Source organism: Manganibacter manganicus, assembly GCF_002075885.1.
Lineage (GTDB): Bacteria > Pseudomonadota > Alphaproteobacteria > Rhizobiales > Rhizobiaceae > Mesorhizobium > Mesorhizobium manganicum.
Genome location: NZ_MDET01000034.1, coordinates 57,672 through 115,342, shown reverse-complemented (window position 1 = coordinate 115,342; position 57,671 = coordinate 57,672). Strand labels below are relative to the sequence as shown.

Annotated in this window: 52 protein-coding genes and 1 pseudogene (2 of these 53 cut by a window edge); 18 read left to right on the top strand and 35 right to left on the bottom strand. The window is 62.0% G+C overall.

All coding sequences use genetic code 11. From position 1 onward, the window contains the following. The 5 genes from BFN67_RS17915 to galE all read right to left on the bottom strand — a co-directional run. On the bottom strand, positions 1-361 hold the beginning of the coding sequence (locus BFN67_RS17915) for a glycosyltransferase family 2 protein (protein ID WP_080920885.1). The gene continues 674 nt to the left of window position 1, outside the view; 361 of the gene's 1,035 nt are visible here — the first part of the coding sequence; the start codon lies at positions 359-361; its stop codon lies beyond the left edge, outside the window. Then, complete coding sequence (locus tag BFN67_RS17910) at positions 358-1,545, bottom strand: glycosyltransferase (protein WP_080921001.1); 1,188 nt, start codon at positions 1,543-1,545, stop codon at positions 358-360. Before BFN67_RS17910 ends, BFN67_RS17915 begins: the two co-directional genes overlap by 4 nt. Positions 1,546-1,609: 64 nt before the next feature. Further along, positions 1,610-2,443, bottom strand: coding sequence for an endo-1,3-1,4-beta-glycanase ExoK (exoK, locus tag BFN67_RS17905; protein ID WP_080921000.1), 834 nt, complete (start codon positions 2,441-2,443; stop codon positions 1,610-1,612). A gap of 139 nt (positions 2,444-2,582) precedes the next feature. Beyond that, the gene (locus BFN67_RS17900; protein ID WP_080920884.1) at positions 2,583-2,996 is read right to left on the bottom strand and encodes a hypothetical protein; all 414 of its coding nucleotides are present in this window, start codon (positions 2,994-2,996) and stop codon (positions 2,583-2,585) included. Positions 2,997-3,021: 25 nt separating this feature from the next. Then, the gene (gene galE / locus BFN67_RS17895; RefSeq protein ID WP_080920999.1) at positions 3,022-4,008 is read right to left on the bottom strand and encodes a UDP-glucose 4-epimerase GalE; all 987 of its coding nucleotides are present in this window, start codon (positions 4,006-4,008) and stop codon (positions 3,022-3,024) included. 252 nt (positions 4,009-4,260) lie between these two features. Here galE and BFN67_RS17890 point away from each other — a divergent pair, with 252 nt between their 5' ends. Continuing rightward, complete coding sequence (locus tag BFN67_RS17890; RefSeq protein WP_080920883.1) at positions 4,261-5,220, top strand: glycosyltransferase family 2 protein; 960 nt, start codon at positions 4,261-4,263, stop codon at positions 5,218-5,220. Positions 5,221-5,228: 8 nt separating this feature from the next. After that, the gene (locus BFN67_RS17885; RefSeq protein WP_080920882.1) at positions 5,229-6,179 is read left to right on the top strand and encodes a polysaccharide pyruvyl transferase family protein; all 951 of its coding nucleotides are present in this window, start codon (positions 5,229-5,231) and stop codon (positions 6,177-6,179) included. Here BFN67_RS17885 and BFN67_RS17880 read toward each other — a convergent pair. Both BFN67_RS17880 and BFN67_RS25095 read right to left on the bottom strand, forming a co-directional pair. After that, the gene (locus BFN67_RS17880; protein ID WP_080920881.1) at positions 6,170-7,177 is read right to left on the bottom strand and encodes a glycosyltransferase family 2 protein; all 1,008 of its coding nucleotides are present in this window, start codon (positions 7,175-7,177) and stop codon (positions 6,170-6,172) included. The genes BFN67_RS17885 and BFN67_RS17880 overlap by 10 nt on opposite strands. A gap of 137 nt (positions 7,178-7,314) precedes the next feature. Further along, positions 7,315-7,596, bottom strand: a complete 282-nt coding sequence (locus BFN67_RS25095) for an exopolysaccharide production repressor protein (RefSeq protein ID WP_080920880.1) — start codon at positions 7,594-7,596, stop codon at positions 7,315-7,317. Positions 7,597-8,202: 606 nt separating this feature from the next. Here BFN67_RS25095 and BFN67_RS17870 point away from each other — a divergent pair. From BFN67_RS17870 to BFN67_RS17825, 10 genes are all read left to right on the top strand, one after another. Then, positions 8,203-8,877, top strand: coding sequence for a sugar transferase (locus BFN67_RS17870; RefSeq protein WP_080920998.1), 675 nt, complete (start codon positions 8,203-8,205; stop codon positions 8,875-8,877). A 63-nt stretch (positions 8,878-8,940) separates the two neighbouring features. Continuing rightward, positions 8,941-10,203 (top strand): polysaccharide biosynthesis/export family protein, encoded by a 1,263-nt coding sequence (locus BFN67_RS17865; protein ID WP_245295314.1) that lies wholly within the window; start codon positions 8,941-8,943, stop codon positions 10,201-10,203. Positions 10,204-10,297: 94 nt separating this feature from the next. Beyond that, entirely contained in the window at positions 10,298-11,566 is a 1,269-nt protein-coding gene (locus BFN67_RS17860) for an O-antigen ligase family protein (RefSeq protein ID WP_080920997.1), read from the top strand. Continuing rightward, positions 11,563-12,573, top strand: coding sequence for an acyltransferase family protein (locus BFN67_RS17855; protein ID WP_080920878.1), 1,011 nt, complete (start codon positions 11,563-11,565; stop codon positions 12,571-12,573). The genes BFN67_RS17860 and BFN67_RS17855 overlap by 4 nt, the downstream gene beginning before the upstream one ends. Continuing rightward, entirely contained in the window at positions 12,570-14,087 is a 1,518-nt protein-coding gene (locus tag BFN67_RS17850) for a lipopolysaccharide biosynthesis protein (protein WP_080920877.1), read from the top strand. The genes BFN67_RS17855 and BFN67_RS17850 overlap by 4 nt, the downstream gene beginning before the upstream one ends. Before the next feature lies 1 nt (position 14,088). Continuing rightward, complete coding sequence (locus BFN67_RS17845; RefSeq protein ID WP_080920876.1) at positions 14,089-15,090, top strand: polysaccharide pyruvyl transferase family protein; 1,002 nt, start codon at positions 14,089-14,091, stop codon at positions 15,088-15,090. A gap of 14 nt (positions 15,091-15,104) precedes the next feature. Beyond that, a complete protein-coding gene (locus BFN67_RS17840) occupies positions 15,105-15,920 on the top strand; it encodes a glycosyltransferase family protein (RefSeq protein WP_080920875.1) in 816 nt (271 codons plus the stop codon). Positions 15,921-16,219: 299 nt separating this feature from the next. Beyond that, on the top strand, positions 16,220-17,284 hold the full coding sequence (locus BFN67_RS17835; protein ID WP_080920996.1) for a LacI family DNA-binding transcriptional regulator: 1,065 nt from the start codon (positions 16,220-16,222) through the stop codon (positions 17,282-17,284). Further along, a complete protein-coding gene (locus BFN67_RS17830) occupies positions 17,281-18,042 on the top strand; it encodes a glucosamine-6-phosphate deaminase (RefSeq protein ID WP_080920874.1) in 762 nt (253 codons plus the stop codon). Before BFN67_RS17835 ends, BFN67_RS17830 begins: the two co-directional genes overlap by 4 nt. 38 nt (positions 18,043-18,080) lie before the next feature. After that, on the top strand, positions 18,081-19,262 hold the full coding sequence (locus BFN67_RS17825; protein WP_204842226.1) for an extracellular solute-binding protein: 1,182 nt from the start codon (positions 18,081-18,083) through the stop codon (positions 19,260-19,262). A 54-nt stretch (positions 19,263-19,316) separates the two neighbouring features. Here BFN67_RS17825 and BFN67_RS17820 read toward each other — a convergent pair whose 3' ends face one another. Both BFN67_RS17820 and BFN67_RS17815 read right to left on the bottom strand, forming a co-directional pair. Next, positions 19,317-20,510, bottom strand: coding sequence for an extracellular solute-binding protein (locus BFN67_RS17820; RefSeq protein WP_080920872.1), 1,194 nt, complete (start codon positions 20,508-20,510; stop codon positions 19,317-19,319). After that, on the bottom strand, positions 20,497-21,555 hold the full coding sequence (locus tag BFN67_RS17815) for an N-acetylglucosamine-6-phosphate deacetylase (RefSeq protein ID WP_080920871.1): 1,059 nt from the start codon (positions 21,553-21,555) through the stop codon (positions 20,497-20,499). The genes BFN67_RS17820 and BFN67_RS17815 overlap by 14 nt, the downstream gene beginning before the upstream one ends. Positions 21,556-21,842: 287 nt before the next feature. Here BFN67_RS17815 and BFN67_RS17810 point away from each other — a divergent pair, with 287 nt between their 5' ends. Then, positions 21,843-22,337, top strand: coding sequence for a (2Fe-2S)-binding protein (locus BFN67_RS17810; RefSeq protein WP_080920870.1), 495 nt, complete (start codon positions 21,843-21,845; stop codon positions 22,335-22,337). 2 nt (positions 22,338-22,339) lie between these two features. Further along, positions 22,340-24,661 carry a xanthine dehydrogenase family protein molybdopterin-binding subunit gene (locus BFN67_RS17805; RefSeq protein WP_080920869.1) on the top strand — a complete coding sequence of 774 codons (2,322 nt, stop codon included), beginning with the start codon at positions 22,340-22,342 and terminating at the stop codon, positions 24,659-24,661. A gap of 49 nt (positions 24,662-24,710) precedes the next feature. Here BFN67_RS17805 and BFN67_RS17800 read toward each other — a convergent pair whose 3' ends face one another. Next, a complete protein-coding gene (locus BFN67_RS17800; protein WP_080920868.1) occupies positions 24,711-24,923 on the bottom strand; it encodes a hypothetical protein in 213 nt (70 codons plus the stop codon). A 2-nt stretch (positions 24,924-24,925) separates the two neighbouring features. Further along, entirely contained in the window at positions 24,926-26,491 is a 1,566-nt protein-coding gene (locus BFN67_RS17795) for an acid phosphatase (RefSeq protein ID WP_080920995.1), read from the bottom strand. A 133-nt stretch (positions 26,492-26,624) separates the two neighbouring features. Between BFN67_RS17795 and BFN67_RS17790 the strand changes: the two genes are divergently transcribed. Further along, positions 26,625-27,836, top strand: coding sequence for a cytochrome-c peroxidase (locus BFN67_RS17790; protein ID WP_245295313.1), 1,212 nt, complete (start codon positions 26,625-26,627; stop codon positions 27,834-27,836). 21 nt (positions 27,837-27,857) lie between these two features. Here the strand turns inward: BFN67_RS17790 and BFN67_RS17785 are convergent, their stop codons facing one another. The 5 genes from BFN67_RS17785 to dctP form a co-directional block, all read right to left on the bottom strand. After that, positions 27,858-29,375, bottom strand: coding sequence for a malonate--CoA ligase (locus BFN67_RS17785; RefSeq protein ID WP_080920866.1), 1,518 nt, complete (start codon positions 29,373-29,375; stop codon positions 27,858-27,860). After that, entirely contained in the window at positions 29,368-30,714 is a 1,347-nt protein-coding gene (locus tag BFN67_RS17780; RefSeq protein ID WP_204842224.1) for a malonyl-CoA decarboxylase, read from the bottom strand. Before BFN67_RS17780 ends, BFN67_RS17785 begins: the two co-directional genes overlap by 8 nt. Next, complete coding sequence (locus BFN67_RS17775; RefSeq protein ID WP_080920864.1) at positions 30,711-32,027, bottom strand: TRAP transporter large permease; 1,317 nt, start codon at positions 32,025-32,027, stop codon at positions 30,711-30,713. Before BFN67_RS17775 ends, BFN67_RS17780 begins: the two co-directional genes overlap by 4 nt. Further along, the gene (locus BFN67_RS17770) at positions 32,024-32,551 is read right to left on the bottom strand and encodes a TRAP transporter small permease (RefSeq protein ID WP_080920994.1); all 528 of its coding nucleotides are present in this window, start codon (positions 32,549-32,551) and stop codon (positions 32,024-32,026) included. Before BFN67_RS17770 ends, BFN67_RS17775 begins: the two co-directional genes overlap by 4 nt. A gap of 77 nt (positions 32,552-32,628) precedes the next feature. Continuing rightward, entirely contained in the window at positions 32,629-33,648 is a 1,020-nt protein-coding gene (gene dctP, locus BFN67_RS17765; RefSeq protein ID WP_080920863.1) for a TRAP transporter substrate-binding protein DctP, read from the bottom strand. A gap of 178 nt (positions 33,649-33,826) precedes the next feature. Between dctP and BFN67_RS17760 the strand changes: the two genes are divergently transcribed. Continuing rightward, positions 33,827-34,504 carry a GntR family transcriptional regulator gene (locus BFN67_RS17760; RefSeq protein ID WP_080920862.1) on the top strand — a complete coding sequence of 226 codons (678 nt, stop codon included), beginning with the start codon at positions 33,827-33,829 and terminating at the stop codon, positions 34,502-34,504. Between the two features lie 218 nt (positions 34,505-34,722). Here BFN67_RS17760 and BFN67_RS17755 read toward each other — a convergent pair whose 3' ends face one another. The 15 genes and pseudogenes from BFN67_RS17755 to BFN67_RS17685 all read right to left on the bottom strand — a co-directional run bounded on the left by BFN67_RS17755 (position 34,723) and on the right by BFN67_RS17685 (position 47,790). Continuing rightward, on the bottom strand, positions 34,723-35,418 hold the full coding sequence (locus tag BFN67_RS17755; protein ID WP_080920861.1) for a hypothetical protein: 696 nt from the start codon (positions 35,416-35,418) through the stop codon (positions 34,723-34,725). A 58-nt stretch (positions 35,419-35,476) separates the two neighbouring features. Then, the gene (locus BFN67_RS17750; protein WP_080920860.1) at positions 35,477-36,874 is read right to left on the bottom strand and encodes an APC family permease; all 1,398 of its coding nucleotides are present in this window, start codon (positions 36,872-36,874) and stop codon (positions 35,477-35,479) included. 11 nt (positions 36,875-36,885) lie between these two features. Next, positions 36,886-37,053, bottom strand: coding sequence for a hypothetical protein (locus BFN67_RS24115; RefSeq protein WP_139789237.1), 168 nt, complete (start codon positions 37,051-37,053; stop codon positions 36,886-36,888). Positions 37,054-37,063: 10 nt separating this feature from the next. Continuing rightward, entirely contained in the window at positions 37,064-37,444 is a 381-nt protein-coding gene (locus BFN67_RS17745; protein ID WP_080920859.1) for a hypothetical protein, read from the bottom strand. Positions 37,445-37,456: 12 nt separating this feature from the next. Further along, the gene (locus BFN67_RS17740) at positions 37,457-37,774 is read right to left on the bottom strand and encodes a hypothetical protein (protein ID WP_080920993.1); all 318 of its coding nucleotides are present in this window, start codon (positions 37,772-37,774) and stop codon (positions 37,457-37,459) included. A gap of 449 nt (positions 37,775-38,223) precedes the next feature. After that, on the bottom strand, positions 38,224-39,306 hold the full coding sequence (locus BFN67_RS17730; protein ID WP_080920857.1) for an ABC transporter ATP-binding protein: 1,083 nt from the start codon (positions 39,304-39,306) through the stop codon (positions 38,224-38,226). Next, a complete protein-coding gene (locus tag BFN67_RS17725; RefSeq protein ID WP_080920992.1) occupies positions 39,303-40,103 on the bottom strand; it encodes an ABC transporter permease in 801 nt (266 codons plus the stop codon). The genes BFN67_RS17730 and BFN67_RS17725 overlap by 4 nt, the downstream gene beginning before the upstream one ends. Before the next feature lie 7 nt (positions 40,104-40,110). Then, positions 40,111-40,890 (bottom strand): annotated as a pseudogene (locus tag BFN67_RS17720) (ABC transporter permease); the annotation flags it as partial. A gap of 150 nt (positions 40,891-41,040) precedes the next feature. Then, positions 41,041-42,051: an ABC transporter substrate-binding protein gene (locus BFN67_RS17715; RefSeq protein WP_080920856.1), complete on the bottom strand. Its 1,011-nt coding sequence runs from the start codon at positions 42,049-42,051 to the stop codon at positions 41,041-41,043. Between the two features lie 27 nt (positions 42,052-42,078). Continuing rightward, positions 42,079-43,542: an aldehyde dehydrogenase gene (locus tag BFN67_RS17710; protein WP_080920855.1), complete on the bottom strand. Its 1,464-nt coding sequence runs from the start codon at positions 43,540-43,542 to the stop codon at positions 42,079-42,081. A 17-nt stretch (positions 43,543-43,559) separates the two neighbouring features. Continuing rightward, positions 43,560-44,597, bottom strand: coding sequence for an LLM class flavin-dependent oxidoreductase (locus tag BFN67_RS17705; protein ID WP_080920854.1), 1,038 nt, complete (start codon positions 44,595-44,597; stop codon positions 43,560-43,562). Then, positions 44,594-45,520, bottom strand: a complete 927-nt coding sequence (locus BFN67_RS17700; protein WP_080920990.1) for a flavin reductase — start codon at positions 45,518-45,520, stop codon at positions 44,594-44,596. The genes BFN67_RS17705 and BFN67_RS17700 overlap by 4 nt, the downstream gene beginning before the upstream one ends. 8 nt (positions 45,521-45,528) lie before the next feature. Beyond that, complete coding sequence (locus BFN67_RS17695) at positions 45,529-46,347, bottom strand: alpha/beta fold hydrolase (protein WP_139789236.1); 819 nt, start codon at positions 46,345-46,347, stop codon at positions 45,529-45,531. Next, positions 46,319-46,921: an amino acid synthesis family protein gene (locus tag BFN67_RS17690; protein ID WP_080920989.1), complete on the bottom strand. Its 603-nt coding sequence runs from the start codon at positions 46,919-46,921 to the stop codon at positions 46,319-46,321. Before BFN67_RS17690 ends, BFN67_RS17695 begins: the two co-directional genes overlap by 29 nt. Positions 46,922-47,109: 188 nt before the next feature. Beyond that, a complete protein-coding gene (locus BFN67_RS17685) occupies positions 47,110-47,790 on the bottom strand; it encodes a GntR family transcriptional regulator (RefSeq protein WP_080920853.1) in 681 nt (226 codons plus the stop codon). An 894-nt stretch (positions 47,791-48,684) separates the two neighbouring features. Here BFN67_RS17685 and BFN67_RS17680 point away from each other — a divergent pair. Next, entirely contained in the window at positions 48,685-49,914 is a 1,230-nt protein-coding gene (locus BFN67_RS17680) for an MFS transporter (protein ID WP_080920852.1), read from the top strand. Between the two features lie 94 nt (positions 49,915-50,008). Here the strand turns inward: BFN67_RS17680 and BFN67_RS17675 are convergent, their stop codons facing one another. Next, the gene (locus tag BFN67_RS17675) at positions 50,009-50,872 is read right to left on the bottom strand and encodes an AraC family transcriptional regulator (RefSeq protein WP_158083530.1); all 864 of its coding nucleotides are present in this window, start codon (positions 50,870-50,872) and stop codon (positions 50,009-50,011) included. Between the two features lie 504 nt (positions 50,873-51,376). Between BFN67_RS17675 and BFN67_RS17670 the strand changes: the two genes are divergently transcribed. After that, entirely contained in the window at positions 51,377-52,177 is an 801-nt protein-coding gene (locus tag BFN67_RS17670; protein ID WP_080920850.1) for an outer membrane protein, read from the top strand. Positions 52,178-52,400: 223 nt separating this feature from the next. On the opposite strand, the gene BFN67_RS17665 is transcribed toward BFN67_RS17670, so the two are convergent. The 3 genes from BFN67_RS17665 to BFN67_RS25090 all read right to left on the bottom strand — a co-directional run. Continuing rightward, positions 52,401-53,315, bottom strand: a complete 915-nt coding sequence (locus tag BFN67_RS17665) for an MBL fold metallo-hydrolase (protein ID WP_080920849.1) — start codon at positions 53,313-53,315, stop codon at positions 52,401-52,403. Positions 53,316-53,824: 509 nt separating this feature from the next. Continuing rightward, positions 53,825-54,598 carry an EAL domain-containing protein gene (locus BFN67_RS17660; protein WP_139789235.1) on the bottom strand — a complete coding sequence of 258 codons (774 nt, stop codon included), beginning with the start codon at positions 54,596-54,598 and terminating at the stop codon, positions 53,825-53,827. 47 nt (positions 54,599-54,645) lie between these two features. Further along, positions 54,646-57,671 carry the 3' portion of an autotransporter outer membrane beta-barrel domain-containing protein gene (locus BFN67_RS25090; RefSeq protein WP_158083529.1) on the bottom strand. Its footprint extends 208 nt past the window's final position, so only the last 3,026 of its 3,234 coding nucleotides appear in the window; its start codon lies off the right edge, out of view; its stop codon occupies positions 54,646-54,648.

Below are 57,671 nucleotides of genomic sequence, written 5' to 3'. Positions count from 1 at the left end.
GGTCGCAGTAATCGTCGGGATAACCGCCATGCGCGTCGATGCGGATGAAATAGTCGGCCTCGTCGCCGTAGCGGGCAATCGCGAGGTTGATACCCGCGCTTTGCAGGCGGCGCGGATTGTCCAGAAGCACGATCCGCCGCTGGCTGGCCGCCAGTTCCCGGACCGTGGCGCGCGTGCCGTCCGTGCTGCCGCCATCGACGATGACGATCTTCATATCCAGCCGTTCGGCCGGCTCAAGCAACTGGTCGATCAATGCGCCGATATGATCGACCTCGTTGAGACAGGGGATCACCACCATGCAACGCCCCTTCGGCAACGGCCGGGTGCTCTCGCCCATATCGTTCACGACATGATCGATCATGCGGCAATCTCCAGAAGTTGGCTTGCACTCTCGTGACCCGAAAGGCCGGCAAGGCGCTCGACCAGCCTGCGGCAATCCGCGGGGCGGCAGACCCAGGTGCCGGGACCCTGCGCCATGACCCCGCCGCGCAATGTCGCATAGCTGTCCGCGTTCATGCCGGCGAGCAGAGCGGCCAACGCCTCGACCGAAGGCGCGGCAAGCCGCAGGCCAAGACCGCGCTCAGTCAGGAAGCGCGCCGTTTCGGTTCCGTCCATGGCGATGGGCACGACGCCGAAACGGCAGCCTTCATAAAGACGGTTGGGCAACAGCCAGCTTGAATTAAGGCCCTCTTCGAAGAAGTCGATCGCCCATGAGAAATGCACTTCACCGTAAATAGCGGCGAGATCCTGCGGATTGCGGTAGGCGCCGGCAAAGCGGATATGCGGCTCTGCGGCGACGAGGCGATCGAAATCGTCGAATTCGACATGAGCGGGGCGGCCGCGCAAGATCACCTCGAAGCGGCCTTGCATGGCGCGCGTGAATTCACAAAGCAAAGCCAGCGACTTGGCGCAGCGCAGCGCCCCGAACCAGCCGATCCGCCACGGTTCGCCATCTCGCGGAAGCGGCGCGGTCTTTGAGGCAAGGGGCGTGCCGGAGAGTTCAAGAACCTTGTTCTGGAGCAGCACTATGGGCGCGCCGATCTGCCCATAAGTGTCGAAATAGTTCCGCACGAAGGCCGGAGAGCTGGTCAGGAGCAGCGCGACATTGCGGCTGAACAGCCGCTCGGCACCGCGCATCGCCTTGCCGACAGCGCCACCGTCCAGAAGCAGGCGATGAATGTCGAGGCACTCATACACGATGGGTATGTCGCCACCGAAGGCCGCGCGGGCGCGGTTCGCCAAGGCCAGCATTTCCAGGTTGCGGCCGATGATGACGTCCGGCCTGGCAATTTTGCCCAGCCTGGAGTGCAGCGTCAGCGCGGCATGCGCGACAGCGGCCAGCCGTTGGGCGAAAGCGCGGTCGGCGGTGCGGCCAAGGTCGATCGGCGTGATCCCGTCTAAATCAGGCCCATTGAAAACAGGCACGGTTGCGCCACGCCGGAAGCCGGCCAGCGTCACCGAAGCGCCGCCGGCGCGCAGCATCGCGACACGCCGGCGAACCGCCGGGTCGCAAAGATCATGGACCAGGTAGAGAACTTGCAGCATGATGTTCTTCACGAATGGCGCGGCGACGAAAGGTCCGGCTCGTTTTGCTGGCGGGTCGCTTTGCTCATTGCGTGCCCTGTTTCAGCTTGCACACGATCGATTCCGGAAACTGGCAGGCCTCGCCCGCCGCCGTATAGGCAACGCGATCGATCTCGGCGGCGACGGGAGCGCCCGGTTCGGTGAAAGGCCCCATCCATGCGGTCAGCGTATCGCTGCCCCACAGGCTGAGATAAATCTTCGAGGGGTGGCTGGGCAATTTGGCGGGGTCGGTCGCCTCCTCCACCAGCTTGCCATCGACATACCAGGCGATGCGGTCCTTTTCCCACACGAATGCATAGTCGTGGAAACCCTTGTCGGCGCCGCCGGGCACCGCGACCTTCTTGGCGCTGCCGACGCTCTTGCCGTCGACATACTGGTTGACCTGCACGGTGGACGCGTCGCGGCCCAGCACTTCGAAGTCGATCTCGTCATGCGGCTGCTTGTGGGTCGGGCCGATATAGCTGAAAAAGCCGGTGTTGAGCCCCGATCCGGCGGCGGCCTTCATCCGCACCTCGAAAGCGCCATAGCCGAAGCGCTTGAAGGTCTGGACCTCGCCGCAGACATGATTGCGGTCCTTGTAATCCTGTTTGGCGAAACCCAGGCTGAGCTTGCCGTCCGCCACGCTGACCTGCTTGGCCGACCAGGTGCAGTTCTGGTGATCACCGTTCGCCCAGCCGTCGGAGATGTACCAGCGGCTTCTGTCCAGTTTGTCGAACTTCTCGACAAAGGATTTGCCATTGGCCTGATCGGCCGCATGTGCCGGTGCTGACACTGACAAGGCAAGAAGGCCGAATGCCAGGGAGCAAAGGACGGGCCCCGCCCAAGGCATTGCCGCCTTCATCTTTACGTCTTCTGTCATGTCGCTTGCTACTTTCGTCTTGGCCCCGGAAAAGCTCCGGGCCGCTTCAATTTCGGGCGAATGTTGCATTGCACATATGACAGCCACAGGATCGGAATGTGGCGCCTGGCCGGTTTCGGCCCGGCCGGGCGGTCACTTTTTATGAGCGCGAGTTAATCCGCCTTTCGCCGGCAAACTCCGCCGGGTCCTCGACCTCCACGTTTTCCAGAGGAAACCGGTCGGCCCGCTCGCACATTGCGGTCACGAAAGCGATCTGTTCTTCGAGCGCCTTCAGCCTGTCGGCGTAGCGCATCATGCTTGCGGTGAGATCGTCCACAGATGCCGACATTGTCGCGTCGGCAGGTCCGTTTTCCAAAGCCTGCTGCGAGAATGCGGCCTGCGTCGTCACGCGCTCATGGCGCGCCCGCAATCCATCGTGTTCGCGGGCGATGTCGGTGCGGAACTCCGCCAGAAAGGACCGCAATTTTGCCTGCCGCGCCGAATCGGTCTTGCGGTCCCGCTCCGGACTTCGCACCCGAAACGCCTCGTCGGTCATGAATTTGAACAAGGCCATGTCTTTGTCCCTTCTCTGATTCGATTTATTCGGCCGCCGCCAGATTTCCTCGCGAATGCCAATCCCAGGCCGTCCGAACGATGGACTCAAGACCATGCCGCGGCGTCCAACCCAGCGTCGCCGCGGCCTTCGCATTGTCGGCGACGAGAACCGGCGCATCGCCGGCGCGGCGCCCCTCTCGCTGGATCGTGAAGGGCCGTCCCGAGACATCCCGAACCGTGGCGAGAAGCTCCTGCACGGTCGTGCCCGTGCCGGTGCCGAGGTTGAGCGCGACGCTCTCGCCGCCCTCCAGCAGATACTCGACGGCGCGGCCATGGGCGTCGGCCAGGTCCGCGACATGAATGAAATCGCGCACGCAGGTGCCGTCGCGCGTGTCATAATCGGTGCCGAATATGCTGAACCCCGCGCGCTGGCCGAGCGCCGCCTCGATGGCCAGTGGAATCGCGTGCGTTTCGGGCGAATGCCATTCCCCGATCCGGCCCGCCGGGTCAGCGCCGGCGGCGTTGAAATAGCGCAGCACCGCCGAGCGCAGGCCTTGATAGCGCCCGAGATCGGCCAGCATCTGCTCGACGATCAGCTTGCTGCGGCCATAGGGATTGATCGGATCTTGCGGATGGCTCTCCTTCATCGGCACGCTTTCGGGCATGCCATAGGTCGCGCAGGTGGAGGAGAATACCAGCCTGTCGATCCCGGCCTCCTGTGCCGCCAGAAGCAGGCTGAGCGTGCCTGCCACATTGTTGTCGAAGAACGCCGCAGGCGCCCTCACCGATTCGCCGACCTCGATCAGCGCGGCGAAATGCACGATCGCGGCGGGCCTGTAGGTTTCGAGCACGGCTGCAAGCCGTTCACGATCGCGAATGTCGCCACGCTCCAGCGGCCCCCATTTGACGAACTCGGCATGGCCGTTGCTCAGATTGTCGTAGACGACCGGCGTGAAGCCGCGCCCGGCCAGATCGAGGCAGGTGTGCGAGCCGATATAGCCGGCACCGCCGACGACGAGGATGTTGGTCATGCAGGTCTCTCCTTGCGCCTGTCGCACGCCGGGTTGAAGGTGCCGACAAATTTCAGCCCGAATGTGCTGATCATGGAAACCACGCTCCGGCCGACATTGGTTGTCATGATCCTCGGGTAATTGCGGTTGGCATGGGCGGGCACCGCTTGTTTCTACGAACGAGCCCGCTTGATCCGGAGCCCCTGGGCGGGGGTGCGACAGGACATCATCGGGCCTCTCGAACGGTCCCTAGACTCCCGGAAGCGCAAAAAAATGACGAAGTGCACGATTATCATTCCCTACTACCAGCGAGAGCCCGGAATCCTGGCGCGAGCGCTGCGATCGGTATTCGCTCAGACGCATGAGAATTTCGATGTCATCGTCGTCGACGACGCCTCGCCGTCGCCGGCGGAAGACGATCTGCGCGATTTTCCTCTCACCGAGCGGGCACGGATTACCGTTATAAAACAACCGAATGGCGGCCCCGGCTCTGCCCGCAACATGGGACTGGAGCATGTACCGGCCGACACGGCCTATGTCGCCTTCCTCGATTCCGACGATGAGTGGACGCCCGGCCATTTGAAGAACGCCGTCACCGCCCTGTCACTTTTTGATGCGGATTGTTACTGGGCCTCGATCGGCGGCGGCGAGGCTTTCTACTATCATTTCGGCGTCTCCGACCTTGCCGGCATGACCCGCACCATACGGCTGAGCGACGATCCGCCACTGGTGGAGGCGCCCGATCTTGCCGGCGCGATGCTGAAGAACTGGAGTTTCATGCACCTGTCCTGCATGGTGATCGGCGAGGCGCTGGCCCGCAAGGTCCGCTTCGAGGCTGCGCTGAGGCTGGCGGCGGAAGACGTGCTGTTCTTCTACGATTGCGTGCGTGCCGCCCGCCGCACCGTGCTGTGCGAGGCGACTGGCGCGACGCGTGGCGAAGGCATCAACATCTTCCACGGCATGGGCAGCGATTCGCCGCTGTTCCTGAAACAGCAATTCAACACCTGGGTGGCGCTCGACCGGCTTGAAAGCCGTTTTTCGCACGGTGCCGAGGACAAGGCGTCGATCCACTCCTACAAGCAGACCGCCCGTAACCAGGCGCTGTGGGGGCAGGCGCGGCTGGTCAAGGCCCACAAGCCCCCGCAACTGAAGCAACTGGCGCAATGGGCCTGGCGTGATCCGCGGCTGCTCAGCAGCGCCGTCGCGCTCGCCGTCGGCAAGTTCAGCAGATAGGACGCGACATGCAGGCCTTCTATTGGGAATCGGCTCACGGCAATTTCGGCGACGATCTCAACCTGTGGCTCTGGGATTTCCTGTTGCCCGGTTTCCGCGACATTCAGCCCGAGATGTTGCTGGTCGGCGTCGGCACCGTCCTCAACGAAAAGCTTTTGCCGGCAGGCATCAGGAAGCTGGTGATCGGCAGTGGCTTCGGCTATGGCAGCGCACCCGATCTTTCGGACGCGAGCGAATGGGACGTGCGCGCCGTGCGTGGCCCGCTGACGGCGGAACGGCTCGGGCTGGACCCGGCCCTTGCGTTGCTCGACCCTGCCATGATGGTGGCGGACATGCCCGAATTTCAGAACCTGCCGCGCAATGGCGGCACGATCTTCGTGCCGCATTGGGAATCGACGGTCGGCGGCATCTGGCCGCTGGTGTGCGAAGCCGCCGGCATCTTCTATGTCGATCCGTGCGGCGAAGCGAAGTCGGTCATCCGCTCGATTGCGCAGGCCGAGTTGGTGATTGCCGAATCCATGCACGCCGCCATTCTGGCCGACGCCTTTCGCGTCCCATGGGTCGCGGTGACGACCTCACAAGCCATCAACAGCTTCAAATGGCGGGATTGGGCGGCCTCGCTCGACCTCTCCTACGCGCCTCGACGTATTCCGATCTCGTCGCGCGCCGAGGCCGTCACCAAGGGCGCCCGTTTCTGGGGCATGGATTTCGCGGCCCGTGAGGCGCAGACTGATGCTCCTGACGAGCCGATGCACGCCGAAACACTGCTGAAACCCCGCCACGAAGCGGCGCAGTCAACGCTCCGGTCGGTGGCCAAAAAGGCGCTGGCAGCGCCATCGATCCTTGCGCTTCGGCAAGTCCGCCGCGCCGACGCCCAACTCAGTTCCGATACCGTTCTCGCCGGCAAGAAGGAGCGGTTTCGTGCGGTGCTGGCGGGTGTGAAGCGCGACTATTTCTGAGCAATGGTGCTGGCGGGAAGCAGATAGCGCGGCAGGGGCTGTTCGGCCTGCCAGCCAAACCTGCGCCTCAATGCCTCGAATTTGTCGGCGGCGATCCCGCCGGCCACTGCCGGCATGATGCCGGGGTTTGCCAAGGCCTTCAGGCCGGCTCCAAACAAACCGATATCGGCCTTGCGGTCGAGAAAACGGCGCAATTCGTAACGGCCACGCAAATGCTCCGCGTGACGACGCAGGGCCGCTTGAGCGTTCGCAGGCAGACGCTGCGACGCCAGGATCGCCAGATCGGCCTCATAAAGCTGTTTCAGGTCTTCGGTGCGATGCTTGCCGCTCAGCGAATCGGCGCGCACCACCGCGCCATAGCCGCAGCCATGCACGATCTTGTAACGCGCGCCCTTGGCGAGACAGCGGACATAGAGATCGTAATCCTCGCCGAGCCGCAGGCTTTCGTCATAGCGCAAGCCGTGACGCACGAGGAATTCACGCCGTATCACCGGCTTCAGGAAACCGATCTCGCCGCGCGAGGCGCCGCGCCGGGAAATATTGCCTTCGATGAACCCGGCCAGATCGAGGAATCGCGGCGCCGCCTCGAAGACGGGCACGTCCGGTGCGGCAGGGTTTGTGCTGCGCTCGTCGATGAAAACGATATTGTCGGCGACGAGATCCCAATCATCACCGTCCAGCATGGTTTTGAACCTTCCGGCCAGGAAGAAATCGTCGGCGTCGAGGATGGCGACGAGCGGCGCTTTGGAGCGGGCGATGGCCTGATTTCTGGCAAAAGAGGGACCGCGATTACGATCGAGTTCGATCACCTGCACCCGTCCGCTGCCGTCATCGGCGTCTCCGGATATCGTGGCCGTGGCGTCACTCGACCCATCGTCAACGACGACGATTTCGGCGACGCATTCCTCCCGCAAGGCCGACTCGATGGCGCGCCGGATCGTCGCTTCGGCATTCTTGGCCGCTATGACCACGCAGACTGCGTGTCGATGATACGCCATCGCCGGTTTCCTGTTCCATTGCCATATGTTCAGCCCCGATCCGCGACAGGGCAGTTCGCAGATGTGAAAGGCGATTTCATGACAGGCTCATGTCATGAGCAGGAAAGGAAAGATAACCGGACCGGAATGCGCCGTTCTTAACGGCGCACGCTGCGCAGCGATGCCGCCTCCCCTTTGGGGTTTGCCTGCTGGACGGGAGCAGCCGCGATTTCCGGCGTTCCCGCTTCTTTCGGTGCCGGTTTCGGCTTTTCCTTGCGGATAAGGAAAAGCACGGCGATGAAATAGCCGGCCTGAATGAGCACGGCACAGATCAGCGTCTGGACGAACGCCGTCCATAGAGAATGGGTGATCAGATAGCTGGCGATGGCGAAGGCAACCAGCACACCGATGAAACCGCGAAGGAACAGGAGAAAGTTCATCCTATTCTTTCCCGTTATTTGCGTTCTGACCCGGTCTGAAATGCCTGCCCACAATGCCACTCCCGCCACGGCGGGTGACACTTTCACGTTCAGAGTGCGACAATCCGAATGCCTGCTTGCCGCATGCCGTGAAGTCGCGTCCGAGACACCCGCAGAGCAGGAATTATAGGAATTTCCGCCGGCTCACGCAATATCACAGCTCTGCGGAACTGCAAGCCGGGTCGAGTTCTGCCGATGCCGCCGTTCGGCCGGGAGCGACAGCATCGAACACGAGGCGTACGACGACACCTCGTCGCGCAATCATGGAACATCTGTTGCGCAACCCATTGATTGCGAAGGCATCTCAAATCCCATCAAGAAAGATTTACGTGTTCTCCAACAAAATAAGGCGACATATATATCGTATGATATGATTTTTACTTAATATAATCCAGTATATATAAAATATATTCTATTGCGCTCCGGCAATGTATCGGTTTGTCACAAAATATGACCCGGTACGGGCTTCGCTGACCGAATTTCATCATAGAGGTGACATATCCCGCACCCTACCTTCGCTTGCTGCACCGCAGCATCGTTGATTTGAAATTTTTCGGAGCCACCAAGATGAGGCACGCCGCCAGACTGGCCAGCAGATTTTTGTCCCGATCCTATGCGGGAGGACCGCCGATCGGGGGACTGGTCAAGCGCGGCTTCGACATTGTCGGGGCTGTGGGAGGCATTGCCTTGCTCAGCCCGCTATTGCTGATGTTGGCTGCCCTGGTGAAATATTCCGACGGCGGGCGCGTTCTTTACGGCCATGCCCGGATCGGCCGGAACGGCACGGTGTTCCGGTGCTGGAAATTCCGCACCATGGTGGAAAACGGCGACGATGTGCTCGCCGCACATCTGGCTGCCAACCCGCAGGAGCGCGAGGAATGGGAGGCCACCCGCAAGCTGCAAAACGATCCGCGTGTCACGCGGGCCGGAGCGGTTTTGCGCAAGCTTTCCCTCGACGAACTGCCGCAGATTTTCAACATACTGGTCGGCGAGATGAGTTTTGTCGGACCTCGCCCGGTGGTGCATGACGAACTCGAACTCTACGGCAGCGCCGCCAGCTATTACCTTCAGACGCGGCCCGGCCTGACCGGACTGTGGCAGGTGAGCGGCCGCAATGATGTGTCGTATCGGGCGCGCGTCGATTTCGACCGCCACTATGTCGAGAACTGGTCGTTTTCCGCCGATCTCAAAATCCTGATCAGGACCGTGCCGGCCGTGATTTCCTCGCGCGGAAGTTACTGAGCAAGCGATGCGCGCCGCGCGCATCATCCGGCGGCGCCCTTACCGCAAAAGGACCATAAATCGTTGAACAACGCCCTTGAAATGCGCCGTCTGCCGAATTTCGTGCAGGGGCTGCTCGCTCTGTTCCTCCTGCTGGGCTCGGCTGTTTCCGCCTTCGCGCAAGACGGCGGCTATCATCTCGACTCGATGGACCGTCTGCGTGTGCGCGTCGCCGAATGGCAGAGCGCGGAAGGCGCGGTGCGCCAGTGGCCGATGATCAGCGGCGATTATCTGGTCGGCCCTTCCGGCGACATCTCCATGCCCTTCGTCGGCGTCCTGACGGTGCGCGGCAAGACGACCGCCGAGGTCGCGGTGGCCATCGGCGACCGGCTTCAGCAGAAGCTCGGCCTGCCGGACAAGCCCGACGCTTCGGTCGAGGTCGCGGAATTCAGGCCGATCTTCATCGCCGGCGATGTCGAGACGCCGGGCAAATATCCCTACGATCCGGGATTGACCGTGTTGAAGGCGATGAGCCTCGCCGGCGGATTGCGCCATTCCACGGGTGAAGGCGCGCCACGCGATTTCATCAGCGCCCAGGGCAATTACGGCATGCTCGTCATCCAGCATAATGGCCTTCTGGCACGCCGCGCGCGTCTGATCGCGGAAGCCGGCGGCAAGACCGAGATCGACTTTCCGGAGGAATTGAAGAAGACCGACAATGGCCGCAAGCTGATCGCCGACGAAACCGCCTTGATGGCGGCGCGGCAGAAGCGGCTGCGCATCCAGCTTTCGAATCTCGACGATCTCAAGAAACTGCTCCAGGCCGAGATCGAATCGCTCCAGCAGAAGATCGTCACCCAGAACCGGCAGCTCGAACTCGCCAAGAAGGAACTGGCCGGGATCAACGACCTTGCCGACAAGGGCCTGGTCGTGAACCAGCGCATCCTGTCGATCGAGCGGACCAACGCCGAATTGCAGGGCAAGATCCTGGACATGGAAACCGCCAGCCTGCGCGCCAAGCAGGATATCGCCAAGGCCAACCAGGACGAGAACAGCCTGCAGAACGACCGGGCGACGGAGATCGCGCAGGATCGCCAGCAGACCGAATCGGACCTGCGCGTGCTCGAAGAAAAGATGGCCATGTATTCCGGCCTGATGTCCGAGGCGCTGTCGCGGGCGCCGGCGGCGGCGAGCGTCGCGTCGGCGGGCACCAAGCCTGTCGTGCATTTCGTGATCGTGCGCACGGCCGGGGGCAAGGCCAGCGAAATCGCCGCGCAGGAAAGCACGGCGGTCCTGCCCGGCGATGTCGTCAAGGTCGATGTGGAGGCTCCCGGCGCCACCAACTGACGCCGCCCAGGATGACGACGACATTGCCCTTCAGCCGGCGCCAACGCCGGATCGCAGCATGCGGGACCGCACAGGATGCGGCGGAAACGATACGATGAAAATCGCCAAGGCCATTTTCGTGAATCCGGATCACAATTTCTGGTACGGCCTGATGGCCGTCGCCCTCTCGATCTTCGTCTTTGCCTACTCGACCCGCTTCGGCAAGGTCTCGATACTGGCCTATTACGGCTGCTGGCTGCCGCTGATTCTCATCGACTACCGCAGGCTGCTAAGCCATCCCGGCAATTTCCTCTGGATCGTCGCCTTCGCCGGGCTCGCCTGCCTTTCGGCCTTCTGGTCGCAGGCGCCCTCGACCACCGCGCGCGCCAGCATCCAGTTCATGTCGCATGTGGTCTGCGCCCTGATCGCGGCGCGCACGGTCGGGATACGCACGATGACGCGCGGAGCCGTGGTCGGCATTTGCGCCGTGGTGCTCTATTCCTTCGCGTTCGGCCATTATGATTACGATCCGCTGGACGGCACCTACAGCTTCGTCGGCGCCTTCGCCTCGAAGAATCAACTCGGCCTGTTCGCCTCTCTCGGCATCTATTTCGCCTTTGCCGGCCTGCTCATCCTGCGCGAACGCGGGCTCGCGCGCATCCTGATGCTGGCTTGCGCAACCATGTCCGTCATCGCGCTCGCCAAGGCCAATTCGGCCACCTCCGTACTTGCCGTGGCGGTCACGCTGGCGGTTCTTGTCTGTCTCAGGCTTGCCATGCTGTTTGCGCCGCTGGCCCGCAAGGGCGGGCTGATCGCCAGCGCCCTGCTGGGGCTGGTCGTGATCATGGCCGCTCTCAATATGGGCGCATTCGATTTCGTGCTTGGGATATTCGGCAAGGATTCGACGCTGACGGGGCGGACCTATCTGTGGTCGCAGGGCTGGGCCGCGACCGCCCAGGCGCCGGTGTTCGGGGTCGGCTATCAGGCCTATTGGGTGCAGGGCTTCTCCGAGGCCGAGCGGCTATGGAAGGAGTTCTATATCGGCTCGCGCAGCGGCTTCCATTTCCACAACACCTATATCGAGGTGCTGGTCGAACTGGGCGCGGCCGGCTTCCTCCTTATCGCCATGCTGATGATCCGCGTGCCCTTCGGCCTGCTGCGCCGCCTCATCAGCGCCCGCGGCGATCCGGCAGCCTTCGTCATGTTCGGCATCGCCTTCATGTTCCTCGTGCGCTCCTTCGTCGAGGTCGATGTCATCAATCCCTACGTGGTCGGCTCGTTCCTGTTCTATTACGCAGCCGGGCTTCTCGCCTCGCCGCTGCCGAGGCAGGAAGCCGCCGCCCCGGCCGCTCGCTATCCATCTTTGCCGCGGGGCGCGACATGAAGCGGCTCTACGGCGTCCAGTATCTGCGGGCGGTGGCGGCGATCGGCGTCGTCGTGTTCCACGCGATGGAGCGCACCGGCGGCCATTTCGCCATCGGCGCGGCCGGCGTCGACGTTTTCTTCGTCGTCAGCGGCTTCATCATGTGGGTGCTGGCCGAGGCGCGGCACCCCTCGCCCGGCACCTTCCTTCGCGACCGCATCGAGCGCATCGTGCCGCTCTACTGGGCGGCAACGGCGGTGATGGTCGCGGGCGGCCTTGCCGGCCTGTTCCCCAATATGCGGCTGACCGCGTTTCACGTCTTCGGCTCGTTCGCTTTCATCCCGCATTTTTCACCCAGCGACGGCGGCTTATGGCCGGTGCTGGTGCAGGGCTGGACGCTCAACTACGAGATGTTCTTCTACGTGCTGTTCGCGCTGGCCCTGCTTCTGCCGGCGGCGCGCCGCATGGCCGCAATGGCCGCCGTTCTGGTCGGCCTGGTCGGGGCCGGCCTGATCCTCGATCCTGAAGGGGCGGTGCCGCAAACCTACACCAACCCGCTGCTGATCGAGTTCCTGATCGGCATGGGCATCGGCAAATTGTGGCTGTCCGGCAGGATGCCGGCGGCCGTGGCCGGCTGCGGACTCCTCGTCGGGTCGGCAGCGGGATTCGCCTTTGTCGGCGTCACCTATATCGGCTTCAATCCCTATATGCTGGGGCCGCTGGCCGGCATGCTCCTCGTCGGCGTGCTGGCGCTGGAAAAGGCCGGCCGCATCCGCCGTTTTTCCGTGGCCGCCTATCTCGGCGACGCTTCCTATTCGATCTATCTGTGGCACACGATGGCGATTTCGGTGGTCGCCAAGCTGGCCGGCATGCTGGCGCTGCCAACCTTTGCGACGGTGTTCCTGGCCATCGGCGCAGGCGTTACGATCGGCCTCGCCTGCCATGCCTTCATGGAAAAGCCGATCACCGCGTTCCTTAAAAATCGCCGGCGTCCCGCGCGCCGCGCCCATTCGGTCGCCGCGACATGAGCGGCATCTCCGGACGGCTGATCAAGGGCAGCATCTGGCTGAGCTTTTCACGCGCCATCGTGAACGGCCTGGCGACGCTCAGCACCTTCATCCTGGCGTGGAACCTGACGCCTTCCGATTTCGGCGTGGTCGCCCTGGGTATGACCATCCTGCTGATCGTCTCCACCGTCACCGAACTGTCGCTGGCCGAGGCGCTCATCCGCCACGAGGCGCCCAAGGACTCGCATTTCAGCGCCGCCTTCACCCTCAACGCCACGCGCGGGCTTTTGCTTGCGCTGTTCTTCGCGGGCTTCGCCTGGCCGGCGGCACGGCTGTTCGACGAGCCACGGCTGACCGGCGTGATGCTGGCGCTCGGCCTCAGCGTCTTCATGAGCGGGCTCACCAATCCGCGCCGCATCATGCTCCAGCGCGACCTGATCTTCTGGCAGGAATTCGTGCTCGCCGTGTCGCAGAAGCTCACCGGCTTCATCGCCGCCGTCACCATCGCCATCATCTATCACAGCTATTGGGCGCTGGTGATCGGCACGCTGGTGACACAGGCAACCAATGTCGTCGTCTCCTATCTCGTACTGCCGTTTTGGCCGCGCATCACGTTCCGGCACATGCGGGAGTTCTTTTCCTTCTCCGCCTGGCTCACCGCCGGCCAGATCGTCAACACCCTGAACTGGCGCTTCGACTATCTGCTGGTCGGCAAGATGCTCGGCGGCACGTCGCTCGGCTACTATTCGGTCGGCTCCAACCTCGCCATGATGCCGACGCGCGAGGCAACGCTGCCGCTGACCCAGACGATCTATCCGGGGTTCGCCAATATCCAGCACGATCCGCCCCGGCTTGCCGCCGCCTATCAGCGCGTGCAGGCGCTGGTCGCGGCCGTGGCGCTGCCGGCCGGCATCGGCGTGGCGGTAGTGGTCGACCCGCTGGTCAGGCTGACGCTCGGCGAAAAATGGGCGCCCATCATCTTCATCATCCAGGCGCTCGCCTCGGTCTTCGCCTTGCAGACGCTCGGCTCGCTGGTCCAGCCGCTCGGCATGGCCAAGGGCGAGACGCGGCTTCTATTCATCCGCGACACGCAGATGTTTGCCGTGCGCGTGCCGATCATGGTTGCCGGCCTGCTTTTCGCCGGCCTTCCGGGCGTGGTCCTGGGCCGCGTCTTCACCGGCCTGTTCAGCGCCCTTGTCAACATGATCCTGGTGCGGCGCCTCATCGGCGTGACCGTGCTGGCCCAGCTTCGGGCCAATTCGCGCGCGCTGGTCAGCGCCGGCGTCATGGCGGCGGGCGTTTCCTTCGCCTCGCATCATCTCGCCTACGCCGCCGACAAGCCGGCACTTGCACTGCAATTGGCAACGATTGTGGCGCTGGGCGGTTTTCTCTACTGCGCCACCACTTTCCTGCTCTGGGAATTGATGAGGCGCCCCGACGGTCCGGAAACAGAGATCCGGAACATTCTCGGCAAGATGCTTGCCAGGCTGCGGCCTGTCGGAAGCGCGCCCGCCGCCAAACAGACGGAGAAATGAAATGGCTGAATCCAATCTGGCTTTGATCGAGAGATTGCAGGCCAGCATCCACGATTGCCTGAAAAAGCACGTTGCAGCCGCCGAGCCGCTGGCGATCCTCGACTTTCCCGATATCCGCAATTGCGGCGATTCCGCCATCTGGCTGGGCGAGATGGCCTATCTCAAGGCGCGTTACGGCAAGCGGCCGGCCTATGTGTCGCGCATGGACGATTTTTCCGCCGAAGACCTCGAAAAGACCATGCCGACCGGGCCGATCTTCATCCATGGCGGCGGCAATTTCGGCGACATCTGGGAAGCGCATCAGGACTTTCGCGAGCATGTTCTGGAGCGTTTCCCCGATCGCCCCGTGATCCAGTTCCCGCAATCGATTCATTATCAATCCACCGAGCGGATCGCGCAAAGCGCCCGCGCCATCGCCCGGCACCGGAATTTCACCCTTCTGGTGCGCGACGAGGAATCAAGGACATTCGCCGAGAAGCATTTCGACTGCGCGGTCGATCTCTGCCCCGACATGGCGTTCGCGATCGGCCCGGTCGAGCCGGCAGGTGCGGAATTTCCCGTTCTGGCCATGCTGAGGTCGGACCGCGAAAAAACGGGCAATGCCGATTTATCCGCCTACCCCGACATTCCGGTGGAAGACTGGGTTTCGGAATCGGTTCACAGCGTGCGCGCTTCCAAGGCGCTAGGCGCGGCGTCCGCGCTGCTTTCGCTGAAACCTGCCGGGCTGCGGCTCGCCAAGCTTGACGCCGCCGCGCGCAACCGCTTTCGGCGCGGCATCCGCCAGATTTCGCGCGGGCGCGCCATCGTCACCGACAGGCTGCACGTCCATATCTGCTCGCTGCTGATCGGCCGGCCGCATGCCGTTCTCGACAACAGCTACGGCAAGGTGCGGCGCTTCATGGCGGCCTTTTCCGGCGGAACCGACCTGTCCCATCAGGCGGAATCGCTCGACAACGCCGTCGCCTGGGCGCGCCTTCAGGCCGATATGAAAATCGCGGCCTGAGACCGGGGGAAGCAATGAGCCTGCTCACCTTCATCATCCCCGTCCGCCATCAGGACAATGCCCGCGACTGGGGCCTGCTCAAGGCCAACCTTGCGCAGACCGTCGCCTCGATTTCCAGCCAGACGCATGACAACTGGCGCGGCATCATCGTGGCCAACGAAGACGCCGACCTGCCCGACCTGCCGGAACGTTTCAGCGTCGTGCGTGTCGCCTTTCCGCCGAACAACCTGCACGAAATGGGCAAGGCCGATCTGGAGGCCGTCTACGAGGCCTTCCGCGCCGACAAGGGGCGCCGTGTCCTGTCGGGCATGCTGGCGGCACGCGACAGCCGTTTCTTCATGATCGTCGACGACGACGATTTCGTCAGCGCGCATATCGTCAGGCACATTTGCGAAAACCCCGACGCCAATGGCTGGACGATCGAGCGCGGTTACATCTGGGACGATGGCGGCAGCATCCTGCTCGGCTATGATGAGTTCAACCATCTGTGCGGAACCTCGCTGATTGTCCGATCCGATCTCTACGGCCTGCCCGAAACCTTCGAGAAGGCCTCCCTCGACTGGATCAAGACCATGCTGGGCAGCCATGTGCGCATCGCCGACATTCTCGCCGCGAACGGCACGCCGCTCACGGCCCTGCCGTTCCGCGGCGCCGTTTATCGCGTGGCGCATGCCGGTTCGCACAGCAAGGCATCCAGTCTCGTCAGGACGTATTTTCTCAGCCGCCAGGCATTGAAACGGCCGCGCCGCCTGCTGCGCCATCTCGGCCGGCTGCGCTTCCTGAATACGCGGCTGCACAATGAATTCTTCGGTCGCCCTGAAAGGCCCTGATCGCAATCGCGCCGGGCGGCCTCGTTCAATTTTAATTCCCCGATCATCACGCCTGGAAACCGGCTCTCGCGGGGGCATGAATCAGAGGGCCTGGATGTTGACACATCCAGGCCGCCTCAATCGCCGGCGCGGCCCATCCGGGCCACTTGGCTTTCGCGCCAACAGGCGCGGCGCGCGGTCGCGCTCCAACGGTCATTCAAAATTGACCGTTGGTCACACAGGCCGCATAGCAATAAGCAGGATTGACATTCGTCTATGCAACCGGTTTCATGAAACCGGTTGCGGTTTTGAGAGACGATATGGCCAGCCGGCACCCGGACAATCCTCGCAGTGCGCCAACGATCCGCGACGTCGCCGATGCGGCGAAGGTGTCGCGCGCGACCGTCTCGCGTGCCTTCGGTCAGCCGAACCTGCTCAGCCGCGAGACCGTCGCCCTGGTTCGCGCCACCGCCGAGCGGCTCGGCTATGTGCCCAATCCTACGGCGCGCGCGCTCAGCACCGGGCGGGCCGGCAACATCGCCCTCGTCGTGCCCGACATCACCAACCCCTTCTTTGCCGCCATGATGCGCGGCGGGCAGGCACGCGCCAGGGATCAGGGATACGCGACCTTCATCGGCGATTCCGACGAGGCCCCGGAACTGGAGGACATGCTTCTGGGCAAGCTCGCCGGACAGGTCGAGGGTTTTATCCTCGCCTCTTCGCGCCTGCCGTCCGGCCGGATTCTGGAACACGCGAGGCGCCGGCCCTTCGTTCTGATCAATCGCGACCTGCACAACATTCCCCGGCTGCTGGTCGATACCGGGCCGAGTTATGCGCAGGCCGTCGAGCATCTGGCTTCGCTCGGTCACCGGACCGTCGCCTATGTGGCCGGCCCGACCCGCTCCTGGTCAAATCGCCAGCGCTACAATGCGACGGTCCGGACCGCGCGACGCCTCGGCGTCGAAGTCGTGCGGATCGCCACGTCGAGGCCGAGCTTCGAGGCGGGCCAGGCCAGCACGGATGAACTGGTGCGGGCCGGCGTCACCGCGGCGCTGGCATTCGACGACGTCATGGCGCAGGGGATCATGGCGGGGCTGGCGGGGCGCGGCATTTCCGTGCCCGGCGATTTCAGCATCGTGGGGTGCGACGGCATCCTCGCCCCGACATTCTATCCGCCGCTTACCTCCGTCGAGGCGCATTGCGCGGAAGCAGGCGAGCAGGCCGTCGACCTGCTCGTCGAGGCCATGCAGGGCAACGCCTCGGCGGGAAGGCGCATCGTCCTTGCCACGGAGCTCGTCATCCGCACGACGACGGCGGTTCCGCCGCCGCGCCGGCACAACAAGCGCCGCCATACGCATGCGAACATCAACATGGAGCAGTCATGAAAATCCACGTCGAACCCAACAAAAAGAAGCTGGGGGATGAAGCCGCCGAGCTTGGCGCCGAGGCGATCCGCTCGGCGATAAGGACACGCGGCGCCGCCAATATCGTCGTCGCGACCGGCGCCAGCCAGTTCGAGCTTCTCGCCGCACTGGTGGCGCAGGACGACATCGACTGGTCGCGCGTCACGGCGTTTCATCTCGACGAATATATCGCCATGCCGGACACCCATCCGGCAAGCTTCCGGCGCTATCTTCGCGAACGTTTCACCTCGCATCTGCCGACACTGGGCGCGTTCCACTTCATCAAGGGAGACGAGCCCGATCCGGCGGCGGAACTTGCTCGCATCAACGCCCTGATTTCCAGCCATCCGATCGACGTCGTCTTCGCCGGGATCGGTGAGAACGCTCACCTTGCCTTCAACGATCCGCCGGCCGATTTCGACGCGCCCGTGCCGTTCCATGTGGTGGAACTCGACGAGCGCTGCCGCCGGCAGCAATTCGGAGAAGGCTGGTTCGCCACCTTCGAGGACGTTCCCACCAGGGCCATTTCCATGACTGTGCGGCAGATCATGAAAAGCGGCCTTGTCGTTCTGGCGGTGCCGGACCGCCGCAAGGCCGAAGCCGTGCGCGATACGCTCGAAGGCCCGATCACGCCGATGGTCCCGGCCAGCGTGCTGCGCCGGCACGCCAATTGCCATCTTTTCCTTGAACCCGAATCCGCGGCGCTGCTGCGGCACATACCCGACGCCGTTACCGAATGAGCGGCTGACGGTCATACTAGAGTATGGGAGGAGTACCTATGACGACACGACGCAATGCACTGTTGACACTGTTAGCCGCCGCCCTCGCCACTGTGGCGGGGCCGGCACTGGTTTCAGCGAAGGATTTCCCCAAACCCAAGGAGCCGCTCGTCATCAATGTGGTTGATGTCGCCGGCGACCTGCAACTGAGCCAGCGGGCATTGGAGAAATTCGCCGAGACACATCCGGACCTCGTCTCGAAATTCGTCTATACGCAAGCGCCGGCGCCGGAACTGGCCGGCAAGCTCAAGGCACAGCAGGCGGCCAACCGCCTCGACATCGATTTCGTGCTCACCGGCAACGACGCGTTGGCGGCCGGCATCGAGCAGGGCCTGTGGACGCAGATATTGCCGGAATACAAGGACATGTTCCCCGATCTGGAGGAACTCTATCTCCCCGGCGCCTATGCGATGCAGAAGATGGGCAGGGGCCAGGGTTTTGTCGATAGCTGGTATCCTTCAGGCCCGCTTCTGGAATATGCGCCCGACCGGGTGAAGGACCTGCCGGCCACGGCGGAGGAACTGCTTGCCTGGTGCAAGGCCAATCCGGGCAAGTTCATGTATGCCCGGCCGGCCAATTCCGGCCCCGGCCGCACCTTTGTCATGGGCCTGCCCTATCTGCTCGGCGACAAGGATCCGCAGGACCCGATCGAGGGATGGGACAAGACATGGGCCTATCTCAAGGAACTCGGCACATGCATCGACTACTATCCGTCGGGAACCACCGTCACCATGAAGGAGCTTGGCGACGGCACGCGCGACATCATCGCCACCACGACGGGCTGGGATATCAATCCGCGCTATCTCGGCATCGTTCCGAAGGACTACAAGGTCAGCACGCTCAAGGGCTTCCACTGGGTCAGCGACGCCAATTACATGGCCATCCCGAAGGGAGTTGCGGAGGAGCGGCTGGGCGTGCTGCTGCAACTCATCGCCTTTGTCCTGGAGCCCGAGCAGCAGGCCTTCATGTATGATCACGGCTATATGTATCCCGGCCCGTCGATCAAGAACGTGCCGATCGAGATGGCGCCGCAGGACAGTCAGGAGACGATCAAGAATTTCGGCCGCGACGAATATGCCTCGCTGATCGCCGACAATCCGATCGAGCCTCCGCTCGATGCCAAGCCGCTGGTCGCGATGTTCGACAAGTGGGACCGCGAAATCGGCGCGGCCAAGAAATAGGCAGGTTCAGAATTGGAGAAGGGCCAGCCCCTCGGGGCTGGCCTTTTTATGGCGTCAGGATTTTTGTGCCCCGACAAGTTCGTCCCATTTTCGGAAGGCGACGATCATCTTTTCCGGCGGCAGCGGCAATTCGATCGGATTGTCGGCGATCAGCGAGGCATATTCGTCGCGGCCGAACTGGTTGATGATGTCCTGGCTGCGCTGCGGCGCCATCGACAGCGGCACATTCTTGACCGCCGGGCCGGGATAGAGATACCCCTCATCGTAGGAATAGGCTTGGGCCTTTGGCGTCAGCAAGAATGCCATCAGGTCGAGGACGACGGCGATCTTGTCGTCCGAAATGCCCTTCGGCATGCACATGAAGAACGCATCCGAAACCCAGTGGAAGCCCTTGAGCGTGCCGATCTTCGCCTTCTCCGGCACGATGCCGAGCGCGCGCGGATTGATGTCCCATCCCGTCGTCGTGATGATGATGTCGCGGCTGCCCTCGCCGAACTCCTTCATGGTGACGCCGGTGCCGGCCGGATAATAGTCGATATATTTGCCGAGCTCCGCGAGATAGGCCCATGTCTTTTCCCATCCGTCGACAGGATCCTGCGGGTCCTTGTCGCCGAGAATATAGGGCAGGCCCATCATGAATGTCCGGCCGGGGCCGGAATTGGTCGGGCGCGCATACATGAAGCGGCCGGGGTTCTCTTTCGCCCAGGCAAGCAGTTCTTCGGCGCTGGCCGGCACTTTGGAGACGCGATCCGGCATGTATTCGATCAGCGGGCCGGAGGGATAGTAATTGACGACAACGCCATATCCGGCGCCCTGCTTCTTGTGCAGCGCCAGCGCCGCCGGCTCGTAATTTTCCTCGATACCGGGAAACTTGTCGGCGTAATCCGGCAGGATCTTGATCCAGGTGTCGTTGGCAAGCCCCGCCGCCAGCCCGTCGCTGCCGGTGAGAACGATATCGATATCCACGCGGTTCGCGGATTGCTGCGCCCGGAGCTTGCCGGCCAGTTCCGTGACGGGCGCCTTGGTGAAGACGATGCGCGATGCGCGCTCGGGATATTTCTCGGCATAATCCTCGAAGGCCGGCTGCGACAACGCCAACGCGCCGCCCACATCCATGACCGAGATGACGACCGGCGAAGAGGGCAATGCCGGGGCGGCGGCCCATGCATTGGTCCTGCCGGCCAGCAGCGCGCCTCCTATGCCGCCGAGCACGGTACGGCGGCTTATCTTGAATTCACGGTCTGTCATTATGGTTTTCCTCCATTGTCATTGCTGATCGGTATTTGCGTTCCTCGTCGCCGACGCGCACACGCTCGACCGTCATCTGCGCCGACCATTCGACCTCCGCCACCGCAAGCGCGATGCCGTGGCCTTGCAACACCGGGGCGAGAAGGTCCGCCACGCGCGTGGAGGCCATTTCCACGGCCTGGCCGAATGTCGCGATGTTCCATTTCACGATATTGCGCACGGCATCGTCCAGCCGCAGCGAAGACCCGGCGAGACCGACCGCGCCGGGAATGCGGACCGACCCGTCATCCAGCCGCTCCACCTGCATCCCGGCGAAAGGATAGACGCCTGTTGGCGCACACGCCGCCGAAACCGCATCCGTGACCAGAACGGAAGCCTGGTGCCCCTTGGCTCTTATCATTGCCTTCAGCGCGTTTGGCGGAACGTGAATCCCATCGGCGATGAACGTCGCGACAAGACGTTCTTCCGCCAGTTGGGCAAAGAGCGCGTTGTCGAGCTTCGGCAGTGTCTGCGGCAGACCGTTGCCCAGATGCGTGGACAAGGTCGCCCCGGCATCGGCCGCCGCCGCCGCGGATTCGAACGTGCAGGCGGAATGGCCGATGGCGACGAGCATGTTGCGCCGGCGCATTTCCTTGATGAAGTCGATGCCGCCCTCCACCTCCGGCGCTACCGTCGTCAGGAGGACCGGCCTGCCTGAAAGCGTCAGCAGGTGATCGACCAGCGAGGGATCGGCCGCCGTCATCGCTGCGGGCGGATGGCAGCCCGCATAGCCCGCGGCAGGGTTGAGGAACGGGCCTTCGAGATGATAGCCGGGGCACATCAGCGGACCGAGGCGGCTTGCCGCAATCGCTTCGTCCAGCGCCGTCAGCCGCGCGGCCAGTTCGGCCGGCGTCGCCGTTATCAGGGTCGGCAGGCATGCCGTCACGCCGCAGGCAAGCATGGCCTCCAGCGCGCGGTCGATGTCCGCCGCGCTCAACGCCCCCGAATTGAAATCGACGCCGGCGAAACCATTGACCTGAAGGTCGATCAGTCCCGGTGTCAGCATCGTGAACGCTCCCCTTCGCTATTGACCCCGTGCGAACGGAAGCCGTACTTTTGACCGGGCTGCTCACAATCCGAGCATTCCCAAAAGCGTGTTTAGGTTTTGCGTTCGCAAACGCGTAAACACAAGCAGATAGAGCATCAAACCGAAAAGCGGCCCCCGGCTTTCGGGTTATCACGGTGCTCCATCGAAGTGCCAAGGCACCTATTGTGCCTTCAATCGAACGAACGGCGCTCCGGCACGACGACCCAGCATCGCGGTTTCCGCGATCCAAGGCAAGGAGGACATCGATGTCCCAACCCATCACCATTAATGTCAATGGCAAGGATCATGCTGTCGAGGCCGACCCGGACAGCATGCTGCTCTATGCGCTGCGCGACGACCTCAAGCTGCACGGCCCGAAATTCGGCTGCGGCCTGTCGCAATGCGGCGCCTGCACCGTCATCATCGACGGCGCTGCCACCCGCTCCTGCGTGACACCGCTGGCCAGTGTGGAAGGCACCAGGATCACCACGCTCGAAGGGCTTGGCACGTTGGAAAAGCCGCACCCGCTGCAACAGGCCTTCATCGACGAGCAGGCCGTCCAGTGCGGCTACTGCATCAATGGCATGATCATGACCGCCAAGGCGTTCCTCGACGGCAATCCGCAGCCCACCCGCGACGACATCAAGCAGGCGCTCAACGACAATCTCTGCCGCTGCGGCACGCACATGCGCATCGTGCGCGCGGTCGAACGCGCCGCCAAGACAGGTCAGGCCCAGGCGGGCCAGGCTAAAGGAGGCTGACAATGAACACGCGCCCCGAAGACCTGCACGACAACGACCGTCACGAGACAGGCACGCTGCCGCTCAGCCGCCGCAACTTCCTGAAAGGCACGGCCGGACTGGTCGTCGCCTTCGCCATCGTCGATCCGACCGCTGCGATTGCGGCGGCCGAAACGGCGGCGGATTCCGTCGGCTCGCCCGATTCCGGCAAGCTCTATGCCTGGCTCGCCATCCGCCCCGACAACACCGCGACCCTGTTCACCGGCAAGGTCGAGACCGGCACCGGCGTCGAAACCGCTTTGGCGCAGATCGCGGCGGAAGAGCTTGAATTTCCCATCAACCGTCTCGACGTGGTGATGGGCACCACCTCGCAAACGGTGGACCAGGGGCCGACCTATGGCAGCATGGCCGTGCGCTATGCCGGGCCACAGATCCGCCATGCTGCGGCTGCGGCGCGCAAGGCGCTGCTCGATCTTGCCGCCGCGCGCTTCAAGCTGCCGGCACAGCAGCTTGAAGCCAAGGAAGGCGTGGTTTCCATCATCGGCACGTCGGGCAAGTCCGTCACCTTCGGCGAACTGGTGGCCGGAAAACGACTGGATATCGCCATCGAGGCGAGCGGGTCCGGCTTCGGCCTGAAGGTGGCGCCGGACGCGCCGGTGAAGGACCCATCGACCTATGCCGTCGTTGGCCAGCCAGTGCGGCGCAAGGATATTCCCGGCAAGGTGACCGGCCAATTCACCTATATCCAGGACGTCAGGGTGGACGGCATGCTGCATGGCCGCGTCGTGCGGCCTTATGGCGTCGGCGCCAAACTGGAAAGCGTGGACGAAACCGGGCTGAAGGATATTCCCGGCTTCGTGCAGGTTGTGCGCAGCGGCAATTTCCTCGGCGTGGTGGCCGAAACCGAATGGGCGGCGATCCAGGCCGCCGAAAAGCTCGGCTCCGGCCTCGACCCGGAAGGGCCGCAGGCCGGCCAGGCCAAATGGTCCGACTGGCAGGGATTGCCGGAACAGGATGCGGTGTGGGACACGTTGAAGAAGACGACCGGCACCAACAACTCCGTCGCCGCCAAGGGCTCGGTCGATCTCGCTTTGCCTTTCGCCGCCAAGACTATTCAGGCTACTTACAAGACGCCGTTCCAGATGCATGGCAGCATCGGGCCTTCCTGCGCCATCGCCGACGTCAAGGCCGACAGTGCGACCTTCTGGGCCGGCACGCAGATGCCGCACCAGATGCGCGCCGACATGGCCGAGATGCTGGGCATTCCCGAAGACCGCATCGACGTCAAATGGTTCGAGGCTTCGGGCGCCTATGGCCGCAATGGCCTCGAACACGTCATTCCCGACGCAGCACTCATGTCGAAGGCGGTCGGCCGGCCGGTGCGCGTGCAGTGGATGCGTTGGGACGAGCATGGCTGGGAGCCGAAAGGCCCGCCCATCCTGCAGGAACTGACCGGCGCGCTCGACAAGGACGGCAATGTCGTCGCCTGGCGTCACCATATGTGGGTGCCGACCACGGGCGACACCCGCCTGATCGCCGTCGAACTCGCCGGCCTGCCGCAGATCGGCAGCGAGGGAACCGGCGACTCGGCGATCGGCTACGCCTACACCTTCGACAATGCCGATGTCGCCTGCCACGGCATGGGCCGTGTCGGGCTGCTGACCGCGTGGCTGCGCTCACCGGCGCAGTTCGAGACGACCTACGCCATGGAAGCCTTCATCGACGAGATGGCGGCGGCGGCCGGGCAGGACCCGCTGTCGTTCCGGCTTCGCTCTCTCGACGACAAGCGCGCCATTGACGTGTTGCGTGCGGCGGCTGAAGCCTATGGCTGGGATAGCCGGCCTTCGCCGGCGCCGCAGCAGGATGGCAAGCTTGCCAAAGGGCGCGGCATCGCCTGGGTCAATCGCGACGATGTCCGCGTGGCGACCATTGCCGATGTGATGGTGGACCGCGACAGCGGCGCGATCAGCGTCAAGCGCGTGGTGGTGGCGCATGATTGCGGGCTGGTGGTCAATCCTGACGGGTTGTCGAACCAGATCGAGGGCAACGTCATCCAGTCGCTCAGCCGCACGCTGCACGAGGAGGTGACATTCGACCGCGCGCATGTGACCAGCCGCGACTGGGAGGGCTATCCGATCCTGCGTTTCGAGGAAATTCCGGACACGATCGATATCGTTCTGGTCAACAACCGTCCCGAATATCCGTCCTACGGCGGCGGCGAACCTTCGACCTGCCCGACGGCGGCGGTGATTTCCAATGCCGTTTACGACGCCATCGGCGTGCGGCTGCGGCAAACGCCGTTCCGGCCCGACCGGGTCAAGGCGGCGATGAGCCGGACCGGCTGAAGATGATCACGCCCGGCGCGGTAGATACCGCGCCGGGCGAGACTCCGGATCAGGCGCTGCGTGGCGTCGTCGGCAAATCCAGCAGGCGGGCGACGGCATCGGCGCCCTTGCCGGCGGCACTGACCTTTCCGTCGTCTCCTACTTCCAGCGAAGCGCCGTTGGCGAAGCTGAGCGACCAGCCGTCCCCCCTGGCATTGCGCCGGCGGTCGGTGAGCTCGATGCCGGCGGCGGTGATCAGCGCGATCGTTCTGTCAACGTCCATGGTCAACCTCCCTTGAGATCCAGCGCACCGGTAAGATCGCCGAGCGGCGGCTCTCCGTGCGCAGCCACGGCGTGATCGCGCACCACGATGCCGTGCAGTTTCGGCAGTTCGAAGCGCTCGGTGATGAAGCGCAGGATCGAGGTCGTGTCATAGGGCGTATGATCGACATAGTCGTGCTTGGCGAAGGGCGAGACGATGATCGCCGGAATGCGCGTTCCCGGCCCCCAGCGGTCGCCCTTGGGCGGCGCGACATGATCCCATATGCCGCCATTCTCGTCATAGGTGACGACGACCAGCATATGCGGCCATTGCGGGCTCTTCTCCAGATGTGAAATCACGTCGGCGATATGACGGTCGCCGGCCTGGATGTCGGCATAGCCGGAATGTTCATTGAGATTGCCTTGCGGCTTGTAGAACGACACCTGCGGCAAGGCACCGTCGTCGATGGCCTGAATGAAGCTGACGCCGCCAAGTCCCGCGTCGCGGATATGCTCGCGCCTGGCTTCGGTGCCCGGCGCGAAATTGGCGTAATAATTGAACGGCTGGTGATGGTACTGGAAATTCGGGATCGGCGTGTGGTTGCCCTGGTCGAGCGTGTATTGCCAGGCCCCCGAATACCAGGCCCAGCTGACATGCTTGAGGCTCAGCATGTCGCCGATGGTCGGCTCGGTCTGCGGCGGCAGGGTGGTCGCGTTGGCCGGATCGGCAAAGCGCGGATCGCCGCCCGGCGCCGGCTCGTTGCCGCTTGGCTGGTAGGGCGGCTGCATGGTGTTCACGGCGTAGAAATCCGGCGTCAGATTGCCGTCCGAGACGAATTTGGGAATGCCGTCCATTGCCGATTTCGGCGAGTTGTCGGCGATTTTCAACGCCGTGCCGCTTTCGTTCGTGACCGAGATCGTCGGATGCGCCGGGCTCTGGTCGGCATTCGCGTAATAGGGCGCGCAGGCGCAGATCAGCCATTGATGGTTGAAGAAGGAGCCGCCGAAGCCGCCCATGAAGAAGTGATCGGCCAGCACATATTTCCGCGCCACCGCCCACATGGCGGTCTTCGATGCATCCCAGTTGCTCATCGGCATGGCGCCGGAATCGGCCCAGGCGACGAACATGTCGTTCTTGCCGCCGTCGATCTGCATCTGATTCTGGTAGTAGCGATGCCACAGATCGTGGGTGATGGTGCCGAGCGAAACGTCGAAACCCTTCGGATCGTTGACCGTGAAAGGCGCGTTCGGCAGATGCTCGGTCATCGCCTGGGTGACGGGCGGCGTGACCCCCTTGGCGGTCAGCCCGTCCCACACCGGCGGCAGTTCGGACAGGATAGAGCCGTCGCGGTCGCGCTGCTGAAGGCTTTCCTTGCTGGCCTGGTCAATGCCGTCGGCACCCGGAAAATGGCCGTAGAGATTATCGAAGGCGCGGTTTTCGGCAAAGATCACCACGACCGTCTTGATCTTGTCGATGCCATCCGGGGGGCCATCCGGCGGGCCGCTCGATCCGGCCGCAAGGGCGGGAACCGCAGCGGCGCACAAAGCGAGAGTTGAGGAAAACACGGCGAACCCATAGGATCGCTTCATCGTCATACCTCCCCATGGCAAAAATGAGCAGAGCGGGATGACACCACCTCAGGCACGTCTTGGCAAGGGCCGTCCCGGTTCGCGGCAATCATCGCCGGTTCACCAATTGTGTTGGCCGGTCGCGATGCTCGTGATGCTGACAACTTGCCTTGCCTTCGTGGCGATGCCGGCCCGCGCCCAGCCCATGTCGCGCGCCGAGGCGCGCCAGCGGGCCGAAAAGCTCGCGGCGCTCGGCGAGAAATTGTTCTCCGATCCGCGCCTGTCGGGGTCGGGCAAGCTCGCCTGTTCCACCTGCCACGATCCCGCGCACGCCTTCGCGCCGGCCAATGCGCTGCCTGTCCAGTTCGGCGGCGCAGACATGAGCGAGCCCGGCCGGCGCGCCGTGCCGTCGCTCAAATATCTGCAGGCGGTGCCGCAATTCACGCAACATTACTTCGAGTCCGAAGACGAGGCCGACGAGAGCATCGACAATGGCCCGACAGGCGGCCTGACATGGGACGGACGCGCGGATTCGGGCCATGCGCAGGCCCTCATCCCGCTGCTGTCACCCTTTGAAATGGCCAACAATGCACCCAACAATGTCGTGTACCATGCAATCGAGGCCGGTTACGGGCCGGAGCTCACCGAAATCTATGGAAAATCAATCATTTCCGACAGTGACGCGACCTTCGATGCACTGCTCAAGGCGCTCGAGGTCTATCAACAATCCTGGCAGACCTTCTATCCCTATTCCAGCAAGTACGATGCCTGGCTGGCCGGCAAAACGAAACTGACGCCGCAGGAAGCCAATGGCTTGAAATTGTTCGAGGATCCAGAAAAGGGCAATTGCTCGTCCTGCCATTTCAGCGTGCGGGCCAATGACGGCACGCCGCCGCAATTCACCGATTACGGCATGATCGCGCTGGCCGTGCCGCGCAACCCGGCCATCCCCGCCAATGCCGATCCGGCCTATCACGATCTCGGCCTGTGCGGCCCGCTGCGGACGGATTTCCTTGGCCGTTCAGGCTATTGCGGCCTGTTCCGCACACCCACCCTGCGCAATGTGGCGACGCGCAAGTCCTTCTTTCACAACGGTATTTTCCATTCCCTGAAGGACGCCGTCGCCTTCTACGCCACGCGCGACACCGATCCGGGGCGCTGGTATCCGCGCCGGGCGGACGGCAGCATCGCCCTTTATGACGACCTGCCGGCTCGATATCGCAACAACATCAATACGGATCCGCCCTTCGGCGGCCATCCCGGCGACGCCCCGAAGCTGAACGAGCGGGAAATCAACAACATCGTTGCCTTTCTCGGCACACTCACAGATGGCTGGCAACCGGCGCACCAAGTCGCGAGCCCGTAAAGCCTGGAATGCAGGATCGCTCTATTTGGCCTGGAACGTGCCGGCGAAGCGGTCGCGCAATATGTTCTTCTGCACCTTGCCCATGGTGTTGCGCGGCAACTCGTCCACAGTGAAAATACGCTTGGGCTGCTTGAAGCGGGCGATCCGGTCATGGATGGCGGCAAGCAAGCTCTGTTCGTCCAGGCTCCCATCCTTTTGCGGCACGACCACGCCGACGACGCCCTCGCCGAAATCGGGATGCGGCACGCCGATCACTGCCGATTCCAGCACGCCCTCCTGCTCGTCCAGAAGCAGTTCCACTTCCTTCGGGTAGATGTTGAAGCCACCGGAGATGATGAGGTCCTTGGCGCGGCCGACGATCTGCACATAGCCGTCCTTGTCGATCGAAACCACGTCGCCAGTGATGAAGAAGCCGTCGTCGCGGAATTCTTCGCGCGTCTTTTCCGGCATTTCCCAATAGCCCTTGAAGACATTCGGTCCCCTCACCTCCAATATGCCGATTTCACTGTCAGGCAGCACGGTCTTCGTTTCCGGATCGACAACGCGGATCTCGACATCGGGCAGCGCGAATCCCACCGTGCCGGCCCGCCGCTCGCCTTCATAGGGGTTTGACGTGGTCATGTTGGTTTCGGTCATACCGTAGCGTTCGAGGATGCGATGGCCGGTGCGCGCCTCGAAGGCGACATGTGTTTCGGCGAGCAGCGGTGCGCTGCCGGAGGTGAACAGCCGCATGTGACGGGTCAAGTCTTTGGTAAAACGCGGATCGTCGAGCAGCCGGGTGTAGAAGGTCGGCACACCCATCATCGAGGTCGCCCTGGGCAGATATTCGATGATCTCGTCGACCTGGAAGGATGGCAGGAAGATCATCGCGCCGCCGGCGAGCAGGGTGACGTTGCACGCAACGAAAAGGCCGTGCGTGTGGAAGATCGGCAAAGCATGCAGCAGCACGTCCTTGTCCGTGAAGCGCCATGCTTCGACCAGCGAGCGGGCGTTCGACAACAGGTTTGCCTGCGTGAGCATCGCACCTTTCGAACGCCCAGTGGTGCCCGACGTATAGAGAAGCGCCGCAAGATCGTCGGCGCCGCGTGGCACGGTCTCGAAATGGTCGGAGCAGCGTTCCGCCTCGTCGGTCAGCGTCCCCTTTCCGTCCCCGTCCAGCGTCAACAGTCGTGCGCCAGCGGCCTTGGCAATCGGAGCAAGCGCAGCATGCGCATCGCTGTCGCAGACCACCAGCGCCGGCCTGGCATTGCCGACGAAATACTCCACTTCGTTCGGCATGTAGGCGGTGTTGAGCGGCAGGAAAATCGCTCCGCTCCGGATGCAGGCGGCGTAGAGCGCCAGCGCCTCGGCGCTTTTCCTCACCTGCACCGCAACGCGGTCGCCCGGCTTCACACCATGATCGGTGAGTGCGTTGGCGATCCGGGCCGCCTGCCTGAGAAACGCATCGTAGGACACGACCGCTCCGTCCTTCAGATAAAGGAGCGGCTTCGAACTGCCCTGATGGGGCGCAAACAGCGCATCATAGAGCAGGTTAGGCATGGTCGGATCTCCGTGAAGCGTGCTTGGTCCGCTCGGGACCGAGGAGGGATTTGATCGCGCGGGTCGTGGCCACCTCGCCGCGATGCGCGAACTGTTCGTGATTGGCCTCCACCGTCTTGAGGTCGTAGCGGTAATTGACCATGACACCACAGGACTGACCGAGGCCCTTGGCCGACAGATCGGCGCCCGGATGAATGGCCTCGAGGCTGGCGCCATTGCCGAAATGGAAGCGCGCCACTGGATCGAGCGGCAGCCCGTCCGCCCGCTTGGCCCACAGCAGGTACTCGGCCGCCAGCGCAGCCAGCGCCGGGCCGTCGGTCTGGACATTGACAGCCGATTTCGCCTCGGCGAGCCGCGTGAGCAGCGCGCCGCGTTCCGCCTCACCCTGTTCGGTCCCCTCTCCGGCTTGTGCTTCCTGCCGCATCCAGCGTGTCAGGCCGGGAACCGGCGAAAGCGTGACGAAGGTCTTGAGATTGGGCAGCGACTGCATCAGGTCCGTCGCCACCTGCTTGATGAGGAAATTACCGAAAGAAATGCCGGCCAACCCCTTCTGGCAGTTGGAAATCGAATAGAACACGGCCGTCGTCGCCTCGGTCTCGGCGATCGGTTCACGTTCTTCCGACAAGAGCGCATCGATCGAGCCCGGTATTTCTCCGGTCAGCGCCACTTCGACGAAGATCAGCGGCTCGTCCGGCATAGCCGGATGGAAGAAGGCAAAGCAGTGCCGGTCGCTCGGTTGCAGCCTGCGCCTCAATTCGTCCCAATCGTTGATGGTGTGCACCGCCTCATAAGCGATGATCTTTTCCAGTATGTTGGCCGGCGTGCTCCAGTCGATGCGGCGCAGCACCAGGAAGCCACGATTGAACCAGGACATGAACAAATGCTGGAAGTCGAGATCGGCGCGCCGGAAGGACGGGTTGTCCCTGGTAAGCGAAAGCAGATCGCCACGCATGGCGACCAGCCGCCCGGTGGCGCCGGGCAGCCGGTTCAACCGCCGCAGCAGTTCCTGGCGCGGCGCCTCGGCCGCATTGAGGATGCGCGCCAGAATATCGGCGTCGGGCGCAGCCTTGTAGGCAGTGGCGGCCGCAATGACGGCCTCGGCGTCAAGATCGTGGCTTTCGGTCAGAAGCTTGAAGAAAGCCGCCTTGTCTTCGGGCGAAGCTTTTTCGTAACGGTCGAGGATGGCGGTGGCGAGCGAGAAGCCGGAAGCCTCGCCGCGCTCCGAGATCAGCGCGGCGCACAATTCCCGCAGCGAGCGACGATCGTTGCTGGCGGTGCGTGGCACCGCCCGTTCAATGATGGTCGCAAGAAGATCCTGAAGAAAGCTTGTCCTACTCACGTCCCCGGTCCCATGAGATAAGTCGGTAACCATGTGGCGATGTCGGGGAAGATGCACAAGACGATGATTTCAAGCATCATGCAGGCGACGAAGGGCATCGTACCCCAGATGACGCGGGTGAGCGGCACATCGGGTGCGATGGAGTTGACGATATAGATGTTCAGGCCCACCGGTGGATGGATCAGGCCGATCTCCATGTTGATGGTGATGATGACGCCGAACCAGATCGGGTCGAAGCCGGCCGCCGTGATGATCGGCAACAGGATTGGCGCCGTCATCAGGATCACCGCCGCCGGCGGAATGAAGAAACCGCAGACCAGCAGGAAGATGTTGATGAGAAACATCAGCACCCAGCGATTGACCTCCATGTCGGCGATGGCCTGGGCGAGCGTCTGGGTCAGGTAAAGCGAGGTCAGCATGTAGCCGAACAAAACAGCCGCGGCGATGATCATCATGATCATGATCGATTCCCGCGTCGTATCGCGCAGGATTTGCCACCAACTTGTCGGTTGCCACATCCTGTAGATGATGACTGCGAGCAGGACGCATAGAGCGGCCCCGACCCCGGCAGCTTCGGACGGCGTGGCGACGCCGCCATAAAGCACGTACATCACGCCGATGACGATCGCCAGGAACGGCGCCACTTTGGGGATCGCCTCGAACTTCTGTTTCCAAGAATAGCGGAATTCCGGCGCATAGGCGCGGAAGCCGCGCTTCCACAACAGGAAGACCGTCCACAGGATGAACAGGCCGGTCAGCATCAGGCCGGGAAACACACCGGCCAGGAACAGCCGGCCGATCGAGGTTTCGGTCGCGATGCCATAGAGGATGAATGTGATGGAAGGCGGGATCAGGATGCCGAGCGTGCCGCCTGCGCAGATCGAGCCGGTGGCCACGTCGTCGGGATAGCCGCGCCGGCGCATTTCAGGAATGCCCATGCGGCCAATGGCGGCGCAGGTCGCGGGCGAGGAGCCGGTGAGCGCGGCAAACAGCGCGCAGGCACCGAGATTGGAAATAACCAACCCTCCCGGCAACCGGTAGAGCCAGCGGTCGAGCGCTTCGTAAAGGTCCTTGCCGGCCGGCGAGGAGCCGATGGCCGCACCCATCATCACGAACATCGGGATCGACACCAGCGTGAAGTCGTTCAATCCGCCATAGAAGGTCTCGGCGGCGATGTTGAGCGCATCAAGGCCTTCGAATACGCCGATGAAGACGAGCGCGACAGCACCAAGGCCGAAGGCGACCGGGGCACCCGAAAGCAGCACCAGCAGCGTGATGACAAGGACGAAGGCGCCTTCGATTGCCGGGTTCATGCCATCTCTCCATGCTGCTCCGCAGCGGAGGCGAAAGGCCGCTCGCGCCCCGTCGCCAGGCAATAGAGATCAACGACATATTGCAGGGTAAGGATGGTGAAGCCGACCGGCATGGCGATAAAAGGAATCCACAGCCGCACCCGCCATACCGTGTCCGAGACCCAGTTGCCATTCCATGATTCCGCCCAATAATGCCAGGCAAGCCAGGTCATGGCGAGAGAGAAGCCCAGCGACATGACGGCCGAAAACAGCGCCAGCCGGAACTTCGCCGTCTCGCCGAGGTAATGCGGCAGGATATCGACATTGACGTGGCCGCGCGTCAACAGCACGTAGGGACTGCCGATGAAGGTCGCGGCAACCATCGCATAGGTGGTGAAATCAGTCTGCCAGATCGTGGCCCAGCCGAGCACGAAGCGCACGAAGACCATCTGGCATACCACGACCACGGCAGCGGTGATGAGGCCCGCCGCCGCAAAGCCGCACAGGGTCGAGACCAGCCTGACCGTTCGGATGAATCCGTCCATCGTTTTCGTGTCCTGGAGCATAGGGAAAGGCCCGCGCCGGCTTTAATAGCCGGCCCGGCGCTTGGGTCAGTCGCGCATCATTTCACGGCGAGCGCTTCGTCGATCAGCTTCTGGCCGTCCGGAACCTCTTCGGCGAATTCCTTGTAGGAACTTTTCTTGGCGACCTCGATCCACGCATCATATTCTTCCGGCGTCATGGTAACGACCTCGACGCCATGATCCTTGAAGGTCTTTGCCATCTTCTCGTCGAACCTACGCGCTTCGGCGTCGAAAAACGCCTCGGCCTTCTTCGACGCGGCCATGATGACGTCCTGCTGTTCCTTGGATAGACGGTCGAAGCTCTTCTTCGACATCAGCACCGGCTCATACATGAACCAAAGCGCATTGTCGCCGGGCGCAGTGATGCACTTGACCTGCTCGTAGAGCCGATATGACACGAAGCTTGCCGTGCTGGTATCGGTGGCATCGACCACACCGGTCTGCAGGGCGTTGTAGACCTCATTCGAGGCGATGGTGACGATCGAGCCGCCCGCAGCCTGCCACATGGCGGCGAAGGTCGGCCCGGCGGAGCGAATCTTGAGGCCCTTGATATCTTCGGGTTTGTGGATGCAGCCTTCCTTGGAGGCGACGGCGCCGGCCAGCCAGGCATCGGCGAGCACGATGGCGCCGGCTTCCTCGATCTTGGCCTTGATGGTCTTCATGAAGGGCGAATTGTTCAGCCGCTGGGCCCGGTCATGGTTGCGCACCAGGCCCGGCATCAAAGTCGCGCCGAACTCGCGCACCCGACCGCTGGCATAGTCGAGCGGGAAGGACGTGATGTCGAGTTGGCCCTTGATCAGTGCATTCCATTGGTCCTTCGCCTTGAACAGCGAGGCGCCGGGATAGACCTGGATGTTGAGATCGACATTGGCTGCCTTCGCCTCCTTGGCGATGATCTGCACCATTTCGTCGCGCGGGTCGCCCTTGCCGCCTGGAAACTGGTGGGCGGCCTTGAGCGTGAGTGCGCCGGCCGCGCCGATGCCCGCCATAGACAAGGTGGCCGACAGCGCGACCGTAAGGCCGAGTCGGGCGACCCGATTCGCAAAAAAGGGTTTCATACAGTCCTCCCTGCAGATGGTTCTGCACATGGTTCCCGGCCATTCCGGGATTCCGGGTTATTCCGGTCGTTTTTGCCCCTCCGAGCGCCGGCTAATGTATCCAGCATGCATTTCTTGTCAACATTCTTGGATCCAAGATTGCTATTGATGGATGCCAATAGCTGAACTAGGGTCGGCCATGACCCTGAGAAGCGCAGATCAGATTCGTGAACAACTCGAACAGGCGATCATCGCCGCCGAGTTCGCAGACGGCGAGCGTCTCGACCAGATGATGCTCTCGAAACGCTATTCGGTGTCACGCACGCCGGTGCGCGAGGCTCTGCACGCGCTTTCGACATCCGGGCTTGTCGAGGCGGTGCCACGACGCGGGGTTTTCGTGCGCTATCCGAGCTTCATCAAGCTGGTCGAGATGTTCGACGTGATGGCAGAACTGGAGGCGATGTGCGGTCGCCTTGCGGCACGACGCATTACCGAGGACGAACTGGCCCATCTGGAAGATGCCGCCGCCGCCTGCGAGTGGGCGATGGAAAAGGGAGACGCCGACGATTACTACCGCGAGAACGAGCGGTTCCATCATGTACTCTACCACGCCAGCGGTAATTCCTATCTGGCGGAGGAAGCATCAAAGCTGCACAAGCGGTTGCAGCCGTTCCGCCGGCTTCAACTGCGCGTGCGCGGTCGGCTCGCACAGTCGATGCGCGAGCACCGGGAGGTGCAGGACGCGGTGACGAAAGGCGACGCCGCGCGTGCTGCGCAGGCGCTGCACGGCCATATCGCCATTCAGGGCGAACACCTTAACGACTTGATGGCGAATTTCGCCAAGCACCGCGCGCGGTCGGCATCGCGTGCATCGTGACGTTTGGCAGGCAGTCCAGACGCCACGAGCGAGAAGTTTCTCCGCCACCCTGACTAACGGCCGCAGCCGCGACCGCGCGGATAGCAGACGATCGACACGTAGCTGATCGGCAGCAGCGTCGGCTCTTCAAATCCGTGCGGCGCGTCGGCATCTGGCCGCTAATGAGAATGTTCACCCGCGGTAAATATCATACCCCGCGTCCAGGCCTGCCGCCCTTCTTATGATACACCGGCAAGAACCGGATCGTCGGCGATGGCCAGCGTTTCACTCAACGCCTGTAACTCATCGAGAGCGCGCTGGACCAGGTCTACTCCCACCGCCTTGATCGGAAAGCGGGCCTGACGCATCACCAGATGCGCGCCCCGATCACCTTGGCAGGCCTGGCGGACAAGTCGCGTACCGCGCGGCGCAATAACAGCCTCTTTGACTGTCGGGTCGGCAAACAGTTTGCGGAACATCGACGAAGCACGCTGGATCTGCGTAGCGGTGGTGCCCCCATCTCCACGCATCAGCAGTGGGACATCGGTCTGCGGGGGCACAAACTGTTCGGGCATATTGTGGACTAGAGAATAGAATTCGGCACCTGTCGGCCGGGCAAGTGCGCCGATCATGGGCCGGCGCTGCTCCACCCTCTCGCTCAGGGTCGCCCGAAGCCATAGTTGCGGCAAGCGCCGGGTGACCAACGTATCCGCAATGAGTTCGACCTTAACCTGCCTGCGATCGGCGAGACGACCGATCAGGATGGGAAATTGGTCCGGTGCAAAGGTGATCTTGGCATCGTCAAGCAGTCCGGCTGCTTCGTCCAGGAGCACCCGGCGCTGTGCCATCGCGCGGCGATGGTCGGTGACGGCTCTGGCCAACAGCCAGGCCGAACAAATGAGGAAAAAAGCCCAGAAAGTAAAAGTCGTCGTCATCTGACGGCCTTGAAGTTGGAAACGGCGGCGCCCGATTGCGCCGCCGTTCTTGGCAAGGTCAGTACCCTGACGGCTTCGGCCAGGGCATGCTGAACTGGCCGCCACGGCTCACATACCGGTAGCGCCGGAAATGGAACCAGAGCGAGGCCACGATGTAGAAGCACATCATCGCGCTGAGTTGCGTGCCATAGCCGAGGAACACGGCGAAGTAAGCGGTCGCGCACAGGGCCAGCAGAACGATTGTCGGCACCGGATGGAACGGATGCACGTAACCGCGCTTGATGGTGTCGAGCGGCCACTTCCTGCGGAACATGACCATGTTGAAGGTCATGAAGGTGTAGCCGAGCAGACCCGACAGGATCGAGAACGTCACCACCTGATCGAGCGGCGCGCCAAGCGCGAAGATCAGCGCTATCGGCACCAGGAAGACGATTGCGCGATATGGCGTGCGATAGACCGGATGCACGGCCCCGAACCAACTCGGCAGATAACGGTCGCGCCCCATCGAGAACCAGGCGCGCGAGGCATCGTTGATGCAGCCGTTTGCCGAGGCCAGCGTCGCGAACGCCGTGCCGACGAACAGAAGCACCATCAGCCCGGTGCTACCGGTGACACGCGCTGCATCGAAGAGCGGCGTTCCGGCTTGGCCGAGATACTCCCAGGGGATTAATCCCGAACAGATATACCACGTCATCGTCGCAGCAATCAGCAGCGTCATGATGCCCGCCATCGTGCCGAAAGGCAGTGAACGCGCCGGCGAACGGACCTCTTCAGCCGCCTGGCACGTGCCTTCGATGCCGAGATAATACCAAAGGCCGAAATGCAGAGCCGCGACAATGCCGATCCAGCCATAAGGCAACGGGTCGGTGGTGATGGCCGAGAAATCGAGCGGCACGCTCGATACACCGATATGCACGCAGACGAACAGAGTGACGATCGCCACGAACGCAATTGCGGTTATGACGAGATTGAACGTCAGGGTCGCCAGTACGCCGCGATAGTTCAGCCATGCCAGGAACATGATGGCCAGCACGATGAATGGCTGTTCGTTGAGGCCTTCATGCCCCAGCATTCCCGCCACCGTGTCGAGCAGAAAGCCCACAGTGATCGCGTTGGCCGCCTCGAGCATGGTGTAGGCCATGACCAGGAATAGCCCGACATTGAATGCCATGAGAGGGCCGACAATATGTTTGGCCTGTGCATATTGTCCCCCTGCGGCGGCAACGGTCGAGGTTACTTCAGAATCGATCATTGCGACACAGGTATAGAGAAGTCCGGCGACCCAGCAGGCGATAAGGCCGGCGATCATGCCACCTTTGCCGACCGAGAAGTTCCAGCCCATATATTCGCCGACCAGCACGATGCCGACGCCAAGTGCCCACACATGAGCGGGGCCAAGCACCCGCAGCAATTGCAGACGCTGCGAACCAGGTGCGGATTCAGTTACGTTTGCCATTGTCATGCACCTCAGAGCGTATGACGTTCGGCGGCGGCCTCGATCTCGCCTTCGCGAGAGGAGGTCAGCAACTCATTGTCGTATGTCGTGTCGATGCGAATGAGATCGATTAGCATCAACAGGCCGAACATGGCCGAAAGCGCCCATGCAGCATATTCCAGAATGTCCCAGGTATCCATTGCAACCTCCCTATCGCTTGTCGCTGAAGCGTTCCTCGATGACTTCGCGGTATTCCCTATCGGACAGCCTGACGACCATGACGAAATAGCCGATGACCAGGATGGCCATAATGGCCAGAGCGACCCAACTGAAGCTGTAGTCGAAACGGGCGGTGATGATGTCATTGGCGGCGGCCGGGTCGGTAATACCGAGCGCCGTCCATTGCTGCTGTTCCGCGGCGTTCTGACCGAGAGCTTCCCAAGTCGGATTGGCTACAGGGTTCGGAGTTTTGGCGGCGCCGGCAAGTCCCAGGTAGAGCGGAATATAAAGCGCGCCGATGGTCAGGACGAGTAGCGTCACGACATCGAATATTTGGCCGGCGATACCCTGTTTCGGTGGTTTGTAGGCCATCGTCTTCTCCTCTCAGGCCTGGCGCCGGCGCATCTCGTCGAGATGCTTGATGTCGAGGCCGTAGATGAAATGCTTGTCCTCGGTGTAGTGGCGCAGCATGGCGACGATCGCCGCCGTGTTGAAGATCAGCACCAGGCCGCACGCGACGGACAGAATGATCCGCATCTGCGGAATTGCGATGTAAGACCAGATACTGAACAGGGCGTACAGGAGCGTGCACCAAAGCACGGCCACGAAGATCACCAGTCCGATGCGATCCCGCCCATGCATTTTGTCAATACGCTGCTCAAGGCCCGCGCTTGCGCCGGGCCGATGTAATGCCGCTTCCATTTTTTCCTCCATGCGGGCGGTTTGACGGATTTTGATATTTGCTTGTGCGTCAAATTATTTGCCTGAGAGGAAGGTCACGCAGAGCCAAAATTCTGTCAAGTATTTTCTGCGGCCTCTTGCCGCACGACATTCAAATCGACGAGCCATAACTCCTTAAATTCGCGTCTGAATTTTGGGCTCTTGATATCCAAAAAAAATCTCAGGCGCTTGGGCGGACCCATATGCGGATATTCGTTTCCGGTGCCCTCCCGGCCCTCCCGATCGGAAAATTGCCACTGTTCCACAGATAGCCGGCAACCGGAGTTCGTTGAGCATGATGCGGTGGCGGCGTCGGGCGGACGTCAAAACAAGACCGCGCAAGGAGGCGCGAAGCATCTGGCCGGTTTCTCGCGAACATGCAGAGCGATGCAGCAGCGCGTCAGATTATTCGCCCGATCCTCGGGGTTGCATTACGCGCAAAAGGCCTGAGCGTCGGAGGGTTCCCAACTCGCCCATACTGATTGTCCTGGACGCAGCCCGTTGGCTGCGGCATGGCCGAAAGGAAGTCTCACGGATAAACGCTCCCTCGCCTTCGTCTCGGTCAGGACATGGGTGTTATTGCCGAGGAAGGTGATGTCTACCACCGTCACCGGCAGACTGCTTGCTGCGTTCGGTGTTTGCGACAAGGACACCCTCTCGGGGCGCAGCATGACGGCCGCGCCACGCCCCGGCGTCGGGGCGCCATGGGTAGGAACCGCGGGTATGACCAAATCGTCGCCGACGCGTATATCGGCATGTTTGCCGTTCACGGCTTCGACCTTTCCTTCAAGGAAATCGCTGTCGCCGATGAACTCGGCGACGAAACGCGTGGCCGGGTCGGCATAAAGTTCCGACCCGGTGCCGACCTGGTCGATGACCCCCTTGCTGAATACGGCAATCCGATCGGAGAGACGCAGCGCCTCCTCCTGATCATGGGTGACATAGAGAATAGTAACGCCGGTTTCCTGATGGATGCGGCGGATCTCATACTGGATTTCCTCGCGCAGCTTCTTGTCGAGTGCCGAAAGCGGCTCGTCCATTAGAAGGACGGGCGGATCGTAGGCGAGCGCCCGCGCCAGCGCGACGCGCTGCTGCTGGCCGCCCGACATTTTAGCCGGCATGCGGTCCTCGAAGCTCTCCAGCCGCACCAGCTTGAGCACGCGGCGCACGGCCGCGTCGATCTCGTTCTTCGGCCGGCGGCGCACCCTCAGTGGAAAGGCGATATTCTCACCCACCGACAAATGTGGGAACAGCGTATAGCGCTGGAACACCATGCCGATATTGCGCTTGTGCGAAGGGGTGTCGAGCAAGGTGCTGCCCTGCAGCAGGATATCGCCGGCGGTCGGCTCCTGAAGGCCGGCGAGCACGTAGAGCGTTGTGCTCTTGCCCGATCCGGACGGGCCGAGAAAGGTCATGAACTCGCCCTTGGCGACATCCAGCGTCACATCGGTGACGGCGACGACGTCGCCATAAACCTTGCGAATATTCTGTATCTGGAGAAACGGCGTCGTCATCTTTTCATTCCCTTGCGCACCACCACTGCGGCGAGCATCAGCGCGATCGTGAACAGGACCAGCAACGTGGAAGCGGCGGCGATCACCGGCGTGAGATCCTGTCGGAGTGTTGTCCATATCTTGACTGGTAACGTCTGCAATGTCGGGCTCGCCATGAAGATCGCCACTACGACCTCGTCCCAGGAGACGAGGAAAGAGAACACTGCCGCTGCGAACAGGCCATGGCCGATGGCCGGCAGAGTGACCCGGAATCGCGCCTCCCACGGCGCCGCGCCACACAAAATGGCAGCGTCCTCGATCGACTTGTCGAAACTCTCCAGCGCATTGCTGATAGAAATGACGGAGAAGGGCAGCGCCAGCACCAGATGGGCGAGCACGAAACCCAGCATCGTCCCGTTGAGCCCGATGCGGAGGAAGAAGGCATAGAGTGCCACCGCCAGCACCACCACCGGCAGGATCATCGGCGTGATGAACAGCGCCCTGAGCGCTTCGCGGCCGCGGAAGGTGCCACGCGTCAGCGCCAGCGAGGCCAAGAGGCCGATCACCACCGACAAGACGGTGACACAGACGGCGATCTGGGCGCTGGTCCAGGCCGATTCCAGCCAGCGCGGATCAGCGAAGAGTTCGCGATACCAGCGTAGCGTCCAGCCCGGCGGCGGGAAGATCAGCCATTGAGAATTGCCGAAGGACAACGCGGCAATGAAGATGATGGGCAGAAGCAGGAATAGTGCCACCAGAACGGTGATGCTCAAAAGCACCCATCTCCAGGAACCGAGGCGGTCGAAATCGAGCAACATGGCGACGCTAGCCTCCCTGTCCGAGACGGCCGGCGCCGAATAGGCGTAATTGCACGGCATAGATGGCGAGCGTGACGACCAGAAGCACGAACGCGGCAGCACCACCCATGCCCCAGTTGACCAGCGATTGCACGAACTGGGCGATCATCTCGGCCAGCATCATATTGGAAGTGCCGCCAAGCAGGGCAGGCGTGACGAAATAGCCGAGCGACATGACGAACACCATCAGCGCGCCGGCGGCGGCGCCCGGCAGCGCCAGCGGGATAAGCACGCGCGTCAGGCATTGCCAGCGCGTCGCGCCGCATACCGACGCTGCCTGCAAGACCGCCGGATCGATGGTCTTGATGACGCCGCGCAGCGGCAGGATAACGAAGGGCAGCATGATGTAGGTCATGCCGATGGTAACGCCGGTGAGATTGTTGACGAGTGCCAGCGGCTGGTCGATCAGGCCAATCCCCATCAGCACTTTGTTGATGACGCCGGTACGCTGCAAGAGAACCATCCAGGCATAGGTGCGGGTCAGCAAATTGGTCCACATCGAAAGCAGGATGACGGCGAACAGCAGCGTCGACCATCGCGCCGGCATTATGGCCAGCATCCAGGCCACCGGGAAGCCGATTGTCACCGACAGAACCGTTACCACCGCGGAGACCACGAACGTGTTGTAGAAGATGCGTATATAGGTCGACGAGCCGAGAAGCTCGGCGTAATTGCCAAGGCCTGGCGTCGGCTCCAAGACGCTGCGCATGAGGAGTGCGACGACCGGCACGACGAAAAAGACGAAGACCAGGATGAGAGCCGGCAGCGCATAGACCAGGCCGCTTGCCGCGCGGGTGCGGCGCGCTTCGAGCCGGGTCTCAGACGCATTTGCTGCCAGTGTCATCGCATCCTCCATCGGCGCGGCGGGATAGGCGCCGCGCCAGTTTCATGCCGCCTGCTATTTCGCCTGCCAGGCGTACCAGCGCTCTCCGATCTCGTCGCGATGCTCGGCCCAGTAGTTCATGTCGGCATTGACCTGGGTGGCTTTTTGAGCATCGGGCAAAGCCTCGCGAGCGGCCTTGTCCATCAGCGCGGCCGACTCGAGATTGATCGGGGCGTAGTTCGTAGCGAGCGAGAATTCCTTCTGCGCCTCGGCGCTGGTCGCAAGGGCGATAAATTTCATCGCGGCATCCTTGTGCTTCGTGCCTTTGGGCACAACAAGTGCATCGGCCGCGGTGATGTTCTGGTCCCACGAAATGCCGACATTGACGCCGGTCTGCTGGAGCGCAGTGAGCCGCCCGTTCCAGAATATGCCATAAGGAGCCTCGGCCGAAGCCAGCAATTGCTGCGATTGCGCGCCGCCGGTCCACCAAACGATATCGCTCTTGATCGTGTCGAGCTTCTTGAAGGCGCGGTCGAGATCAAGCGGATAGAGCTTGTCGGGCGCCACGCCGTCGGCCAGCAGAGCGGCTTCTATGACACCCGGCGCCGACCATTTGTAGAAGGTGCGCTTGCCGGGGAACTTCTCGGTATCGAACAGGTCCGCGAAGGTCTTCGGCCCGTCTTTCACAGTGTCGGCGTTGTAGCCGATGACGAAGGAATAATAGAAGCTGCCGACGCTGTAATCGGTGACGAAACGCGGATCCAGCTTGGATTTGTCGATAACGTTGAAATCCAGCTTCTCGAGCATGCCCTTGTTGCCTGCCTGAACGGCATAGTCGCCCTCGACGTCCACGACGTCCCAGGACACGCTGCCGGCCTCGACCATGGCCTTGATCTTGCCGTAGTCGGTGGGCCCGTCCTGCAACACGCTGATACCGGTCTCGGCGGTGAACTTGTCGGCCCACGCCGCCTTCTGGGCATCCTGTGTGGTGCCGCCCCAACTGGTGAACACCATCTCTTCCGCCGCTGCGGCGCCGGTCAGGGCGAGCACAGCGGCAAAGGCTGCCGTCATGATTGTCTTGCGCATGTCATTCCTCCCATGGTTGTTGGCGTGTCACCGCATCACGAACGGGTCAGGGATCGGATCGTCCGATGTCCTCAGCCAGACCGTCTTGGTGCGAGTAAAGTCGAGCGCCGCCGCCAGCCCACCTTCGCGGCCATGGCCGGACTGGCCGTAGCCGCCGAAAGGCGCGATGGGCGAAACGGCACGATAGGTGTTGACCCAGACGACGCCGGCATGGATGCGCTTCATCATGCGGTGGGCGCGCGTCAGATCGCGGGTGAACAGCCCGGACGCGAGGCCGAAGGGCGTGTCGTTGGCCAGCCGCAGAGCCTCCGCTTCGTCCTCGAAACTCAGCACCGAAAGCACCGGCCCAAACAACTCTCGTTCCACCGACGGCGACTTGACGGCGCTGCAATCGAGGATCGTCGGCGGATAGTAGAAGCCGACGCCATCCGGGCTCTTGCCGCCGGTGACGAGCATGGCGCCCGCCGCGACGGAGCGACCGACCACCTCCTCGATCAGGTCGCGCTGGCGTGCGGTGCACAGCGGACCGACCTCGGTCGTCATATCGAGCGGCGCGCCGATCTTCACGGCTTCGGACTTTTCCTTGAGGATCGACAGAAACCGGCCCTTTACCGAAGATTCGACGATGAGGCGGGAACCGGCGACGCAACTCTGTCCGGTCGCTGCGAAAATGCCGGCCACCTGCGCGTTGGCGGCGCTTTCGAGGTCGGCGTCGGCAAAGACAATGAAGGGCGATTTGCCGCCGAGTTCCAGAGATGTACTGGCCAGGTTCTCGGCCGAGTTGCGCACCACGTTGCGGGCGGTTTGCGGGCCGCCGGTGAAGGCAATATGCGCAACCTTCGGATGTCTGGTCAGCGCCGCGCCGCAGGTTGCGCCAAAGCCGGTGATGATATTGACCACGCCGGCCGGGAAGCCCGCCTCTTGCACCAGCCGCGCGAATTCGAGCAGCGGCGCGGGACCGTCTTCCGACGCCTTGATCACCAGCGTGCAGCCGGCGGCCAGCGCCGGGCCTATCTTCACGGCTGCTAGAAAAAGCTGGCTGTTCCAGGGCACGACAGCGGCCACCACGCCGACCGGCTCACGCCGCAGCCACACATCCATGTCCGGCTTGTCGATGGCGAGATACGAGCCTTCTATCTTATCGGCCAACCCGGCATAGTAGCGATAATAATCCGCCACATAGGCGATCTGCGCCGAGGTCTCACGGATGATCTTGCCAGTGTCGCGGGTTTCAAGTTCAGCCAGTCTGCCGGCATTCTGGGCGACCAGATCGGCAAGGCGATAGAGCAGCTTGCCCCGCGCCGTGGCGGTCAGTGCCGGCCACTCACCCTGCCGCAGCGCCTGGTGCGCGGCCTCAACGGCGCGCTCGACCTCCGCCTCGCGCGCCTCCGGCATCTCGGCCCAGGACTCGCCTGTGGCCGGATCGATGCTCGGGAAGGTCTGTGCCGCGTCCTCGAAACGGCCGTCGATGTAATGCTGGAATCTTTGCATCGGCTACTCCCGCTCGGTTAACCGAATGCCGGCATGACGTCGGCGATGAAGCGCTCCAGCGAAGCCTTCTTGCGCGCGAAGCTCATGCCCGTGTCGATCCAGAAGGAATATTCGTCATAGCCGAGCGCCTCGTAGCGTTTCAGCCTCTCGATGACTTCGCCTGCCGTGCCCACGACATTGTTGCGGCGCATGGCGTCGGGCGCATACATGGCATTGGCCTCGATCTCGGCATCGCTCAGCCGCTCGATCAATCCTTGATGGATTGGCCGCTCGTTTTTGAACCAGGCGCCAAAATAATTGTAATAGACGCTAATCTCGCGCGCCGCCCGCTGAAGATCGGGCTCATCGGAACCGACATAGGTGTGGCGCAGCACCATGATTTTCGGGCGCGGCAGCGAGGCGTGCCTGGCACAAGCGTCGTTGAAGCGCCCCATCAGGCTCTCCACTTCCTCGTCGCCCAGCCATAGCGGCGTCACCTGTACGTTGCAGCCATTTGCGACGGCGAACTCGTGGCTGTTGGGATCGCGTGCCGCCACCCACAGCGGCGGATGCGGCTGCTGCAATGGCCTTGGTGCGGACGTGGTCGAGGGGAAAGACCAGAACTCGCCGTCCATGGCATAATCCCCGGCCCACAGGCCCTTGATCGCCGGGATCATCTCGCGCAGCCGCTGCCCGGCGGTCCAAGCATCGAGGCCGGGTGATAGCCGCTGATACTCGAAATTATAGGCGCCGCGGGCGATGCCGATGTCGAGGCGCCCGCCGCTGATGACGTCGGTCATCGCCGCTTCGCCGGCGAGCTTGATCGGATGCCAGAAGGGCGCGACGACCGTGCCGGTACCGAGGCGCACGTTTTTCGTGCGGCGGGCAAGATCGGCGATGTTGATGAAGGGATTGGGCGCGATGGTGAAATCCATCGCATGGTGCTCGCCGGTCCAGATCGCATGCATGCCGCCCCGGTCGGCGATCTCGCACAGTGCGATGAACTCGTCGTAAAGCTGTTGCTGGCTCTGTTCGGCGTCCAGACGTTCCATATGGACGAACAGTGAAAACTTCATCGCGAGGCCTCTCCGGAAACGGGGTGGACACGGCCGCTGCGTTCATCGCCGACATACATGCCGAAATTGCCGAGCGCGCTTTCGGCGGCATAGCGGCGCAGGATGTCGGCTGTCGCGGAATCCGCGAGACGGTCGAGCGGAAGCGCGTCGAGCGCGAAGAACCGGCCGGCGGCAGGCTCACCCGCGCCGAGCTCACAGCGATAGACGATGTGGTGCCTTGCCGCGCCCGTGTCCTCGTAGACGGAATAGATAAACCCGATCGACGCTTGCAGGCAGGTGGCGCGCGCCAGATGATTGCGCAGCGTTTCGGGACTTTGCCCGGCCGTGATGATGCAGGAGGGAAGCCCATATCGACCCTTGGCGTCTTCCATCAGCAGGATCTCGCCGCCTCGCACCACGACCGCACCAGCGACGATTTGAGCATCGGAGCCGGCGGCCGAAACAGCTTTTTGCGTCAGTCCGGGCATGAAATAGCCACCACGCGCATAGCCAAGGCCATTGGCGCCACCGTTTGCGAAGGCTTTCACTCGGCCGAGAAGGATGACGTGATCGCCGCCCTCGACAACCTTGTCGAGAGCGCAGTCGAACCAGGCGGCGACATTGGCCAGCACCGGCGCGCCGTGCGGCCCCGGCTGCCAGTCGAGGCCTGCGAAGCGGTCCTCGACCGGGCGCGCGAAGGTGTTGGAAATATCCTTCTGACCTTCGGAGAGGATATTGACGGCAAAGCCCGCGGCCTCGGTCAGCGTGTCGAAATTGCGCGAGGTACGGGCAAGGCACACCAGAAGCAGCGGCGGGTCCAGCGAAACGCTGGTGAAAGAATTGGCGGTGAAGCCAACTGGCAGCCCATTTCCGTCATGCGTGGTAACCACCGTCACACCGGTCAGGAAAGCGCCGAAGGCGTCGCGCAATGCCTTGGGATCCATAGCTGCCGTCACGCCGTCACCTCTTCGCGCGCGAGCCATTCCTCCAGCATGCCGTTAACGATCTCCGGCGCGGTCAGGTTCACCATGTGCCTGTGACCGGCAATGATACGCGCGACGCCGCAGGGAGTAGAGGCCGCCATCGCCTCGGCCATCGCCGGCGTGGAATTGGGGTCGTCCTCGCCGGTCAGGAACAAGGCCGGGCAAGTAATACGCGGCCACGCATCGGCATAGGTGGCGTCGCCTTCGGCGAAAGCGGCATAGGCCGTGGCGTAACCCTGGCGATCGACGCCGGACAACCATTCGCGCGTCAGGCGGCAGGCTTCGGTACCGCGTTCCCTGTCGCCGAACCAGCGCTTAAGGGGCCCCTCAACGTCGATATGACCAAGGCGGATGGCTTTTGCCCGCTCCAGCACGGCTGCCCTCGCGGCCGGACCGCGGCGGTAGACGCCGTTGAGCAGCGCCACACGCCTGATCCGCGCACCGAAGCTTGCCGCAGCGCCTCCGGCGATCAGCGCCCCCATTGAATGACCCGCAATGCTGATTGCATCAAGCAAAAGGTCATCAAGAAACCGGCCGAGCCATGCAACGAAATCCGGCAGCCGGGCGGCAGCGGCGAGCTGCTCGCTTGCACCATGGCCCGGCATGTCCACGGCGATCACCCGATGGCCGGACGCAAGCGCGGCGATCTGCGGCGCCCATGCCTCCAGCCGCATGCCAACGCCGTGGACCAGCACAAGAGGCGCGCCCTCGCCCCGCTCCACATAGGCAGCGCCATGACGCGTCCGGGAACGCGGCAGACTAGACTGCGGCTGGATTGTCGACATCATGTCCAAGCTCTTTGAGGTCCTGGTATCGGTCGCCTATGCGATGATGCGGGCGGCCGCCAACGGATGCGCCCAGCGCCAGCACGATCTCGTCGGCGGCAGGCGCATCGGCTACCGATGTCTGGATCGTCAAATAGTGCGAGCGCCGGCCCGCGTCGTTCTTGTCCATCAGCGGGATCATGATCGAGGCGTTGGCCGGGCCGCGCGTGTTGGTGAAGGCAAGATAGCTCTTGGCTCCCACCGCCTCACGATAATGATTGCCGAAGCGCAGCGTGTGAATCAGCGCCGAGGCATGCTCGATCTCGCCGTTCAGCCCGACCACGGCCGCTTTGCCGTAGCCCTCGACCGCGGCACCGGAACCCACTGCCTGCACGATCATGCCGGTCAGTAATTCACCCAGTATCGGGGCCGCCGCGTGAATTTCGGGCTTCAAATCCTCGACGAAACCGCGCCCCGCCCATGGGTTCTTCACCACCGCTAGCGCGGCGTAGAGCCTGAGTGGCGCCTCGGCCGCCTTGCCGCCTTCGACAAGCGTTGTTTCCACCTGAAGCAAGGTCTTGCGAATGACGAGCGGCACTTCAGTCTCCATCTTCAATTCTCTATGACCGTATTATGGTATGCCAAATTTCAGAAAGTCAAGCGGTGCTTTTCGCTCGAACCCGATTGCAGATCTCGCGGCTATATTGTTGCGCCACGCTTTGGTCGAAGGGCAGGCCTGAGAGGAAGGGAGCATGCTGGCGAGAGCAGCAGGCCCTGACTGCCTAATCAGGCCGCCGGCGTATCCGCCAGCAACGCCCGCGCGAGGGAAGAGGCGATACCGACATGCTCCTGCGCGGCGTGATAAGCGCCTTCGCCGTGGCCGTCGCGAATGGCATCGACTATCCGCTGCATCTGGGTTGGGCCGTCGATGTCGCGGCCGGGCGTCCTGATGGTCATCGAGCGCAGCCTGTTGATGCGTGCGGTGAGCGAATTGACGATGCCCCAGGCAACATCGCGCTCAGCCCCCACGAACAGGACACGGTAGAACTCGGTCGTCTCATCGAGCACCAAATCCATGCGCCTTCTACCATAGGCCGACTTGATCCGGTCGAGCGCCGCCTGCAGGGTGGCGGCCAGCTTGGCATCGCCCTTTTCCGCGCAAGCCCTGGCGGCCATGCCTTCCAGCACCCCCCGGATCTCGTAGATCTGCAAGGCCTGTTCCGGCGTCGTCACGGCTACAACCGGGCCGCGCGTGCCGGCGGTGGCGACCAACCCTTCCGACTCCAGATGCCGCAGCACTTCGCGCACGATCGTGCGGCTGACGCCCAGTTGCATGCACAGATCGCGTTCAACGAGCCGCTCTCCGGGCTTGAAATGAGAAGCGATTATGGCATCGCGCATGCGCTCCAGCGCCAGTTCGCGCAGCGTCTTCTCGGGGCGTTCCACACGCAGGGAGCGTTCATCCATTGCCGTCGTCTTTTCTCTTGCTGTGGGAATAGGCTTTTCTCAGCAAGCATCGATTAAATCTAGACGAAACGTCCGATCGACCTAAACCGACGTTTTGGCATACCATAATATCCTAAAGACCGATCTGCAAGGCGCTCCATCGACAAAGGATGCGCCGGAGACGGCGCATGACCTTCATGCTCCGTTCGACCTTAGAATCGCTGGGAACAGTTCTTGTTCCAGCCCCAAGTGGCCTAGTCCTGCTCCGCCTCTTTGACCGCGTTCAGTGTACGACGCTGTCCAATGGTTGGGAAACGGACCAGCCATGAGATAACATTCCGAGTTCCCTTTGCTTGAAATCTATCTCGATTCTACAATTGCAGGGGATGGATCGCCCCGGGCAGTCTGTACGAACAGTGCTATCAGGACAGCCGCATCCCGGCCAACGGAAGCAATCAAACACCAGCCCCAGATCATTGCAGCGTTCGCAGCACATCTTGCTCATTACTCTCTCTCTATAGTCGGCTGAGATTCCACCATAATCGTCGTTTGTGGATGGTCTTGTGGTAAGAATACTCACCGGCGACTTTGTATTGCCGCACCAGGCCACTTGCGCCTGTGGTGTCATTGCTATCGATAACCTTCTGCCCAAGCGTATCCGAGGCCGAGTTGCTCTTGTATCAAGCCCGCTTCGGTCTGGTCGACGTGATAAACCGTTCAACCTCTGCCCTCCGGGTCCGCCTTGGGACAGGGCATTTAACAGCGTTGGCCATATCGATTTGACAGTTCTTGCCTTTCTGTCACATGAAACAGACTTTCATCGATGTATGGCGGTATCGATGTTCGGCGGCTGAGGATTTTTCCGCACGACAGGTGGCGTGTCGTCGGCCGTATAGCTTGGGGAGGCGATCATAAATGTCAGAACGCGAGCGCTCGGGCTCCGAAGGACCTGCAATCCTTTTTTTGATCGCGCTTTGCGAAGGCATCGCGCTCGGACTGGTCCTCCCGTCGCTGCCTGCCTTGTACGGCAGGGCGGCCGGGACAGACGACGTGGCGATGGTCTTCGGCCTGTCGCTTGGACTCTACGCGGTTGTCAACATGCTGGCATTGCCCGCGCTCGGCTCGCTTGGTGACCGTTTCGGTCGCCGTCCACTTCTGGTCCTGTCTCTTGCGGTCACAGCCATCGACTGCCTGGTCATCGCCTATGTGCCCGTTCTGTCGGTTCTTCTGGTTTTTCGCGCCATAACCGGGCTGACGAACTCCACCTCGGCCACCGTAGCGGCGGCCCTGGCCGACGTCACGCCGGTCGAAGACCGGACACGCCGGTTCGGCTACCTCAATGCCTGCTACGGCATAGGACTATTCGTCGGTCCCTTTAGCGGCGGCGTCCTCTCCGAGATTCGACTGGAAGCTCCCTATGTCCTGGCAAGCGCGCTTGCGCTCACCGGTGTCGTGCTTGCCCTTCGCCTTCCGTCACGCAATGGGAAGGCACTTGCAGAATATGGGCGCGTCATCATCAACCCACTCAGACATCTGCCATGGATCGGCGCAATGGGGCTCGTGCCCGTGGCATTGGTTTATTTCGCCGTGCGGTTTTCGTTCGAGAGTCCGAATGCGTTGTGGGCAATCTATACGACCGAGCGCTTCGGGTTCACGCCTTCGACCATCGGGCTGACGGTGTCGCTGGCTGGCTTGTTCTATACGATCGTGCAACTGTTTCTCGCCGGCCCTATCGCTGGGAGGATCGGAGTGACAGGAATGGCGATGCTCGGGGTTGGCGTCGACGCGACATCGATGATCGTCTTGGCTTTTACGTCCACGGCCTGGGTGATTTTTCCGCTGCTGGCACCGCTTAACTTCGGCAATATCGCCATTCCGGCATTCCAGTCCTTGATGTCCCGCAAGGTCGACAGCACGCAGCAGGGCCGACTGCAAGGCGCGCTAAGCAGCGTCGTGGCGCTTGCGGCGGTCATCTCCCCACTGGCCTGTAGCGCGGTTTATTCAGTGACATCGGCTTCGGCTCTACCGGGTGCGGCGTGGCTGCTTCCCTCCGCCGTCTATGCGTTGACAGTGCCGATCTGGCTGATATCACGCCGGTCTGCGAAACGCGGCAATGCGCCACCGGCCGGGGCCGAGGCTCGATAGCCGTGCCCAAAACAGCGGGCTCGCTGGACCTGTAGGGGAACGGGACGACTGCCGCTGATGAGCCGTCACGAAGCCATAGGTAAGGCCGCGTGACCTATTCGAGCGGCACCAGCATGGTGCAAACCGGTCTCCAGGTGCTGTTGGCTTCGACAGGACACCCCGCGAAGAATTCGAGGCCGGGAACGTCGGAGTAATTGTAGTTCGTCGACGGCATCCATTTGTCGAGCATATAGGCATAGATCTCCGGACGGGGCCGCGGATCGCGGGTGTTGTCGATAACCGCATAAAGCCCGGCATCAGTGGTAACCAGGTGATTCCTGACCTCGTCCATTTGGAGCCGGGCGTCCTCGTCGTCGGCGAAGACATAACAACAATCGTATCGAATTTCGTCGGGGGGCGTGACGCGAGGGTCATCATAGATACGGCCCAGAAACCGAGCCTCTATCTCGTCGTCACTCCTGAGTGCTTCTGGCAAACGATCGAGGAAATCTCTCCAGATTTCCTGCAGTCTGGTATAGGGGCCATAATACCGGCGGAACATGCAACGGTAGCTTCCGACGTCCCGTATCTGAATATTGGGCGCGACCGCCAGAGACACGCCTTCGTGGCGGTGCCGATGGAAAGTTTCGGCATCCCAGAATGAATCGTCGGATCGGTATGCCGTGGGAGACACACCCCAGAAGGAGCGAAAGGAGCGGGTGAAGGCCGCATTGCTGCCATAGCCGTATGCGATTGCGATTTCATAGATGGACTGTTTGGTGTGTTTCAGTCGCGACGCTGCATTATGCATTCGCACTCGCTTGAAATAGGCATAATATGACTCGCCCACTTCGGCCTGGAACAATCGCTCGAAATGGAACTTGCTGAGCCGGACCTTGGCCGCGGCCTCGCCGAGATCAATGGGCTCTGAGATATTTTGCTCAATATATTTGAGTGCAGCGAGTATCCGATGATCCATTCCGTGGCCCACCCCACATGGACAGCAGTCTCCTGCCTGCCGTGAAATCTTTGCGCCTACAGCCTCGCACGCCCTCGCTGAGAGCAGTGCAGTCTGCCCAACCGAGGCGACTCTATCGAACTTCGATGCGTGAAGCGTTGCGGGCATAGCAGCGTTCGCGTGCCGGATTTGATCATTCTTGCTACAGCACTGCAACTGATATTGCTGGCCCCAAAGGGCATCCCGCATCATTCGGTATCACCGCCAAGCGCGCACTATATTCAACCAAGCTACCGGTCGATTCAAAACCGCACTTAAAGGTGACGGACGGTCCGCAAATCCGCAGCGAATGGCTCCCGACGGAACACCCGCCTCCGAGACTTCTCTAAGGATGACCTGCAGGCGCTCAGCCGTGTATGGCCTTATCGGCATTAATCTGACGTCACCGCAAGAACTGTCAAATCGAATTGGCGAACACTGCTAGATGCCAAAATCTCAAGGCGGACCTAGAGGATTGAGATTGACATGACAAAACCCACCCAAAACAGGCGGATATGCAACCCAATGACTTTATCGACACCACTTCTGGCCACAGTTGCGCTGATGCTGTTGTCTTCATCTTCCGCTACATTCGCGGCCGATCTGGTAGTCCTTCCGCCTGAAGAGGTGCCGGTTGCCCCGGACTTTCTTGACTGGAACGGTCCCTATGTTGGCGTGCATTTAGGCTGGGGCTTTGGTGGCGACCAGAGCTTTCGCGCGGACTGCAAATGCGGGCCGGCCTATGATGGCGACGCCAAGGTGGGCCTCGATGGACTGCTGGGCGGCGTCCAGATCGGCTATAATTACCAGTTCAGCAGCAACTGGCTGGTTGGCGTAGAGGGTGATTTTTCCTGGTCGGGCGTCAAGGGCTCCGGTTCCACCTGGATGAGGTCGGCATCGGACGGTGTCTTTAACACGAAGGTCGATTGGTTTGGAACGTTAAGGGCCCGCTTCGGCTATGTTGCGGACCGCTTCATGGTATACGGGACTGGCGGCCTCGCCTATGGCTCCCTCGAAACCAAATACAGTTACGCCTTTAAAGGCGCCTCTCCGACAAGGCGCGACCTGCTGTCTGGCGGTGTCGATGAGACGAGTTGGGGATGGACGGCTGGAGCTGGCGCCGAATATGCATTAAACGAACACTGGAGCCTGAAGGGCGAATACCTCTACATCAATTTGGGTGGAGGGGGACAGAGTATGACCAACAGCAACGGCCAAGGATTTAGCTCCGAGACGGACGATTTCAAGTTCCATACCGTGCGTCTGGGCGTCAATTATCGCTTCTAGCCGAAAACGTCTTGGCTGCTGGACGGCCTACACGCCTTTGAAATAAGTCGCGAATCGGCCCCTAAAGCGCATCGGGATCTTTCAGATTTTCTCTGTGCGCTTTAGCTCCTAGATTTTACACACGCCGTTGTACCAACCCGCTCCGTTCTTGGAATCCACCCGCCACGAATGGTCCCATATCACCGTAGGCCGACTATTGGCCGTTCCGGCGGTGGCGGTGTCATCACTTGTGCGGTATGGCTCTATCCTTGATTTCCACTGAGCCTGTGAGTGCGGCATTGTCGAGTGGGAACTTGAGGTACCGCTTGCCATTCGACTCGGGCGCCGGCAATTGCCCGCCGCATATGTTCACCTGCAGAGCAAACAGGATAAGTCGAGGCATCGGTAAGGTTCGGTCGCGCGCCTCTCTCAAAACAATGAAATCTTTCTCCGTCCGACACCTTGCCAGATGGATGTTCGTTGCCTTTTGTTCGGCAACCGTACTTGCCCAACGTGGCGCACGACCGTCGGGGCAATAGTCATGCCCGACAAACACCCGGAATTCGTCTGGGAGCGCCAGAATTTTCTGGATTGAAGTCCACAGGCTGGCCGCACTTCCGCCAGGAAAATCGCACCGTGCGGTTCCGCTGTCCGGCATGAACAGCGTGTCATGTACGAACGCGCAATCGCCAATCAGATAAGTGATGGAAGCGAGTGTGTGCCCCGGCGAATACAGCACCTTAACGGGCAGCATACCAATCCAGAACGTGTCGCCATCGTCGAACAACCTGTCCCATTGCGACCCATCGGTGATGAAGTCCGGCAGGTTGTAAATATCTTTCCAAAGGGCCTGCATGTCGATGACATGCTTGCCGATGGCGGTCGGCACACCGGTCATCGCCTTCAGGTAGGCCGCGGCAGAAAAATGATCGGCATGCGGATGTGTATCGAGGATCCATTCAAGCGTTAGTTGCTCACGTTCAATGTATTCGGCCAACGCGTCGGCATTCATCGTTGATACAGCGCCGGATCGTGCGTCAAAATCAAGAACGGGATCGATGATCGCACATCGACGCGTGACAGGATCGGTGACGATATACTGGATAGACCCCGTTGATTGATCGTAAAATGCCATAACTTCTGGTCTCATGGCGGTCATTTTTCTTGTTCCCCAGTAAATTTATAGCACCAATCCTTGCGGATCTGTGCCGTCTTTCGAGGCACAGGTCGTCCATATCTTTCCAATAATTGCCGAGAGGTTCCGTGGCCGGTCTCTGAGGAACCCTCGGAGCCGACCGAACGGAAAGACGGGGCCGACCAAGTTTTCCATTCTCAAAGGCCCGGTAACTGATACGGAGGCTCATGTAGTTTCTCAACCAAGGGAGGATATCGCCCTCCTGCAATCGAACGCGTGGCCCCGCTCAGAGTCCACGCACATATATTAGCGCAAGCTTAGCATCTCTCGCAGGAGAGGTTTGATTGTTCTTGCGCCAACAAAATCAACTTGCCGCACAATCGCGTTTTCGTGTCGCCCGGTCTAAAATGTCGCGCGTTTCCCCCTTGCCTTCGCCCCATGGAAGACATTTGCGGCCGGTGGCGTCACCGGATTAGCCCGACAGCGTGGCCCATCAGGCGCTTCTCAAGCGCCAGACCGGTACGTGTTGCCTCTTACGCAGGTATGAGGCCGCCGGGCAGTCTGTGCACCAGCGGTTTTGCAATCAGATAACCCTGCACATGCGTTGCGCCGGCTTCACAGGCGAGTTCGAGATGCTCGTCGAGTTCGACACCCTCAAGAACAACGATTGGTGCAACACACGCTGCAAAACCGACAATATGGCGCAAGGTGTTTGCGCCTGCACCACCCTTGCGAATCGTCCACAATATGGATGCGTCGACCTTGACGATGTCGACGTCAAGACGCAGGAGCAACGAAGGCGAAAAGAAGCCTGCGCCAAAATCATCGATGGCGATGCGGCAACCCAAAGCCCGCGCTTCGGCAATATTGATCAGGAGTTTTTCTACATTTTTCGCCGGATGCGTCTCGGTGATCTCGATTATCAAGCGGGATGCAAGCTCTGGCCGAGACAAAATATTGTCACGAATGCGCGACCAGGCAGACGCGTTTTGCATGGTGTCTACGGATATATTGCAGCCCAGAATAGCCCCGGCCGAAGTTTCGAGTTCCTCCAGAGCCAACCTGATCATGTGCTCATCAAGCAGCCCGATAGCACCGCACGCTTCAAGTTGCGGCACGAAATGGAAAGGCCCCCGCACGCTGCCGGCCTCGTCGACAAGACGAACCAGACATTCGCGATACAATTCGGAATGCGGCCTCTCAATACATCTTACAGGCTGAAGCGCGTAGCCTATCCGGCCATCGGCCATTGCTGCAATCACCGCGGCGGCGCTCGATACCTCATCTGCCCGGCGAAGGCTTCGCAATCCCCATGGCTCCAGGTCTGCGTTCGCGTCTATTTGATTGTGCCTGATCAAAATCTGACACCTAGTTTTGCTGTTAGGCCATGTTGGCGTTCGTTACTGGCGATCTGTCCGCGATAGGCGATGCCGAGTGTTGCGTTGTCGGTGATGTCGAGGTCGAGGCCGGCCTCGATGACGGCTGCGTCCTCGGCGATGGGGGTTCCGGCGACGGTGAAGGCGTCGGAGCCGGCAAAGGCACCGGCGGACAGCGGCGTGGTGTCGCCGAAGGCATGCCGCCAGCCGAGCGTGCCATGCGCCTTTGCCTTCATGCCGCCGAGGTCGAAGGCTGATGACAGATGGATGCCGAGCGTGGTGAAGGTGGCGTCGGTGGTCCCGCCGCGGACATGGAGCGCCGCAGCGCCACCCTTTTCCGTAAAACCGTCCGTGTTGAGACTGACATAGGCGAGATTGGCGAAGGGCTCGAAGGAGACCGCGCCTGCATCGATCTTGTAGCCGAGTTCGCCAAAAGCCTGGAAGGTACCGGCATTATAGTCGCCCTTGAGGCTGTCACTGAAGCCAGGAAAGGCAACCGAACGGTTCGTCTCGATATCGTGCCATGTATAGGCAAGGCCGCCTGACAGGCGCAACGCATCCCACTTGCCACCGGCATAGAGGCCGAGATGATAATTGTCGCTCGAACCGGAGGACGCACGATCATCGACGTCGAAGGAGGAATGGCTATAGCCGGCAAGCAGGCCGAGGCGGATGTTTGAGGCGACCGCGCCATCGATGCCAGTCAAAAAGCCGCCGGTGGAGGTATCCATGTCCGCCGCATTGCCGTCGCTGTCGAAGGAACCCCAGGAGCCGAAGGCATACCCCCAGCCGACCGGGCCGATGTCGTCGGCTAAGACCGGCCGTGCACCGTCGGGCCCGTAGGCGAGCAGAGGCATGTCCGTGCCCGTGGCATCGCCGAAGGCCGAGCGGATGCGGTTGTTGACCGCATCACGGACAAAATGGCTGTCCTCGATCAGCGCCGACTTCACCGAAGCATGGATCTCGCCCGACAGCTGGTCGAAGGCGGCGCGTGTCACGTCCTCGTCCGTCTGCATGGCGATGGCGTTCCAGATCGGGCTGCCATTGCCGAGGCTGTCGATCCCACCGGCGGTCGCCTTCTGGTTGCGGGTTTCGGCCACGCTGTCGAAGTCGACATCGTTACGGGTGAGTTCCAGCGTCACGTCGTTGCCGTCGCCACCAGCATAGTCGAGGCTCTCATCGAGGAAGAGAAGATTCTTGGTCACCGGGTTGAAGGTGCCGGTAACCGCATCCGCCCCGTCATTGGCGATAATGGTGAAGGGGCCGTTGTCTATATTCCAGTCCGAGGCGCTGTCGGGAGACAGAAGCAGCGAGAGCGTCGCACCGCTGATATCGACAGTGCCGTTCACCACCAAACGGTCGAACAGGGTCGGCGTGACTTCGACCTCCAGCGTGCCGTGATTGGCATAATTGCCGTCGATCGTCTGCGTTCCCGGTGAATTGCCCGGTGCATGAATGCCGCCGGCCATGATGGTGGTCGCTCCGACGGTGCCTGAACCGCCAAGCACCGCACCGGCGTTGACTGTCACGCCTGCCGCGGTGCCATTGACGCGAAGCAGCCCATCATTCACCGTCACGTCGCTGACGATCGAACCACCGTCGGCGATTGCCAGAACACCATCATCGATAACCGTGGAGCCGGTATAGGTGTTGACGCCGGACAGCGTGAAGGCGCCGGTACCGGTCTTGGTCAGCGACAGGGGACCAGTACCATCGGTGATCGTGCCCGAAAATGTCGTGTCCGTATCGTCGAACCCCGTGGTGAGGGAGGCAGGCCCTGTAAGCAGCGCGCCGGCGCCTACAGTGCCCGCGCCGGCAAGCGAACCGATGGAGGCACCAATGCCAGCTTCGACGACGAGGGTCGTACCTGCATCCAGGGTGTAGGCTGAATTCTTCGACAGACCCGTGTCGGTGAGGGTAAGGAGAGCCCCCCCCTGCACATGGGTCGCGCCCGAATAGTCGTTGTTGCCGGAAAGGAAAAGCGCGCCTTCCCCTGTCTTGGTCATCTCCCCAAGGCCGGTAATATCACCTCCCAGTTCAACCCATGAAGTCGAGCCGGTCTCGAGCGTGCCCCCTCCTGCCTCCAACCAGATGGCCTGCGAGAGGCTCTCACTGGCGTCGACCTGCAGCGTTCCGCCATTGAAAGTCAGCGATCCGTCGGGATTACCGAGGCTGGCCGCATCTGTAATCGAAAGCACGCCCTCATCAACCTTCCAGTGCATGGTGGCCGTCGCCGCCCCGGTCAGCGACCATTTGCTTGTCCCGATCTTCTCGAAGTCGGTGAAGCCGAGAAAAGATGTTCCGAACGCGCTGGCGTCGAATGTGAAGTCATCTGCTCCGCCCAGGGCAAATGTCGCGCTGGCGGACGAACTGGCATCTACATTGCCGGTGATCGCCGAACCGGCTTGCAGTTCAAGCCGGTTATTGCCGCCGGTAAAGGTGATGGCATCGGCGCGCGTTGCCCCGTCACCAGCCAGGCCGCCCGAAATCGCGCCGGAATTGATGATAGCGAGATCCGCGCCGACAATGCCCGCACCGCCCATGCCATAGGCGCTATCGTCACCGTCAACCACGCCACCCGCGCCGCCCGCGATGCTGTTCGTGTTCGTCAAGGTTCCGGCATCCATGGAAATGCCGACGCCGCCGTCGCCTGCCAGGTTTTCCGGACCGTAGCCGCCGTCACCGCCCGCGCCACCGCTGATCGTTCCTGTATTAGTCAGCGCGTCACCCGAAAAGGAGACGCCCATGCCGCCGTCGCCGCCGCGGCCCGCCACGCCATTGTCCGAGAAGTCGTCACCAAGTCCACCGTCGCCGCCTGAGCCACCGCTGATCGTGCCAGAGTTCGTCAGTATCTCACCGACAAAGGACAGACCCACGCCACCATCACCGCCCAGGCCACCCGGGCCGCCGGCGCTACCCCCGCCGTCGCCGCCTGCGCCGCCGCCGATCATGCTTTCATTCGTCAGCGACTCACCCGAGAAGGAGACACCCAGGCCGCCATCGC

Bases quoted from the DNA above. Each gene is read 5' to 3' on its own strand.
- BFN67_RS17750 (WP_080920860.1), bottom strand. From the start codon at position 36,874: ATGGCAAACGTAACTGAATCCGCACCTGGTTCGCAGCGTCTGCAATTG.
- BFN67_RS17670 (WP_080920850.1), top strand. From the start codon at position 51,377: ATGACAAAACCCACCCAAAACAGGCGGATATGCAACCCAATGACTTTA.
- BFN67_RS17700 (WP_080920990.1), bottom strand. From the start codon at position 45,520: ATGGATCCCAAGGCATTGCGCGACGCCTTCGGCGCTTTCCTGACCGGT.
- BFN67_RS17830 (WP_080920874.1), top strand. From the start codon at position 17,281: ATGAAAATCCACGTCGAACCCAACAAAAAGAAGCTGGGGGATGAAGCC.
- galE (WP_080920999.1), bottom strand. From the start codon at position 4,008: ATGACCAACATCCTCGTCGTCGGCGGTGCCGGCTATATCGGCTCGCAC.
- BFN67_RS17710 (WP_080920855.1), bottom strand. From the start codon at position 43,542: ATGCAAAGATTCCAGCATTACATCGACGGCCGTTTCGAGGACGCGGCA.
- BFN67_RS17800 (WP_080920868.1), bottom strand. From the start codon at position 24,923: ATGGACGTTGACAGAACGATCGCGCTGATCACCGCCGCCGGCATCGAG.
- BFN67_RS17890 (WP_080920883.1), top strand. From the start codon at position 4,261: ATGACGAAGTGCACGATTATCATTCCCTACTACCAGCGAGAGCCCGGA.
- BFN67_RS17815 (WP_080920871.1), bottom strand. From the start codon at position 21,555: ATGCTGACACCGGGACTGATCGACCTTCAGGTCAATGGTTTCGCCGGC.
- BFN67_RS17740 (WP_080920993.1), bottom strand. From the start codon at position 37,774: ATGGAAGCGGCATTACATCGGCCCGGCGCAAGCGCGGGCCTTGAGCAG.
- BFN67_RS17860 (WP_080920997.1), top strand. From the start codon at position 10,298: ATGAAAATCGCCAAGGCCATTTTCGTGAATCCGGATCACAATTTCTGG.
- BFN67_RS25095 (WP_080920880.1), bottom strand. From the start codon at position 7,596: ATGAACTTTCTCCTGTTCCTTCGCGGTTTCATCGGTGTGCTGGTTGCC.
- BFN67_RS17835 (WP_080920996.1), top strand. From the start codon at position 16,220: ATGGCCAGCCGGCACCCGGACAATCCTCGCAGTGCGCCAACGATCCGC.
- BFN67_RS17705 (WP_080920854.1), bottom strand. From the start codon at position 44,597: ATGAAGTTTTCACTGTTCGTCCATATGGAACGTCTGGACGCCGAACAG.
- BFN67_RS24115 (WP_139789237.1), bottom strand. From the start codon at position 37,053: ATGGATACCTGGGACATTCTGGAATATGCTGCATGGGCGCTTTCGGCC.
- BFN67_RS17855 (WP_080920878.1), top strand. From the start codon at position 11,563: ATGAAGCGGCTCTACGGCGTCCAGTATCTGCGGGCGGTGGCGGCGATC.
- BFN67_RS17870 (WP_080920998.1), top strand. From the start codon at position 8,203: ATGAGGCACGCCGCCAGACTGGCCAGCAGATTTTTGTCCCGATCCTAT.
- BFN67_RS17730 (WP_080920857.1), bottom strand. From the start codon at position 39,306: ATGACGACGCCGTTTCTCCAGATACAGAATATTCGCAAGGTTTATGGC.
- BFN67_RS17745 (WP_080920859.1), bottom strand. From the start codon at position 37,444: ATGGCCTACAAACCACCGAAACAGGGTATCGCCGGCCAAATATTCGAT.
- BFN67_RS17805 (WP_080920869.1), top strand. From the start codon at position 22,340: ATGAACACGCGCCCCGAAGACCTGCACGACAACGACCGTCACGAGACA.
- BFN67_RS17695 (WP_139789236.1), bottom strand. From the start codon at position 46,347: ATGATGTCGACAATCCAGCCGCAGTCTAGTCTGCCGCGTTCCCGGACG.
- BFN67_RS17790 (WP_245295313.1), top strand. From the start codon at position 26,625: ATGCTGACAACTTGCCTTGCCTTCGTGGCGATGCCGGCCCGCGCCCAG.
- BFN67_RS17810 (WP_080920870.1), top strand. From the start codon at position 21,843: ATGTCCCAACCCATCACCATTAATGTCAATGGCAAGGATCATGCTGTC.
- dctP (WP_080920863.1), bottom strand. From the start codon at position 33,648: ATGAAACCCTTTTTTGCGAATCGGGTCGCCCGACTCGGCCTTACGGTC.
- BFN67_RS17795 (WP_080920995.1), bottom strand. From the start codon at position 26,491: ATGAAGCGATCCTATGGGTTCGCCGTGTTTTCCTCAACTCTCGCTTTG.
- BFN67_RS17680 (WP_080920852.1), top strand. From the start codon at position 48,685: ATGTCAGAACGCGAGCGCTCGGGCTCCGAAGGACCTGCAATCCTTTTT.
- BFN67_RS17685 (WP_080920853.1), bottom strand. From the start codon at position 47,790: ATGGATGAACGCTCCCTGCGTGTGGAACGCCCCGAGAAGACGCTGCGC.
- BFN67_RS17820 (WP_080920872.1), bottom strand. From the start codon at position 20,510: ATGACAGACCGTGAATTCAAGATAAGCCGCCGTACCGTGCTCGGCGGC.
- BFN67_RS17715 (WP_080920856.1), bottom strand. From the start codon at position 42,051: ATGCGCAAGACAATCATGACGGCAGCCTTTGCCGCTGTGCTCGCCCTG.
- BFN67_RS17900 (WP_080920884.1), bottom strand. From the start codon at position 2,996: ATGGCCTTGTTCAAATTCATGACCGACGAGGCGTTTCGGGTGCGAAGT.
- BFN67_RS17880 (WP_080920881.1), bottom strand. From the start codon at position 7,177: ATGGCGTATCATCGACACGCAGTCTGCGTGGTCATAGCGGCCAAGAAT.
- exoK (WP_080921000.1), bottom strand. From the start codon at position 2,443: ATGACAGAAGACGTAAAGATGAAGGCGGCAATGCCTTGGGCGGGGCCC.
- BFN67_RS17775 (WP_080920864.1), bottom strand. From the start codon at position 32,027: ATGAACCCGGCAATCGAAGGCGCCTTCGTCCTTGTCATCACGCTGCTG.
- BFN67_RS17885 (WP_080920882.1), top strand. From the start codon at position 5,229: ATGCAGGCCTTCTATTGGGAATCGGCTCACGGCAATTTCGGCGACGAT.
- BFN67_RS17755 (WP_080920861.1), bottom strand. From the start codon at position 35,418: ATGACGACGACTTTTACTTTCTGGGCTTTTTTCCTCATTTGTTCGGCC.
- BFN67_RS17825 (WP_204842226.1), top strand. From the start codon at position 18,081: ATGACGACACGACGCAATGCACTGTTGACACTGTTAGCCGCCGCCCTC.
- BFN67_RS17760 (WP_080920862.1), top strand. From the start codon at position 33,827: ATGACCCTGAGAAGCGCAGATCAGATTCGTGAACAACTCGAACAGGCG.
- BFN67_RS17675 (WP_158083530.1), bottom strand. From the start codon at position 50,872: ATGGATCATCGGATACTCGCTGCACTCAAATATATTGAGCAAAATATC.
- BFN67_RS17910 (WP_080921001.1), bottom strand. From the start codon at position 1,545: ATGCTGCAAGTTCTCTACCTGGTCCATGATCTTTGCGACCCGGCGGTT.
- BFN67_RS17785 (WP_080920866.1), bottom strand. From the start codon at position 29,375: ATGCCTAACCTGCTCTATGATGCGCTGTTTGCGCCCCATCAGGGCAGT.
- BFN67_RS17770 (WP_080920994.1), bottom strand. From the start codon at position 32,551: ATGGACGGATTCATCCGAACGGTCAGGCTGGTCTCGACCCTGTGCGGC.
- BFN67_RS17845 (WP_080920876.1), top strand. From the start codon at position 14,089: ATGGCTGAATCCAATCTGGCTTTGATCGAGAGATTGCAGGCCAGCATC.
- BFN67_RS17665 (WP_080920849.1), bottom strand. From the start codon at position 53,315: ATGACCGCCATGAGACCAGAAGTTATGGCATTTTACGATCAATCAACG.
- BFN67_RS17850 (WP_080920877.1), top strand. From the start codon at position 12,570: ATGAGCGGCATCTCCGGACGGCTGATCAAGGGCAGCATCTGGCTGAGC.
- BFN67_RS17840 (WP_080920875.1), top strand. From the start codon at position 15,105: ATGAGCCTGCTCACCTTCATCATCCCCGTCCGCCATCAGGACAATGCC.
- BFN67_RS17725 (WP_080920992.1), bottom strand. From the start codon at position 40,103: ATGTTGCTCGATTTCGACCGCCTCGGTTCCTGGAGATGGGTGCTTTTG.